Source organism: Kribbella koreensis (assembly GCF_039525325.1).
Lineage (GTDB): Bacteria > Actinomycetota > Actinomycetes > Propionibacteriales > Kribbellaceae > Kribbella > Kribbella koreensis.
Window position 1 is genome coordinate 214,163 of the sequence record NZ_BAAAHK010000008.1, and the last position, 55,150, is coordinate 269,312.

Below are 55,150 nucleotides of genomic sequence, written 5' to 3' on the forward strand. Positions count from 1 at the left end.
GCCGTCGCCGCCGCAAGGGCGAGGACACCGGCATCGCGGCCGACGACCCGGACGAGACCGTCGTCCGCGTCCGTGAGCCGCGCAGCAAGACCGTCAACAACGAGATCACCGCGGTCGAGGGATCGACCCGGCTGGAGGCGAAGAAGCAGCGCCGCCGCGAGGGCCGCGCCGCCGGCCGCCGCCGCGCGCCGATCGTCACCGAGGCCGAGTTCCTGGCCCGGCGCGAGTCGGTCGAGCGGACGATGGTGATCCGGGCCCGCGACGACCTGACCCAGATCGCGGTCTCCGAGGACAACGTCCTGGTCGAGCATTACGTGACGACGGCCGAGCAGAGCTCGCTGATCGGCAACGTGTACCTCGGCCGCGTGCAGAACGTGCTGCCCTCCATGGAGGCCGCGTTCATCGACATCGGCAAGGGCCGCAACGCGGTCCTGTACGCCGGTGAGGTGGACTGGGCCACCCTCGGTGGCGCCAACGGCCCGCGCAAGATCGAGCAGGTGCTGAAGTCCGGTCAGGCGGTCCTGGTCCAGGTGACCAAGGACCCGATCGGCCACAAGGGCGCCCGGCTCACCAACCAGATCAGCCTGCCCGGCCGGTACGTCGTGTACGTACCGCGCGGCGGCAACGGCGGGATCAGCCGCAAGCTACCCGACACCGAGCGGAACCGGCTCAAGGGCATCCTCAAGGACATCGTCCCGGACGAGGCGGGCGTGATCGTGCGTACCGCCGCCGAGGGCGCGACCGAGGAGGAGCTGACCTCGGATGTCAGCAGGCTGCAGTCGTACTGGACGGAGATCGACAAGAAGTCGAAGTCCGGCCAGGCGCCAGCACTGCTGCACGGCGAGCCCGACCTGCTGATCCGGGTCGTCCGCGACCTGTTCACCGAGGACTTCTCCAAGCTCGTCATCTCCGGTGACGACGCCTACGACCAGGTCAAGGAGTACGTCTCGTACGTCGCTCCGCACCTGGCCGACCGGGTGGAGAAGTGGGACTACAACGCCTCCGGCGACGTGTTCTCGAACTACCGGATCGACGAGCAGATCAAGAAGGCGCTGGACCGCAAGGTCTGGCTGCCGTCGGGTGGTTCGCTGATCATCGACCGGACCGAGGCGATGACGGTGGTCGACGTCAACACCGGCAAGTTCACCGGCTCCGGGGGCAACCTCGAGGAGACGGTCACCAAGAACAACCTGGAAGCGGCCGAGGAGATCGTCCGCCAGCTCCGGCTGCGCGACATCGGCGGCATCATCGTGATCGACTTCATCGACATGGTGCTGGAGCTCAACCGCGACCTGGTGCTGCGCCGGCTGGTCGAGTGCCTGGGCCGTGACCGGACCAAGCACCAGGTGGCGGAGGTGACGTCGCTCGGGTTGGTCCAGATGACCCGCAAGCGGATCGGCACCGGCCTGCTGGAGGCGTTCAGCGAGAACTGCGACCACTGCGGTGGCCGTGGGCTGGTCCTGCACGACGAGCCGAAGGAGTCGCGTCGCCGCGACAACGACGGGCGTAGCCGCGGGCAGCAGCAACAGCAGCACTCGCACGAGCAGAAGCCCGAGGGCGACGCCGCCAAGAAGACCACGACCCGCAGCCGCAACCGCGGCAAGGGCCGTCGCGACGACGAGCAGGCCGAGCAGGCGGAGCACCACACGAATGGTGATGCTGCCCAGCGCCTGGCTCAGATCGCGGCTGCCTCGGCCGCCGCCAACGGTGAGCAGGCTGCTCCCCACCACGAGACTCCCGCCCAGGACGACCACTCACAGGTCGAGCAGAGCCACGAGGAGCCGTCGCAGGCCGACGACGCCGCCGTGGCCCAGCAGAACGGTTCCGGGCGGAACGGCAGTACCAGGCGCCGGCGCAGCAGCCGGAGCCGGAGCAAGGCCGCGGACAGCGGTGACAGTGATGCAGGTAACAACGGATCCGACACCGGAGTGAGCACTCCGGAGCTGGCGTCCACCCCAGTTTGACCCGCTCGTGGCGCGCGCCGTATTCTTGTCATTCGGCGCGCGTCATGCGTGCCTCCTTTGTGTGGGCCGCGGTAGGCAGTACACATGCAGGCCCCGCAGTTCTAAGACTTCCGAACAATAGAGAGTGAGATCCACGGTGTACGCGATCGTGCGCAGTGGCGGCACCCAGCAGAAGGTCGCCGTCGGCGATGTCATCGAGATCGACAGCCTGACGGACCAGGTCGGCGACACGGTTTCGCTGACCGCAGTCCTCGTCGTCGATGGCGACACCGTGACGACCGATGCCGCCGCTTTGTCCAAGGTGGCCGTCTCGGCTGAGGTTCTGGGCCGTACCAAGGGCCCGAAGATCCACATCCTCAAGTACAAGAACAAGACCGGTTACCGCAAGCGCCAGGGGCACCGTCAGCACTACACCCAGGTCAAGGTCACCGCGATCGACGCCAAGAAGAAGTGAGCTGAATAAAACATGGCACACAAAAAGGGAGCAGCGTCGACCCGTAACGGTCGCGACTCCAACGCGCAGCGGCTCGGCGTGAAGCGCTTCGGCGGCCAGCTGGTCAACGCCGGCGAGATCATCGTTCGCCAGCGGGGCACCCACTTCCACCCGGGCACCCTGGTCGGCCGTGGCGGCGACGACACCCTGTTCGCGCTGGCCGAGGGCAAGGTCGAGTTCGGTGTCCGTCGCGGTCGCCGCGTCGTCAACATCGTCCCGGCCCCGGCGGAGTAACACCGCCACCCGGTTCGAAGTAACACAGCCTTTTCGAAGGGCGGGTCCGCGGAATAGCGCGGCCCGCCCTTCGGCTATGTATCGAGAAGACGTCTTTTCCCAGCAGGAAGTTGAGTACTCCGATGGCGATCCCCAGCTTTGTCGACCGGGTCACGGTGCACGTCACCGGTGGCAACGGCGGAAACGGCTGCGCCTCGGTGCACAGCGAGAAGTTCAAGCCCCTCGGCGGACCCGACGGCGGTAACGGCGGCGACGGCGGCAGCATCATCCTGCGCGTCGACCTCGACCAGACCACGCTCGTCGACTACCACCGGTCCTCGCACCGATCGGCCACGAACGGCCAGCAGGGCAAGGGCGATCACCAGGCCGGCAGCAAGGGCGGCGACATCATCCTGCCCGTCCCGGACGGCACGGTCGTCAGCACTCCGGAAGGCGAGGTGCTGGCCGACCTGGTCGGCGCCGGCTCGGAGTACGTCGCGGCCGCCGGCGGCAAGGGCGGTCTGGGCAACGCGGCCCTGGCCAGCTCCAGCCGCAAGGCGCCCGGCTTCGCCCTGCTCGGCGAGGACGGCGAAGAGCGCACCATCGTGCTCGAGCTCAAGGTCGTCGCCGACATCGGTCTGGTCGGCTTCCCGAGCGCCGGCAAGTCCTCGCTGATCGCCTCGATCAGCCGGGCCCGCCCGAAGATCGCGGACTACCCGTTCACCACGCTGATCCCCAACCTGGGCGTCGTCGTCGCCGGTGAGCACATCTTCACCGTGGCCGACGTGCCGGGCCTGATCGAGGGTGCGAGCGAGGGCCGCGGTCTCGGCCATGACTTCCTCCGCCACGTCGAGCGCTGTGCGGCGCTGGTGCACGTGATCGACTGTGCGACGTACGAGCCGGGCCGCGACCCGCTGAGCGACCTCGACACGATCGAGGCCGAGCTGAAGGCCCATGGCGGGCTGGAGGACCGGCCGCGGCTGATCGCGCTGAACAAGATCGACGTGCCGGACGCCAAGGAGATCGCCGAGATGGTGACGGCCGAGCTCGAGCAGCGCGGCTACAAGGTGTTCCCGATCTCGACCGCCAGCCACGAAGGCCTGGACGCGCTGAAGTTCGCGATGGCCGAGATCGTCGAGAAGCGGCGCGCCGAGGAGGAGAAGCCGGACACCACCCGGATCATCCTGCGGCCGCGCGCGACCGGTGGACCGGAGTTCAAGGTCAAGAAGACCCCGGACGGCGGCTGGCTGATCCAGGGCGAGAAGCCCGAGCGCTGGATCCGGCAGACCGACTTCACCAACGCCGAGGCGACCGGGTACCTGGCCGACCGGCTGAACCGGCTCGGGGTCGAGCGGCAACTGCTCGAGCTGGGCGCGGTGGCCGGCGACGAGGTGACGATCGGCGATGCTCCCAACTCGGTCGTCTTCGACTTCGCTCCCGAAGTACAGGCTGGCGCCGAGCTGCTGTCCCGCCGTGGCGAGGACCAGCGACTGGACGAGGACCGTCCGGCCGCGCAGCGCCGCAAGGACAAGGACTACCAGTACCACGCCCTGCGGGAGGGCGAGATCGAGCGCCCGAAGGACCTGTCGGAGTACGGTCAGGGCTGGGTCGAGGACGAGGTCGACCTGACCCCGGCGGAGGCGAAGGCGGCTCAGAAGGCCGCCGAGAAGCTCGCGCGCAAACAAGCCCGCGAGCTGGCCGCTGCCCAGGAGCTGGAGGCCGAGCGGCTCTACGCGCTGGGTGAGACCATCGACATAGATGCCGAGAGCAACAACTAGTGCCCCGTAAGCGATGTAGCTTGACGCTATCGGCGCCCAGGCACGCACCTCGCGGCACTTGCCCAGCGCCCACGATGCTCCGCATCGAGGCCACTGCTCAAGCACCGCGATGCACGCACCTGGACGCCGCTATCGTTCAAGCTACATCGCTTACGGGACACTAGTCTTTGAAGGCCGTCGACGACGCCGGCTCTTCGATTGCTCGTACTGAGTCAGGAAAACTCATGACGCAACGGGTTGAAGTCGTCAAGGCCGGGCGGATCGTCGTGAAGGTCGGTTCGTCGTCGCTGACCCAGCGCGGCCGGATCGACCTGGAACGGCTGCGGCTGCTGGTCGACGCGATCGCCGCGCGCCGGGTCGAAGGTACCGAGGTCGTGCTGGTCTCCTCCGGCGCGATCGCGGCCGGCCTGGCGCCGATGGGGTTGCGCTCGCGTCCACGCGATCTCGCCACCCAGCAGGCGGCCGCGTCGGTCGGCCAAGGGCTGCTGATGGCGCGGTACTCCGATGCCTTCGCCGCGCACGGACTCCGCGTCGGCCAGGTGCTGCTGACCGTCGACGACGTCACCCGGCGAAGCCACTACCGCAACGCCTACCGAACCTTCGCGCGGTTGCTGGAGCTCGGCGTCGTCCCGATCGTCAACGAGAACGACACCGTCGCGACCACCGAGATCCGCTTCGGCGACAACGACCGGCTGGCCGCGCTGACCAGCCACCTCGTCCACACCGACCTGCTCGTCCTGCTCTCCGACGTCGACGGCCTGTACGACGGCGACCCGCGCAAACCCGGTACGACGATGCTCACCGACGTCCGCGGTCCCGCTGACCTGCTGCCACTCCAGATCGGCCGGACGGGCAGCTCCGGCGTCGGCACCGGCGGCATGCAAACGAAGGTCGAAGCGGCCGCAATCGCCACCGAGGCAGGGATCCCGGTCGTCCTCACCTCAGCCGCCCGAGTCGGCGAAGCCCTCCGCGGCGACCGGGTAGGCACCCTCTTCCACCCCACCGGCCGCCGCCGCAAAACCCGCCTCCTCTGGCTGGCCCACGCCACCTCAGGCCTAGGTCGCCTAGTACTCGACGAAGGCGCCATCCGAGCCGTCACCGAACGCCGCAGCTCCCTCCTCCCAGCCGGCATCACCGCTGTGGAAGGCAGCTTCTCCGCAGGCGATCCGGTTGACCTGGTTTCAGCCACCGGGGTGGTTGTCGCCCGCGGGCTGGTGAACTACGACGCCGTCGAGCTACCTGGGCTGCTTGGCCGCTCGACCCGTGACCTGGCGCGCGATCTCGGCCCCACCTACGAACGCGAGGTAGTCCACCGCGACGACCTCGTCCTGCTGTGATCGTCCCGAGCGACAGGACATAGTCGACCACTCGGCCAGCCGCCACGCTCAGCGAGGCGGCCGCTGCGCGTCGTACCTGCACTATGTCCTGTCGCTCGGGACACAACTCTCCTGCTCGCCGCAGCGGTGCCCGTGGCGCATGGTGTTGCCCGGCTGAGACGGTTGGGCAGGGGGGTGGGGGGTCGTCCTACGATGTAGGGGTGAGCGAGATCATCGAGTTGTGCCGGAACGCGCGTGAGGCTTCCTACGCGTTGGCTGCGGCGTCGCGGGCGACCAAGGATGCTGCGCTGAAGGCGATGGCGGCGGCATTGCGGGCGGGTACTGACGAGATCGTGGCGGCCAACGCCAAGGACGTGGCGGCCGCCCGGGAGTCCGGTACGCCGGAATCGACCGTCGACCGTCTTGCGCTGGACCCGCAGCGGGTCGACGCGATGGCTGCGGGACTCGAGCAGCTGGCCGGACTGGTCGACCCGGTCGGCGAGGTCGTCCGCGGGTACACGCTGCCCAACGGACTCGAGCTGCGTCAGGTGCGGGTGCCGTTCGGCGTCGTCGGGATCATCTACGAGGCCCGGCCCAACGTCACGGCCGATGCCGCCGGGATCTGCCTCAAGTCCGGCAACGCGGTGCTGCTGCGCGGCTCCTCGTCGGCAGCCGCGTCGAACGAAGCGATCATCGCCGTACTCCGCTCAGCCGTCGTCGAAGCGGGGTTGCCGGCTGACGTGATCCAGGGCGTGCCCGGCGACCGCGCGGCCGTGAAGGAGCTCATGCAGGCGCGCGGGCTGGTCGACGTACTGATTCCGCGTGGGGGAGCCGGCCTGATCCAGACCGTCGTCACCGAGTCGACCGTGCCGGTGATCGAGACGGGCGTCGGCAATTGCCACGTGTACGTCGACGCGGAGGCGGATCTCGATCTCGCCCTCACGATCCTGCTCAACTCCAAGACGCAGCGCCCGAGCGTGTGCAACGCGGCCGAGTCGCTGCTGGTGCACGCGGATGTCGCGGACGAGTTCCTGGCCAAGGCGTTGCCGGCGTTGGCCGCGGCCGGTGTGACCGTCCACGGTGACCCGGCGGTTGTTGCTGCTGGCAAGGATGTTGTCGCCGCGACGGATGAGGACTACGGCACGGAGTACAGCTCGCTGGATCTTTCGGCGGCTGTGGTGGCTGACCTGGAGGCGGCGGTTCTGCACATCCGGAAGTACAGCTCGGCACATACCGACGCGATCATCACCCGGTCACAGGCTGCGGCGCGGCGGTTCGTGCAGGCCGTCGACTCGGCCGCCGTGGTGGTCAACGCGAGCACCCGATTCACCGACGGTGGGGAGTACGGGTTCGGTGCCGAGATCGGGATCTCGACGCAGAAGCTGCACGCGCGGGGACCGATGGGACTGCCGGAGATGACGTCCACGAAGTACGTGGTGATCGGCGAAGGCCAGATCAGGACCTGAGCAGTGGGGCAGCGTCGAACGAACGGACCTCGAGGTCTTCATCCGACAGCATTGCCAGCGCTGCCGCGTACTCGACGCCGGCCGGCAGATCCACCAGTCGCACCGGCCCGTCGTACCCGGCCCACTCCCGCAGCGCGGCCGGCTGATCCGGCGCGCTGACGACCACCTTGCGCAGATCCGCGGCGATCCCGTCCCCGGTCGCCTTCACCACGGCTTCCTTGCGAGTCCAGTACTGCGTGAAGGCCCGCGCGCGAGCATCGGCCGGAAACGCGGCAAGCTCGTCAGCCTCCAGATCGGAAAGGCTCACCGTAGCGAGCGACGCCGTGTCGATCGACGGGTTGATCAACTCGACATCCACGCCCACCGCCGCCACCGGATGGAACGCGACGACGATCCGGTCACCCGAGTGCGACACCGAGATTTGCATGCCGTCGGCAACAACCTTCCCGTGCTGGCGACCGCAGTCCGGGCAGGTCCGGTCGATCACGACATCGGCGGGGGAGCGGCCCAGCTTGCCCGCCAGCACCCGCCGCACGATCGTGGCGCCGACCACGAACCGGCTCTTGTCCTCGTCGCGCGCGTAGGCGGCCATCCGGTCCCGCTCGGCCGCGTTCAGCTCCGCCACCAGGCCAGGCCGCGCGTCCGCAGTACGGCCCCACCAGATCTCCACTGTCACGCCATCGCCTGATCGATCGTGGTCTGGCTTGGCCGGAGCGCGGCTTCCCAGCTCAAGGCGCCGCTGCGCAGGTCATCGAGCAGCCCATCGATCCAGTGCAGCTCGGCGACGGTGATCGCCTTCTGGTACTCCGTCTCGACGAGCACTACGCGCGGTACCGGAGCGCCTTCGTACTCCGAGGCGAGGTCGGCGTCGAGCGAGTCGATCCGCCGGGTGAGCTGCTCACGCCGCTCCTCGAACAGCCCGGCCGCCGCCTCCGGAGTCAGCAACATGATGAACGACAGCGCGGCCGGGAACTCGGGGAACTCGTTGCGTGGGGTGGACACGATCTCCGCGAGCCACGCCCGCGATGCAGCCCGGCCGCGGTCGGTCAGCTGATAGGTGGTGCGCTCGGGGTAGCGCTCGTCGCGCTCGGTGTCCCCGACGGCGATCAGCCCGGCCTCCTCGAGGCGGACGATCATCCGGTACAGGCTGGTGCGCTGGCCGACGTTGACCACCTGGTCCTTGCCCCACTGCTTGATCAGCCGCTGGATGCCGTACGGATGCAGCGGCCCGTTCTCCAGCAGGCCGAGGATCGCGAGTGCCAGCGGCGAACGGCGGAAGATCGGCTCCATGGGCAGCAGTCTAGAGGTCAGAGAAACTAGTTGCAATGTAACTAGAGTAGATGTAACTATTGGGCCATGACTACAGACCTCGAAGGATTGACTCAGGGATCCGTGACGTCGCGGGACGGCACCCGGATCGGCTACTGGAAGACCGGCAGCGGTCCGGCGGTCGTGCTGCTGCACGGCAGCATGGAGTCCGCTCGCAGCCACACGCTGCTCGCCAGGGCGCTGGCCGGCGACTTCACCGTCTACCTCCCGGATCGCCGCGGTCGCGGCCTGTCCGGGCCGCATCGTCCGGACCACTCGGTGCAGACCGAGATCGAGGATCTCGAGGCGGTACTACGTGACGCCGGGGCCACTCGAGCCTTCGGGGTCAGCGCAAGCGGCGCGATCGTGCTGGCCGCGGCCCGCGCGCTGCCGATGCTGAGCAAAGTCGCCGTCTACGAACCGGCCCTGGTCGCCGACCCGGCTCCGCATGCTGCCTGGCTGGCCCGCTTCGACCGTGAAGTTGCCGAAGGCAACATTGCGGCGGCGATGATCACCAGCATGTACGGCCTGGAGCTGGCGCCGGTGGCCTTCAAGGTGATGCCCCGGCGACTGCTCGCCGCGATCACCGAGAAGCTGCTGAAGAAGGAGGACCGGGCGGCCGGGCCGGACGACATCACCTTGCGGAAGCTGGCGCCGACGGTGCACTACGAGGGCGCGCTGATCGTCGAGCTGGCCGGGCGGTTCGAGGAGTTCCGCGATGTTGCTGCCGAGGTGCTGTTGATGGGTGGCAGCAAGGGCCTGCCGTTCCTGGCGCCGGGGCGCGACGCGCTGGCTGAGGTGCTTGCGTCGTGCCGGCGGGTGGAGTTCGACGGTCTTGATCATGGTTCGTCGAGCGATCCGAGTGAGATCAACTCGACCGGTAGCGCCGAGGCTGTCGGGAGGATCGCGGCCGAAGTACGGGCTGCTTTCAGGTAGCCGTCGTGTAGGCCCAGTCGATCGCGGCCGGGATGTCGGTGATCGGGTAGAGGACCGCCTTGATCTCGCGGGTCGGGGCGACGATCAGGATGTGGCGCTTGAGGCGCTCGTAGCCGCCCGCCCGGAAGGTGGGCAGGCGGAGGGCGGCGGTCAGGGTCAACTCGGTGTCGGAGAGCAGGATGTGCGGGATGTTCTCCAGCTCGGCGAAGGTCTGCTGCTCGTCGGGGCGCTGGGTGCTGACGCCGTGGACGGCGATCCCGGCTGATGTGAAGTCTGTGGCGCGCTCAGCGAACAGCTTGTTCTCCAGCGTGCAGCCGGTTGTCCCGGCGATGTCCTCCCAGCCTTCCGGCAGCTTGCTCGGACTGCCCGTAGCCGGATAGCCGAAGATGATCGTCGCTTGCGCGGTTTCGTCGACCACATCTCTGAGCTGCTGGCCTGCCGGTAGGAGGAGGTCGGCGGGGATGCGTGTGCCGACCAGTTCGTGGATGCGGTGGGCCGGGGCCTCCTCGGGTGCGTTGGTGCCGGTGAGCTCGCCGTCACCGAGCAGCCAGCGGTCGCCCCAGTCCTGGAGGGCGACCAGCACGGGGAGCAGGGCGCGGCCGCGAGGGGTGAGCTTGTAGGCGTACCGGGGCGGGCGCTCCTGGTAGGCCACGCGCTCGACCACGCCGCTGTCGAGCAGGCTGTTGAGCCGCTCGGTCAGCACCTTCCGCGAGATCCGCAGCGACTCGGCCAGCAGGTCGAACCGGTCCAGCCCGCGGGCCAGGTCCCGGACGATCAGCAACTCCCACCCGTCTCCGACCACCCCGAGAGACTGGGCGATCGCACAGTCGGGCTCGGGGGAGTAGCTACTACGCCGCACGACAGCCTCCTCTGCTTGCTCCCACGCTATCCGGCCTTGTAAGTTCCCTTTAGGAACTTACTCTACTTCGGGGGTGCTGGATGTACTGGCAACGAGTGGCCGAGCTCCCGGGGTGGCTCAAGGCGGTGATGGTCGGGCAGTTGGTTAGCTCGGCCGGGTCGCTCGCGTGGATCTACTTCACCCTGTACCTGGTCGAGGATCGCGGGATGTCGCCGCAGGAGGCCGGCTTTGCGGCAGCGGCGTACGGGGTGGGGTTGCTGCTCGGGAACCTGTCCGGTGGCTGGTTCGGCGACCGGTTCGGGCTGCGGGGCGCGGCTGTCGCCAGTCAGCTGTCGTGGGCTGTTGCCTGCCTCGCGATGCTGTTTGTGCCTCTCGGTGGGCTAGCGCCGCTAGCGGCAGTTGCTGGTCTCTGTGGTGGCGCGACCCGTCCCAATCTGAGTGCTCTCGTCGCGCTGGCACTGCCTGTCGAGCGTCGACGGGAGGGGATCGCGCTGTCGCGCTCGGCCAGCAATGCCGGCTTTGCCATCGGTCCGCCGCTTGGCGGTCTGCTGGCTGCGTACAACTTCTCGCTGGTCTTCGTGCTGGACGCGGTCTCCAGTCTGGTGCTCGCAGCCGTCATCTGGAGGTACGTCCCCAGCGCTACCCGGGTGGCGGCCGCTGAGCGGGTGTCGGGCGTGTGGCGTGCCCTCCGCGCCGACAAGTCGGTCCTGGTGCTGCTCGCGTCGATCGTGGTCATCGACACCGTCTACCGGCAGCTCTTCGCGACTCTGCCGCTGGTGCTGCACGATGCGGGGTCGCCTGCTGTTGCGTACGGCGTACTGATCGGCCTGAGCTCGGTAGTCATCGTGCTGCTCGAGGCACCGCTGGCCATCCGCCTCCGGTCCCACCATGCGTCGCGCGTCATCGCTGTCGGCTTCGCCTTGGTCGCTGCTGGCCTAGCGGTCCTAGGTGTCTGGCCCGTTTTGGTGGGGGCCGCTGTGGCCGTAGGGCTCATCACTGCCGGGGAGATGCTCTACAAGCCCACTGCCACCGCCCAGGCAGTCGACGCGGCCCCTGCGGGCATGACCGGCCGCTTCTCCAGTCTGTACGCCGCTGCGTCGATCTCCGGCATGACACTGGCCCCTGCGCTGGGTGGCACCACCTATCAGCACCACCCGCATCTCCTGTACCCGCTGGCGGCTGCTCTGGCACTAGCGGCCGCGGCAACCACCTACCTGGCCGGTCGGCGGCCCGTAGTACCGGCTAGGCCTCCGGTAGAGGCGCTGGACGGGCCTCCCAGCGGGTAGAGAGCACCACGGTCGTCCTAGTCCGCACCACCCCGTTGACCCGGCGCAGGCTGCCCACTACGGCCTCCAGCTGAGTCACGTCCGCCACTCGGACCTTCACGACCAGCTCCTGGTCGCCGGCGACGAACCAGCAGTCCTCCACCGCGGCGATCTCCCGGACGCCAGCGACGATCTCATCCGTCTCCACGTCGTCCCGCTGGAACAACCCCACCAGGGCGCTGGTCCCCAGGCCGACCTGATCAGGGGCCACCACTGCGCGGTACCCGAGCAGCACTCCGCGCTCCTCGAGCCGCTTCACCCGCTCCTGGACACTCGGCCCCGACAGACCCACCACCCGGCCGAGTTCGGCCCAGCTCGACCGCCCGTTGGCTCGCAGCGCCTCGACCAGCTGCCGATCGATCGCGTCCATGCCATCCTCCGTTTACCGCAGATTCGTAGGGAGATCGACTGATCTACCTTCAATTCGTTTGAGTCCTAGCAGTCTCTGGCGTACGATTTCAACTATCGAAGCCCGTTGGAACAACCTTGTGAAGGAATCATGATCACCCCCGAAGTCGCCCGTGCCCACATCGACGAGATGCGCCGTGTCGCCGCGATCCACCAGCGCGACTACACCGGTCCGTCCGCCTGGCGCCGGCTGCTGACCCGCTACATCCGGCACAGCTGACCCACCTCCCGCGCGACCGGCAGGGCTTGCCGCCCACCGGTCGCGCTCGCGTAGGTGGGCAAGAGATAGGCTTCGCCTCATGCATGCCCTCCTCCTGCCGCTGTCCGCGGCCGCCGAAGAAGCCTCCACCGAGGCCTCGCACATCTCGCCTTGGTGGTACGGCGGGTTCGCCCTGTTCGTCCTGGTCGTGATGCTGCTCGTCACCGTGATCATGGGCAAGGGCCGGCCGCACAGCTGAGCGGCCTGGTGAGCTGACGTGGATTCGGAGAGGGTGCGCCCCGGGCGCCGCCTGGGCGTGATGGGCGGTACGTTCGACCCGATCCACCACGGTCACCTGGTGGCGGCGAGCGAAGTACAGGCGTACTTCGACCTCGACGAGGTCATCTTCGTGCCGACCGGGCAGCCCTGGCAGAAGCTCGATCGCGAGGTCTCGCCGCCCGAGGACCGGTACCTGATGACGGTCATCGCGACCGCCTCCAACCCACGGTTCTCGGTCAGCCGGGTCGACATCGACCGGCCCGGTCCGACGTACACGATCGACACGCTGCGGGACCTGGCCAGGCTCTACCCCGACGCGGAGCTGTTCTTCATCACCGGTGCCGACGCGCTGGCCCAGATCCTCACCTGGCGCGACGTCGACGAGATGTTCAAACTGGCCCAGTTCGTCGGCTGTACCCGGCCGGGGTACTCGTCGCAGGAACTGCCGCTGGACAAGCTCCCGATGGACCGGATCACGCTGCTCGAAGTACCGGCGCTGGCGATCTCGTCGACCGAGTGCCGCCAGCGCGTCGCGAAGGGCAACCCGACCTGGTACCTGGTGCCCGACGGGATCGTCCAGTACATCGCCAAGCGCGACCTCTACACCAACCACTAAGCCCCGCACCACCAAGCCTGTACCGCTAGCAAAGGACCGCAATGCCTGCCACCGAACGCGCCATCGAGCTGCTCACCGCGGCCGCCGAGGCGGCCCACGACAAGAAGGCCGAGAACGTTCTCGCGTTCGACGTCTCCGAGCAGCTCGCCATCACCGACGCGTTCCTGGTCGCCTCCGCCTCCAACGACCGCCAGGTCCGCGCGATCGTCGACGCGATCGAGGAGAAGCTCCGGGTCGACTTCGACGCCAAGCCGGTCCGCCGCGAAGGCGCCCGCGAGGGCCGCTGGGTGCTGCTCGACTACCTGGAGATCGTCGTCCACGTCCAGCACGACGAGGAGCGCAACTTCTACTCCCTCGAGCGGCTGTGGCGCGACTGCCCGATCATCCCGCTGCCCGGTGCGGACGGCACCATCGCAGTACCGGTGATCGCCGACCGTACCGCCGACGAGGACCCGGCCCCGTCCCCCTCCTCAGCCGAATGACAGCGGGCAGGCTGATCGTCTGGCGCCACGGCCGGACCGAGTGGAACCTGCAAGACAAAATCCAGGGCCAAGCAGACATTCCCCTCGATGAAGTAGGCGTCGCCCAGGCGCGCGCAGCTGCCGCGCGCCTGGCCTCCCTGGCACCCACCCGCCTCTTCTCCAGCGACCTCCAGCGTGCAGCCGCCACCGCCGGTGAACTCGCGGCCCTGACCGGCCTCAAGGTCGAGTACGACGAAGCCCTCCGCGAAATCAACGTGGACGACTGGGCCGGCATGACCATGGACGAACTGGCCGCCATCCACCCGGAAGCAGCCGCCCGCATCCGCTCCGGCGAACCCCAACGCCGAGGCACCGCCGGCGAAACGGTCGAAGAGGTCGCCGAACGCTTCGCCCCCGCCCTCGCGCGCGCCATCGAACACGGCGAACCCTCCGACACCGTCGTCGTCGCCACCCACGGCCTGGCCGCCCGAGTAGGCATCTGCCTCTTCCTGGGCATCCCCCAAGCCCACTGGCCCGCCTTCGGAGGCCTCTCCAACTGCAACTGGGTCTCGCTACTCCCCGGCCGCCACGGCTGGCGAATAGAAGAATGGAACGCCGGCTCCCTCCCCGAACCAGTCATGAGCGACGACCAACAACGCTAGAAGAACCTCCACGCGTCCCGCCGCCGGCCGCTCCTACGTCGCGACCACCTCTGGGGCGCTCCCGCCCACCCAGCGTTTAAGGCCGCTCCTCCGCCGCGCAACCACAAGGCTGGCGGGCCGCCCGGCCCAGGCAGCACCTGGTGGAGTGCTCCCCACGCCCCCTCCGCCCGGCCGTTCCTACGACGCGTCCCAGCTCCGGGCGCTCCCACCCGCCCTCCTTGCCTCTGCGGCGCTCCTGCGTCGCGCGATACCGCTCCTGCGTCGCGGTGAGTGCCGTCGCGCTCGCCGTCTCTTGTCGGAGGAGGCTCATCGCGCCCATCGGCATACCCGCAGCTGGCCCGTCGGGAGGCTCGGCCAACTACCACCACCAGCCCTCCCCGACCCGCCGCAAACCACCCTCACGCACCGTGCTCTTCCTCACCTCCCCGCCCGCTCCACCCGATTTTTCTTTGCGGCCTCCCATCCGCTAAACTTCCGGAGTCCGCAAGACACCGCGGGGCTTTGGCGCAGTTGGTAGCGCGCTTCCATGGCATGGAAGAGGTCAGGGGTTCGAATCCCCTAAGCTCCACCGCAAATCAGAGGCCCTTTCCCTTCGGGGAAAGGGCCTCTGATTTTTGACCCGGGAGGCTAATCGGGAGGCTACGGCTTCTCTTTCGCCCCGTCGCTGCCCTGACCAGGAAAGATTTCGTCCATCTTCGTAGCGCCTTCGGTGAGCACTGGTCGCAGCTCGTGCCGGTAGACCTTCTCTGTCACGTTCGTGCTGGCGTGCCCGACCAGCCGCGAGATGTCTTCGATCCGGACGCCCTTGCTCGACAGCAGCGAGACGAAGCTGTGCCGAAGTTCGCGAGGCGTCCACATCGCAGGGTCGAGCCCGGCCGCCTTGACCACCTTCCGAAAGGCCCGGCGCACATTGGCGGCATCGAGCTGCGTGCCGATCTCTGAGGCAAAGACCAGGTCGAGGTTCTGCCAGCGGCGTCCTGCTGCCTTCCTCCGAACCTGCTGGCGCTCCTGGTGATCCGTTAGTGCCTCCACACAGCGCTGTGCCAGCTCAAGTGTTCGCCGGGACTTGAGCGTCTTGGTATCGCCTCCCTCCCGCACGGAGCGCCATACCTGGATCGACGGTGGTACGGGAGGTTCGGCCTTCGGCCTGCCAGCAAGGTCGAGGTTCGACCAGGTCAGCGCCCGCAGCTCCTCCGTTCGTGCTCCGGTCAGCAGCGACACCACGATGTAGGCGTGCATCACCGAGGATTCGGCAGCTTGCAGGAGCGTTTCTGCCTGGTGCAGCGTGAGCGATTTCGACGGCCGGCCACTCTTGCCGGTCGGGATCTCACAGAGCATCACCACGTTGCGGTGCACCTTCTCCCTCGCCTGCGCCCGCATGATCGATCGACGCAAAATCGAATGGAGCCGGCGGAGGGTGTCTGTGCTGAGCACTTTGGCTTTCTCGGCAAGCCAGTCGTCCACCTCGTCGGCGGTCAAGGCCTGGAGTTTCTGAGCGCCGAGAGCTGGGATGACGTGGGTGTTCGCCAGGCTGCGCAGATTCTTGACGGTCGTCGCTTGACGCTTGTGCAGGCCGAAATCGAACCAGTCGTTGACGGCTTCCTCGATTGTGTAGTCCTTGGCTGCGAGGGCGGCGCGGTCCTCCGCTTGCTTCAGCTTCTCCTTCAGCTTCGCTTTAGCAGCAGTCTTGGTCGTGGCGCTAGCCGTGATCCGAGGCCGTCGCGTTTTGCCCGCCGGGGCGGGTCCTAGGTACACGACTGCGATGTACCGATTCTTGCTGGCATCCCAATGGATGCCACCGTCGCCCTGGCTACGCCGCTGCGGCACTACCGGCCTCCTTCGCTTCCATCTTCAGCAGGTTCACGTACTCGGTGATGGCGTCGGCCGGGACACGGCGGCTTCGGCCTTCGGACACGGTTCCGAGGCGGCCCAGGCGGATCAGCTCGTAGACCTGGCTGCGGCTGTAGTTCAGCAGGACGACTGCCTCGGCAACGGTGTACAGAGCGCGAGTCGGTACCAGCGGCGTCACGGTGGAGTCGGTCACGCGAGTGGCTCCTTCGGAGTAGCGAAATGGCCTGACAGAACTGACAAAACTGACAAAACCTTCATGGTCATCGGTCCTCCGCAGGGGCGATCAGGACGCGCGGGTGTACCTCGTAGGAGTGGGAGGGACGGCCGCCCTTGCTGCTCTTTTCGGTTGGCTTGAGCCTGATGTGGCCGTGTTCGGTGAGGAGCCTGAGAGCTGGGTCCAGGTCGTCGGCAGTCGGGAATCGGTTGCTCTGGAGGCCGCGTAGCGCATCACGGCGAGCGAAGGTGGCGCGACCGGTTCGGTCGCAGAACTTGGTGATCCAGGCAAGTACGTCGCGGGCGTCGTCGAGGTCGGGGTGGGACCGGCCCATGAGGTCGTAAACGGCTAGGGCGTGGTCGAGGTAGTAGCGGCCGACGCGTTCGGCGGCGTGCATGGTGTCGGCGCTGATGGCGCCGGCGTAGCCGGTGGTGAAGGTGTGGGCCAGGTGGAGAAGTGCGGCGATCCGGACGACGTGTCCAGCGAGTTTGGAGGCCCAGTCGGTGATGGGTGCGAGTTGTCCGGTCCGGGGGTGGAGTCGGGGTTCGATCCAGTCTTGGAAGTCGAGCAGGGCTTGCCGTGCGTCGGGGGTGAGTTCGAGGCGGTGCGGGGTGTCGTTGTCGGCCAGGAGCAGGACGAGGGTTTGCAGGGCGTCGCGGTAGGTGGTCTCGGTCGCTTCGGGGACGGGGGTCGGGGTGTTGTTGCGCCGGCCGACGGTGTTGACGGGGAGGCTGTAGAGGATGCGGCCCAGGACGCCTCGGTCGCGGAATCCGGGCTGTGCTGCGAGGCCTTGGAGGGTGGCGGGTTGGGTGGTGACTCCGAGCGTCATGGCGGGCCGCTCGATCGCCTCGGATTCGCGGCCTTTGCGGTCGACTTGGATGGTGTCGCCGACATGGGCTTTGAGGAACACGGCGAGGTTGGGAGCGGCTGAGTAGCGGGTGCCGGTGAGGGTGGCGAACACGTCGCCTTCGGCCGACAGCACGGCGATCCGGCCGCCCTGTGCGGCCATCAGCGACACGCACGCTTCCGGGGTGACGTCGTCGGTCATCAGCCGGGGAACTGCGGGTACGACGATGGCGGCGGCTTCTTTGGCGGCGGCGGTCGCGGCGGCGAGCGCCTCTTGTGGGTTGACGGTGGAGCGTTCGGCTTTCTTGGCCAGGTCTTCGGCTTTCGCGTGGGCGATCCGGGCTGCGAAGTCGGCTTCGGTGCGCTGGTCGGCGGTCGCTTCTTGCAGCGCGGCTTCGGCGGCGTTGAGGGCGCTGGTCATCGCCCGGAACACCGGCGACTTTCGCGAGCCGGGTGGCAGGGCGATCGTGGTGTAGAGGTTGACCTGTTCGAGCCAGGACCGGTCGACCTGGACCAGCACCTTGCCGCCGGCGGCCGTGGACAGGCACGCGAGTGCCACGCAACCGGCCAGGTCGGTCGGGGTCTGGGTCGCTTCGGCGACGGCGCTGACCTGGTCGGCCAGCCATGCGGGGAACACATCGACGGGGAACGGCCTGAGTATCCGATCGGTCTTCAGCGGCACGGGTTCGCCGTCCCAGGGCGGCATTTCGTTGCCCAATGCATCAGTGCCCGCGGTGACGCCGTCGGCGCCCATTTGGTCGTGATGCCTGGGTGTGTGCTGAAGGTTTTGGGTTTGCCTGATCGGTGTCGGTGGTGTGATCGGCTCAGGGTCGAAGGGGTCTTCGGGTGGCTCGATCAGGTGCCAGTCGATGTGTTCGGTGCTCATGCTGCGGCGATCCCTTCGGCACGGAATCCGCCGGTGATGGCGGCTCGGATGTCTCGGTCGCTTTGCTCGGCTGCGTGTCCTGCGTCGGTGAGTACGGCGATGGCGTCGTCCTGCTCGATCGCTCCGAGCAGGACAAGGCGTGCGACGCCTCTAGCAGCCCCGTAGAGGGTCGTGCGGCGCTTGCCCTGCGGGGCGTTGCGTACGGCGCTCAGGTGGGCGGCCAGGAGCTTGTCCGGGTGGGAGATGCCCCCGCCTCCGGATCGGGTGGCCGGGAGGCCGGCGGGCGCTGTCCGGATCGGCTCGGGCGGTTCGCAGGCGGCCAGAAGTGCGGGAGGGGGCATCTCCACGTCGGTGGCGTGCCTGCCCCACTGGTAGGGGCGGTGGGTGCGGTGGTGGATCGAGGGCGGCAAGACGACGTATCCGCCGTCTGCTTTGACGTCGATCCCCGGTCGTTCGGGCATCGGGCGCGACCCGATGTAGTGGCCGGGGTGGCGGTAGTAGAGGTGGAGTCCGCCGGACCCGCTGTGGACGTGCAGGGTCCGGGGCACGAGCCGTTCGGTCATCAGAGCGGACAGGCTGTGGTCGCCGCCGTGTGCGGGGTCGACGTCGATGACGAGCAGTCCGGACGCGGCGCCGGTGCGGACGGCGAGCTGACCTTGCGGGACAGCGGCGACGATCGCGGCGACGCGGGCGGGGTCGGTCGTGGCGGCGTAGAAGCCGTGGCAGGTCAGGTGACCGCAGCTCGCGGGATCGTGCGCGTCTTTGGGGCAGGCCTCGCAGTTGGCTACGGGTCGCTTGGAGCGTCCGAGCACGAACACGGGCCAGCCACGGTCGGCGGCGTCCAGGGCGGCGGTCAGCAGGTCTGTCACAGCAGGAATCCCTTACTCGAGGAGGGTCAGGCGGCAGTCGCGTAGCTGTCGGCGTAGGCCGGCGTCTGGCAGTCGACGCAGCGGCCGTCGCTGGTGGGGATGCAGTAGTCGGCGACCTGGTGGCACTGCCCGCAGGTCCGGCGGGCCTGCATGGCTTTGTCGAGGGCGTTGAGCTGGGCCGGGGACGCGGTCCGCGACGGTTTGGCCAGGTCGAGGCGGTAGAGCCAGGCCCACCGCTGCCCGTTGCGCCACACCAGCAGCGCGTAGGGTTCCTGCCCGCCGGGACACATCCGCATTGCGCGGAGCTGGCGGCGGGCGGCCAGGCCGCCGGGTGCCCACCGGTACCGGAACACCGGTGTTCCGTGGTGGTCCCAACCGAGTGCGTACTTGCCGTTCCACAGCTCGATCCACTGCGACCGGGCCGGGTGCAGCGATGCGCGTTCCATCAGCGTCGCGGCCATCAGAAGTGCCACCACCGGCGGCGCGTTTCGGCCTGGTCGAACCGGTCGCGGGCGGCCAGCGCTTCGGGCGTCTCGTTGTCGGTGGAGTAGGAGGTGAAGTCGGCCAGCGCGGCGCGGTACTCCTCAGCCGGACTCAGCGCCTGCTCGTCGTCGGTCTTGCGGGTAGTGGTCTTGCGGGGTTTGCGGGCCATGGCGGTTCGGGTCTCCTGAGCGTCGTGGTGCGGGCTGGTCAGCGGTTGCGGCGGTTGCGGCGGGCGTCGATGAGGCGGCTGCCGACGCGGGTCCGGCGGCCTGTGCCTTTGCAGCGGCGGCAGTTGCGGAACGCCTTGCCGCGCGGGGCGCGAGACTTGCCGGAGCCTGCGCACTTGGTGCAGTTGGAGTAGGGAAAGATCAGGCAGCCGAGGAGGTAGAGCGCGATGGCCGCGAGGCCGGTTCCGATCCAGACGGCGACGCGCTGGTTGTGGGTGAGTGGCTGGTTCTCGGTCACGATGCTGGCGGGTACGACGGTCGAGGCGAACAGCCACAGGAGATGGTTGGCGGGCACCACAGTCAGTCACCTTCTGTAATCGGGTCGGGGCGTGGGAGGTGGAGGCGATGACCTTGTTCGGGGCGTCGCCGGAAGATTCGGGGTTGAGTTAGCTGGCGGGAATCGGGTTAGGTTCCTCACTCGGCGAGTGAGATCGGGGCAATGTGGCTCTGACCTGCGGTTAGTTACCGAGTTAGCCGGGTTAACCGGCGCCGGAAACGGCCTGGTCAGGGCGCTGAGAGCAGCGTTTCCGGCGCCAGCCTCGGGGTTAACTGGCGATCGTGTCGGTGTCTTCGTCGGTGTCGTCGGTCGCGCCGGCGTCGCGCTGCCGGAGGACGATCACGTCACGGACGGTAGCGGGATTGAGGGGGAACTTGTTGCCGGTCGAGGGGACCTTGATGCCGTGCTCGGCGGCGAGGATCTCCCGCAGCGTCTTGCCGGACAGGGACTGGTACGGCTGCCAGGTCGGGGCGAGATCCCGCAGCAGGGCGGGCACGTCGGCGATCGGCACCAGCTCGTTGTTGAGGACCTCGTCCAGGTCGGCGAGCAGGTCGCGGGTCTCGATCTCCGGTCGCCGCGAGTCGCCCGGCGCGGGCAACTCACGCTTGGCGATGGCGGCCAGCGCCCGGTCGATGATGGGCGTGATCTGGTCGTTGCCCTCGGCACCATCGAGGAAGTACCACTGCAACGTCTCGAACTTGGCGGCGGTGAAGCCCTTCACGATCGCCGTACCACGGTTCTCGCCGGGGATCAGGTCAGTTGCCCGTACCCCCTGCTTGAACGCGCCCTGACCGAGCAGGCCGTCGTTCGCGACATAGTCCTGCACGTAGAACGCGGTGTTGTTGGTGCAGTTGCGGGTGACGTCCTTGGGCAGCGACGTCGCGGTCGGAGCCTGCGTCGAGACCCGGAAGTGCATGCCGCGCTTGCGTCCGAGCTTCACCAGCGCGATGGCGTACTTGGCGATCTCCGCGCCGTACTCCTCGTGCTGGAACGCCACGTGAGCCTCTTCCAGCAGACCAACCAGCGGGTGCATACCGACGTTCTTGTCCGCGAGTTCACGGGTGACCTGCTCGACCTGGTAGGCCTTGAGCAGCTCGCCGCGCCGCTCCATCTCCTCGAACATCTCTTTCAGGTCGTCGCGGATCTGCCGGATCGACTCGTCGTCGGCACCCATGACATAGCGCGAGCAGCGGCGCTTAAACCGCTCGAAGTCGAAGTTCTGGTCGGGCACCCAGATCCGCATCTCCACGGTCGGGTCCAGCGCGCATCCGGCCATGAACGTCTTCGACGCCGAGGACTTGCCCTGACCCGGTGCGCCGCCCACGATCGAGTTGCGGCCCATCACCGGTTCACGCAGCTCGTCACCGCGCAGCGACTTGCCCGCCGGGACGCCCTTGAACACGTCTACCAGGCCCTCGGTCAGCAGCGGGTACGGCCCGGGGCCACCGGCCAGCGCGCCCTTGTCGGCGATCCACAGGTCCAAGATCCCGGCTTCGTCGCCGGTGGTGGGCCAGACCTCGGAGCCGGCGCGGTGCAGGCTGGTCGCGAGAGCGACGCGGCGCTTGGAGATCTCCGCTGCGGGCACGCCGCCAGGCAGCCGGATCAGGGCGTGCGTGCCCCGGCCCTGCTGGCGTGCCGGGGTGATGAACTGGAGCTTGTAGCCCTCCTTCAGGTAGCGGGTGATGTTCGGGATGCGCAGCGAGTCCAGCGCGCGGGCGATCGTCGTCTCATCGATCGCGAGATCGAACTCGTTCTCGCCGGTCGTCACGAGCCAGCTCGGCGGCTCCGCACGGCGCTTGCCCTCGCGATACATGGCCAGCACGAACAGGAATGGCGCGGCGACCAGGAGCAGACCCCACACGAACGACACCGCAGCGATCACGAAACCGATCACGGCGAAGAACCCCAGCCAGACACCCGTGAACGATCCGTTGCCTGTGAGCTTGGTCAGCACGGCGATCACGAACACGGCCAGCGGGATACCCAGCAGCGTCGCGGCCAGCACCTTGACCAGGCCGATGAACAGCCGGGGCAGGTCCATCAGGCGCTTGTGGCGGCGCTCGGTGGCCATCTCCTTGCGGTCGGCCCACTCCTTCAGAGCCTCCCGGTCACCGGCCGCCTCAGCGGCCTTCATCTGGCGCCGGTACATGCCGAACGTGGACGCGTCGTAGGCACGCTTGGCGAACGACTCCGCACCCTGAACCACCGTCCACGTGTGGCGCAGCGTCGCCTTGCCGACCTTCATCGTCGGTTCGTGGCCCTTGACCGCGACCGCCGCCGACCGCACCACCCGCACCGGCGCGGTCGCTCGCCGCACGACCAGCGCACCGCGCGACTCAAGGCGGCGGTCCAGTGCGGCAGACTCCTCCTCGGACAGGACCTCCCCCTCGATGACGTCGGCGTCGTGAACCTCGGCGGCAGCGTCCATGGCGACCCGTTCGGCGTCACTGTGAACGATCCCGTGAACGTCCTCATGAATGCTGTCCTGAACGGCCTCGTGGTCGCTCGTGTGGTCGGTGTCGTAGAGCCGGTGAACGTTGCTCTGCTCGTCATCGGGCATGCTCATGCTCCTTTCACGTCGACCAGCAGGACGCGGGGCGTGATGCCCTCGGCGGCGGTGCCGATCAGGTCACAGGTGGAGTGGTTCGGCGAGGCCCACACGGCACCGGACTCCCGGCCGTGCGACGCGGCGGCGATCCCGCGCGCCGGCCACAGCTCGACCGCCGCGACGACCATGACCGCCACCTCGTCGTAGTTCACGTCGTCGGTACGGGTGAGCAGCCAGAGCTTGAGCGTCATCGGGCTTTCTCCTGCCAGGGTTGAGAACTGAGCGCCGAAGTTGAAGTTCATGCCGCCACCGCCTGCGAGCCAGCCAGGTCACCGACGCTGTGACCGAGCGATTCGGCGACAGCGGCGACCAGGTCGCGGGCGGCGGGTGGGGTGACGGCGTTGCCGAGCTGGCGGACCTTCTCGCGCTTGTTGCCGAGCACGACGTAGCCGGGCGTGAACGCCATGCCGGCGCCGATCTCGTGCGGCTCCAGCATCCGGAACAGGCAGTCGTCCACGGTCGGGGTCGAGTACTCCAGCAGTGACTGATGCCCGGCGGTCGTGAGAGTCCGCAGCGATTCACCAACAGGGGTGGACATCTCGGCACCGTCGCCGGTGCTGGTGTTGTTGCGCATCACGAGCGCGAACCGGTCGTGCGCGGTGAACGTGCCGTGCGGGTCGTCGGTCGTGCGGGTGGTTGCGTTGCCGTAGTAGGGCATCAACAGGCCGTGGTGGTTGCCAGCGGCGGCGAACGTGTCGAAGACCTGCCCGACCCCCTTGGCGGTGTTGTTGGCCCGCAGCGGCACAACCAGCGCTTCGGACTCGTTCGCGGTCCGGGTCCGCATCACGTCGGCGACGCTGGTCGCGGCGTCGTTCCAGGTGCCGCCCGCGGGGACCAGCAGAGCGGATTCGTTGCGGGTTGTCTGGGTCCGCAGTACCGCCGTCACCGGTGTTGCCTGCTTGCCGTCGCGGCCTTCCATCGGCACGACCAGCGGCGCACCCAAGCGGGCTTGGCGTTCCAGCGCGGCACCGATCCGGGCCATGGTCTTGTCAGCCAGCGGGCGGGCCTTGTCGCCGATCCGCTGACCCGGAATCGTCCAGTCGATCGCCGAAGATGCAGGAAGCCACCCCGGCTCAACCACGCTGTTGCGGCACGAGACGCGCGGGCAGCGCCACACGTACTGAGCGCGGTAGCGGCCCCACGCCCTGTCGGGCTTCTTCCACGCCTGCATCGCGCGCACCACCTCGTCACAACCAGGGCAGTAGGCCAGTGGGCGGGTCCACTGGTCCAGGTCCGGGCAGCGCGTCGTCTTCAGGTGCGCCACCGCGTAGAGCCGGTCGCGTGACTGCGGCGCGGGCCGCCCGCCGGCCTGGGCGTGCATCGAGTTCATGTAGACCACGTGCAGGCAGTAGCCCAGCGCGGCCCAGCCCGCGCGCCACGCGGGCCACATGACCCACTTGGCCGCGTCAACGACGTTCTCGATCACGACGGCGGCGTAACGGTGGTACTCGGCGAACCGCAGCGGGTCGAACATCGACACCCGCGACCGCTCCGCCGACTCCAGCGGCAGCACCTGCCCGTACAGATCGGGCGTGGAATCGACGTTGCGCTTGCGGCCCTTGGCCTGGGAGTGGTTCGTGCACTCAGGCGAAGCCCACAGCAGATCGGTGCGCGGGTAGCGCGACGGGTCGACCTGCGACAGGTCAGCACAGTCGTGGTCCGCGCCGGGGTGATTCGTGTTGTGACTGTCCACCGCCAGCCGCCAGTGATTCGCGGCCATCCGCACCGACACACCAGGCACCATCGTCGCGCCCGTCGAGGAGCCACCGGCACCACAGAACAGGTCAGTCATCGTGAGCGTCATCAGGCAGCCGCCTTCTCGATCAGGGCCACCGCGTCGGCGGAGGCGAGCTGGTCACGGACACCGGTGGCGACCTTGGCCGACAGGCCCGCAGAACAGCCGGTCATCTTCCGCGCCCAGGCCGGGGTGACCTGGTCCGCGGGGGTCTCGGGGTCGGCCTTGGCCAGACCCAGCGCGACGTAGTCAGCCAGCAGCATCCGGCCCGTTTTGGCCGTCTTCTTCCGTGACGACGGCCTGCGCGTTGACCGGGTCGCCGTGGTCTTGGTGGCCACTTCGGGAGATGCCCCGCCCGCCTCTGCAGGAGCCGATTCCAGCGCCACCGGAGGCGGGGGCATCTCCTGCGTTACTACCGGCACGGCCAGCGGCTCAGCGGCCTTGTGCGGGTCGGCCAGCACGGCGGCCTGCTCGGCGCGCAGTACCGCTTCGGTCAGCCTGTCCCGCAGTACCGGGGCGGTCTCGGCAGCGCAGAACACCAGCAGCGGCGGGACCGAGTGCAGCACGATCCCGGCAGCGTCGCCGTGCCCGAACGAAGACCAGGTGTTCATCACATAGGTCGCGGCGAACGCGAACCGCTTCGTCCGGCGAATCCACGGCCCGGCGTCGGTCACCTGGTACCGCGCGGTGATCTGCTCTGCCCGCAACACCGCGATCAGGACCAGCGACACCATCGGGTCCAGCAGCCACGCAGCGATCCACGGCAACGATCCCACCGTAGCGCCAGCGGCGGCGAACGCCTGGACGTTGACCATCGTGAACGCCAACCCCAGAACGATTCCCAGCCACATGCACCGGTCAACCTGCGTGCGGATCGACTCGACCCGCAGCGCCACAACGTCGGGGTGAGTCGACAGCGCCCGGACCTGCGACGCCTCAGCCGCCTGAGCCCGCAACTTGTCCACGCTCGTTGCCTTTGCCGGGGCCGGCGGGGCCTGTACGAGTGCGCTCATCGGGCCACCTCCTGGCCGTTAATGATCTGGCGGGCATCGGTCAGGAACCCCGACAGAATCCACAGATCGCCGTACGCGGTCGCCTCCTCGGCCGAACCGGCCGGGGGCATCTCGTTCCCCAGCACGAACTGCACGAGGTAGGCGAAACGGGCGGCCAGCTCGCCACTTACAGCGGCTCCAGCGGTCTCAAGACCGAGCTTCTCGGCCCACACCTCTTCGAGGCTTAGCGTCCGCCGGCTCATGCCGCGTCCTCCGTCTCCGGGACGCGGTGGCCCAACTCGCGGGCGGCCTTCAAAACCACGTGCTCCGCACGGCGGACCCGACGTCGGTCGAGCTCTGACACCGCAGGACCGATGCTGAGCCTTGCGATCTCCGCGTCCAGCTCCGCCAGGTCGGCTGCGATCACCGGCCACTCACGCTCGATCGCGGCCAAATCGGCCGGGGTCGGGTCCTCGCCGCTGACGGATGCAAGGTGGATGATGCTCATTGGGTTTGCTCCTGTTCGTGAAGGGACTGGCGCGGCCCAGACGCCTCGGCGGTTGCCTCCGCCGGGGCGTCGCTGCGAGTCGCGCCAATTGACGAAGCGAAACTAAGTTGCGCAACACGGTATCGCTTGATTCTGAGTTGCGCAAGCGAGGCGCGATACACTGCTTGGGTGAGTGACCAACGCGAAGACCTGGCGACCGCGACACGTCGGTACCGGCGGACTGAGTCCGCCCACGAAGAAGCGCGGCAAGAGGTGCTCTCTGCTGTGCTGGCGGCACTGAAGTCCGGCGTACCGCCGACGGAGGTTGAGCGGCTATCACCGTTCACAGCTGCGTATATCCGCAAGATTGCGCGGGCTGAGGGTGTGCCTCCCGCCGCCCCTGGCCCCAAGAGGGTGAGTTCCTGAGTGTTCAGCTCGGTCATGGCCCTAGCGTCGGTGCGGATTGGGCTCCCGCTGTGCACTCGGCAGGCTGCGCACTTTTTTGCGCATTCACCGGGCAAGGCCGCGGTTCACTAGGGGAGACCACAGCAACGAGGGGAAGTGCAGATGCACGTAGGAGAGCGCATCGGGGCCTACCGCAAGCGACGCGGCATGTCCCAAGATGCCTTGGCCGGCCTCATCGGAATGTCCCGCTCCTGGTTGTCGCAGGTCGAACGCGGCATCCGGGGTGTAGATCGCCTGTCGACCCTGAATGACCTAGCCACGGTCCTGCGAATCGACGTGGCCGATCTCATCGGCCGCGATTGGGTTCTCGCCCCCGACGCCTCAGAGCAGGTGACTGCTGTTGACGCCGTCCGCAGTCAGCTCGCGGGCTACCACCACCTGCTAGGGGAGCAGGCATCGCCTTGGCCTCTCCCGCAACTACGAAATGGCGCTGTGCAGGTGCACCAGGCCTACCAGGCTGCGAGGTATCAGACCGCGACCGCGATGCTTCCGGACCTCATCCGGGCCGCCGATGCCTACGACGGATTCCAAGGCCGCGACGGCAGGGAGACCCATCTCGCCCGGTGCTCGGTGTACTCGGCTGCGGCGAAGCTCCTGACCAAGGTCGGTGAGCATCAGCTCGGTTGGCTGGCGGCTGACCGCGCCACACATGCTGCCATGGCTGCCGAATCGAAGACGGCCCAAGGCATGGCGGCGTACCAGGTGGTCTGCGCCTTGCTCCGCAGCCAGCGAACGGATGACGCCGAGCGGGTCGCGGTTAGATCTGCTGAAGGTCTGATGCGCCTGACTGGCTCCGATGCCCCGGATGCAGTCTCACTCGCCGGTTCGCTCTGGCTGATCTCGTCCGTCATAGCCGCCCGACGGTCTGACCGAGCTACCTCTACCGAGCGCCTGGCGACAGCCGAACAGCTCGCCGGCCTACTCGCCCACGACGGCAACCATTGGTGGACTGCCTTCGGACCAACCAATGTCCTGATCCACAAGGCATCTGTCGCGGCTGAGTTCGGTGACCCGGCCGGCGTGCTGCGTGTCGCCACCGAAGTCGACCCCGACGCCATGCCTGCCGGTTTGCAAGGCCGACGCTCCCGCCTTCACATCGACCTCGCATGGGCACAGGCTCAGGCCAAGAATGACATGGAAGCGATCCTCCACCTCCAGCAAGCCGAGCGCGTCGCCCCCGAGTCGATCCGCTACCACACCATCGCCCGCGAGTTGGTCCGCGAAATCCTCAAGCGCTCCCGCAAACCGACCCCGGCTCTGAATACCATCGCAATCCGTGCAGGAGTCCTCACGTGACCGACCGCACCCTCTACATCGTCACATGCGGTGCCCCGCTCGCCGCGCGCGTGGCCGACGGCGTTAGCGCCGCCCGCTCACGCGGCTGGAATCCCTACGTAATCCCGACGGACGCAGCTCTCCCATGGCTTGAAAGTCAAGATCTAGCCGACGTCCCGATCCTGACGGGCAACCGCAAGCCCACGGAGGCAAAGCGCGCGCCCAAGGCTGATGCGATCGTCGTGGTTCCGGCGACCTTCAACACCCTCAACGCCTGGGCTAATGGCAACGCCAACACCTACCCGCTCACGACCCTGTGCGCCGCCCTCGGCTCGCGAACGAGGACGGTCGCGGTCCCTTTCGCCAAAACTGACCTCGCAGGCCATCCGGCCTGGCTCGCCTCGCTTGCCGTACTCCGATATGCGGGAGTGCGGGTGGTCGATCCGCACGATGGCTCGACCGCCTCGCTGGATCCAGTTGAGTCCGGCACGGGGGACCATATCGCCGAGAGCTTTCGATGGGATTGGGTTCTTGGCGAACTCGAGCCTGCCGGCGAGACTCGGGGTCCCTAAATCTGGCCCGGCCCGGCGGCATAGGAGGGAGTGTGAGACGCCGTTGGCGCGCACTCAACTGGACGTTTGCATCTAACAGATCCCGGGAGTAGGCGTGAGTAATCCATCTTTGGCTGCGGCAGAAAGTCCGGAGCCATACAGCCCAATCAGAGACTTTGCAGATTTCGTGGGGTTGCAGCTGGACGAGCGCCAGCATCACCAGCTCGGACATGCGATTGCCGACCGGGTGGATCACATAGGGGGCAACAATCATCGGCAGTGCCTCGATGTGATCGTGCGAGCCGCGGCGGTGGAGACGGGGGCTGTCGAACTGCTTTACGAGACGACGCCTGGCGCGACTATGTCGGTCGCTCTTGATGAAGATGGTTGGCAGGAGAGGTTCGGCAACGACGATTCACCGGCCCTTGGGCACATCGAGGCCCAGTTGTCTGTCTACGGTGATATTGGCAATGTCCCCGATCGATTCACGGAGGTCTGGTTCCGAGAGCTGCACCGCCAGGTCACGCAAGGCCAAGAAACCTTCACGGTACATACGCCGATCGGGGCTCAGGAGAGGGTCCTGCCGCGCGGTCAGTACAAGGAGACCGCAAATGAAGTGCGAACTAGAAGCGGCCGCCGCTATCTATATGCCCCAGTAATCGATACTCAACCGGAAATGGCGAGATTGGTTGACGCGCTCAACTCCGACGAGTTTCACCAGGGCAGCGCGATTCTTCAAGCAACGTACGCTCATTGGGCGATTGCGCATATTCACCCTTTCGCGGACGGTAACGGCCGTGTAGCGCGTGCGGTCGCTTCGATGTTCCTCCTGGCCGGCGATGGCGTACCTTTTCTGGTTTTCGCAGACCGAAAGTTCCCCTACTTTCAGGCGTTGGAAGCGATGGATCGGGGTGACCTTCAGCGCGGCTTAATGTATTTCGAGAATCGATGCTTCGATGCTATGGCATGGTTGATCGAGTTACTTGACGCGAATGAGTCCCCCAAGGGCGAGGATCTAGCATCAGAGCTTCGAGCCCTGCTTGAGCAGTCGAATACGCCCATCGAGAGTCGAGATGACGCAGCACACCGTGTCCTTCGGGCGATCGCTTCGGCGCTGAAGAGCGCTGGCACTCAGACCGAAGAGTTTGCCGGATCGGTAATTGTCCGAGACGGTCATGATCGGTTTGTGCCGGAGCGGGGTTACAGGTATATCGAGGGGGACAAAATCTCCGCCGAAATAAAGCTCCTGCGCGGTCAGCAACTAACCAACTCATTTTCGCATATCGACTTTGCGATTGTCACCAACGTTGGCGTTGCTATGCGGCGCGAGGCGCAGGTCGAAGTCCACCTATCAATGGCTACCGATAGCCGCCACGCGGTAGTAGTCAGAAGTAATGCTCCCGTTGCAAACATCTATCTGAGACTGGAAGATATTAGCCCAAATCTTAGTGCCTCAGCGGATATCAGGATCGATACCTTCGCCTCCCGGGTGTTCGCTTGGACGCTAGCGAAACTCGTGGAGGAGGCTCGGTCGCTGCTCCTCGAACACGGCCGAGCACGCCTGGAAATCGAGCCGCCCGTTGCGGCGTCCGGCGACACCGAAGCCTGAAGGTGGAGGAAGCGGTGGGCATGGCGAGACGGTCGTCCAGCGTGAAGCACAACACCGGTGGGTTCTGTCAGTTTTGTCAGTTTTGTCAGGCCACCTGCGGGTTCGGCCCCGGTCTCGTGGTGAGGTGCCCGCCGCTCCGTGGTGATGCGCTCGCTGAGGGACGGCCGCGAGCCCAAGCGCGGCATTTCTAGGAACTTTGAGATTCTCGAAACATGCACGCCTGAGGGATCCGTGCGGTAGACCAGTGCTTAAGGGCCTCCCAGTCTGGTCAGAGCGTTGTCCCCCCGTAAACCTGCTGGCTTAATCTCGGCCAGCGAGGCTGCCGGGGCCTCTTCAGAACAAGCCGGGGGAGGGTGCCGGCTCCACCTCAACCAGTCGATACGTCGGCCTGCTCGCCGATCCATTGCCTCTACGAGTGACCACTCGCTCCAGCGTCGCCTTCACCCGCTGATCTAGGAGCTCCTTGGCTCGCGGAATGAGGTCAACGTCTACGAGACCTTGACGGTCGGGGCCGTCCTCTAGTTGAAGGAAAAACGTCTGGCGGCTAAAACGCATCCCATCTAGTCGCCCGTAGATGGGAGACATGCGAGTTACAACCGTGTCAGCGTCATGGAGCAAGTCGTTGATGTTCTCGGCCTGGGCGCTTGTGACCGTTGAGTGGACTACTTCGTCCTGACTCAGGAGCAGGAGCGACAGCCCGGCCAAGGGCCGTGCCGCGTCCGCGACCTCGCTAACAGCGCGACGCTCAGGCTGACGCAGGGCGAGGAGTCGTTCGCTAGCGCCAGAGTCATCTGGGCTACCCGGGAGAATGTTCGCAAGACGAGCCATAGCGAGTTCAGCTACGGTTTCGCTGCTCATCCCTGGAAGTGACGGTGGTCGCTCCGGTAGAAACGCGATCGCGCCAGTAGGCGTGGGCCTCGTGTAGACCAATGCCTGGCGAAAGCTCTCCGCGCCCAGACGGACTACATCTGAATCAGGATGTGTGATCGCGGCGCCGACGAATGCGATGGCCCGCGCCATGGACGCCTCAAGCCGTCCCTGCTCGTGTGCGGGGAGTCGACCACCTGAGTGGGAGGACACTTCTAGGACGACTAGCCCCTCGATCGGAAGGGCGACGTCGCGCGGCGCAAGACGGTTGAAGCAGGCGATGAGGGAGCCTGCTGCCAACTGGTCGTAGTCAGGATCGCCAGAGTTGGGTGTGATCCGACTCGCGGCGCTGACCCGTCGTCGGATCTCGTCGATGTCGACCATGACTACACCGTCAGGCTCACGTAGCCGGCGGCAAATTGCGTATGACTGCGAGGTTCAGCGACAAGTGACCACATGGCGTCCCACCCATCCTTCTGCGCTGGCGACCCCACCTGACTATCCATCATGCCACCGACAGCGTGCATGGTCTCGACTGAGCCGCCAGACTGCGGCGACATATAGAAGACGTCGCCCAGCGTGAGCAGTCCTAGACCCACATCGCCACGGCGAACGGCGTTGCCAACCATGCTAGGGGTGGCAGGAAAGAAGACGACACGTAGCTCGGGCTGCCTAGGCATATGCGTGACAAATGTGCCAGACAGCCAGGCCTCACCGTGGCCAAAGTGCTGTCGAACTCGCCGTTCCCACAAGCTGTAAGCGTCCCAGAGATCACGTCGGAGAGCCTTGTGGCTAGGGGCGCCAGCCACGAATAGCGACTCGATCTCTACGGCTGAGGTGTGGTGGCGGGCACTTGGAGAGATCGGAAGCAGGCCATGCGCATCGAGCGCTGGCAAGGTCAACTGTTCACCTCCACGGGTCGCCAGCATGAGACGAGTTGGATTGTTGGGTCAGGCACAGGCACCTCCAGATTTCTAGTCTGAAGAAAACCTGACGCAACAGCAAAGAGTGACGTTTGCCGGGCGTGGCGTAGAGCCTTGGGGTGGCTACGTCGGGAGGCAGGGAGGGTTTGTCAGATTTGTCAGTATCAACTCGCGTCCTCACGTCGGTGTGTTGACAGGGCCGCTGGCCGCCGCGCACGGGAGATGCCCCCGCCTGGAGTTCCTCTGCTTTACGGCCAGCCAGTCGCAGCAGCGACACTCAGCCGCCGGCCCAATGCCCGCGGTCAAGTGGGGGCATCTCCTCGTAGTTGCTGGGAGGCTAATCGGGAGGCTACGACCCTGCATCGGCCAGGACGACACCAGACGTCAGTGGACTCAGAGAAGTGTGGGCCAAGGCGTCCGCAGCGCACGGGAAATCCATGGCGTGGATGAGGTGGCGCTCGATGCCCTAAGCTCCGAAGGGTTGCGGCTAGAGGGGGAGTTAATGTGTCGGACCTGAAGTCCTTGGTGCTACATGTTTTCCTGAGGTGGATGGCTCCTTCGCCATCACCGATCTCTCTGTCTCCAGTGGCTGTTTCTGCTCCGAATCCCGAGTCTTCGGCGGCTGACTGGGTCGCAGCGTGGGCGCAGGTTGGCGCCGCGATAGGGACCGTTCTTACCCTTGCGGCGGCATTATGGATTAATCGACGTACCCGTATAGCGCTGGATGAAGAACGTAAAGCTCGCCAACAGGATATCGCTCGGTTGGAGGTTGCTGCGGCTGATGCAGCCCTTCAGAAGGTAAAGGCTGCAGTGGCGACATTGCTCGTGCAGATCGACGAGACGCGAGAGACCTTGGACCGTAAGAATGGTCCCACCGATGAGCCCGGCGCATTTGGCTTCTTTATGTTGGGTATGACCGGAGTTGCGATAGACATGGTATTCAAGTTCGACGATGATGAAGGCTCAGGTAGGTACGTAGGGCGAGCTTTTGGAAAAAATCTGCAGCTGGCTGCAGCCTTCCTCTGGATTGGACAGGTTGCCGGTCTCGTGATTGCTGCGCTCAGCCACGCTGCGGGCGGCGACATGAGGATCACGAATCTGCTCGCTGAGTTGGATAGCGCTGCACATCCACACATCGCAACCGCAGCTCACGAGCTAGATGCAGCAGCCCGAAAGGCTCTGGGCGAGCGTCGGAAACTTTGGCCGTCTTATGATGTTGTCCAGCTAGCCAACAAGGAGTTCAGGGCTGCGGAGAGCAGACTGAGGTTTCTGCTAGAGACCGGGCCTTGGTTGCCATAAAACTGTGCTCGATCTGTACCCAAGCCGACCTGAGAGGCGGTGGATGTAACAAGCCGAATGAGACGGTCAGACGCCGGTCGGCCGGGAATCCTGCAGATGTCCGCACTTCCTGTTGCTTCTGAGACACCCGTTGGGCTACTCATAACCCGGAGGGCGCAGGTCCAGCTCCGGCGCCCGTACGGATCCGCAGGGACGATTGATCTTGGCCGTCCACCTGAGAGAGATATGGCTCCTCTCGGCAGCCAGTGGTTGAGGCTCGTGTGAGTCAGGTGTCTGTCCGCCCACCTGCATGTGCTGCGGGGGGCTTAATACGACTAGCCTTCGTGAATGCAGAACAGCGAGCCGCTTCCGGCGAAAATCGGCGGCGAGATGGCTTCTGTCATCTTGCCTGGAGTCGGGCCACTGGTAGAGCGGATGCTCACCGTGGTTCTTGACGAATGGGGCCGAAACAGGTCCAAGGCGCTGGAGGTGGCGGTCCAGGTCTCAGGCCTGACTCGAGAAGACTTGGCGGAGCGAATCGAGAACGAGCCGGAGTTGGTACCGCTGCTCACACGCCTGCTGTGGGAAGCCGCTATGACTGGCCAGAGTCACCTACTTGAGGCGATGGGAGCTGCCTTCGGGGCGGCAATCGGCGACCTGGAGCGCGCCACCGAGTACGAGCTAATCCTTGGTGGTCTCCGGAGCCTCCATGGGGACGACGTGCGTGTTTTGCGAGAGATCCGCGACCTGCATGTGTTCGATCAGCGCAGCAAGGAAGAGGATCCTCCCGGCGTCCAGACGGCAAAGGTGATCGGCCGGCGTCTTGGATTCCCTGACGAGGCGGTGGCCTTTGCATTGGTTCGGCTCGTAAGCCAGGGCTTCGCCACGTCAATGACTGTGTTGGGTGGCGTCCGGTACGAGATCACCGAACTCGGCCGCCTGCTGTACGACGCACTCGAACGGATGAGTGATGCTGATGGATCCGGGGTTTCCGTAGGTCAGTCCCGTTGAGCTACGTGTTGGCGGCCAGTAACGCGTGGGACATGCCCCGATCTAGGGGTCTTCCAGCCTCTGCCACTGAACGCTGCTGAGGGGCCGTCCGCTCCGTGGGCCACCCTTGCTTACGGAATACCCTCTGCGCCATGTTCGATGTCAGATTCGCGACTCCGGCGAGGGCATCTCCATTGGTTGCCGGGAGGCTAATTGGGAGGCTACGACCTGTATCGGCCCGGACGGCACCGGACGTCAGTGGACTCGGACGCGTATGCTCCAAGGCGACCGCAGCGTAGGGGAAATCCATGGCATGGAATCGGTCCGATGTGCTCGACTCCGTACCCAGATCTGTACTCAAGCCGTCGCGAGAGTTGACGATCCTCATGAGTCGAGTGAGACGGATCGGACGCCGGTGAGGCGCGGGTTCTGCGGACGCTGGCCCTGTCGTTGCTTCTGAGACAGCCGTGGGGCTACTCATAACCCAGAGGTCGCGGCTCACTCGATTGGGATACCGAGCTTCCTCACTAGTTCCTTTGGCATAAGCAGTCAGTGCCGAGGCCAGTTCGCTGTTCGACGCGCCACCGACAGACGCCAGGGCCAGCCGCATGAATGTCTGGACGACGCCGGCCCGGCCCTTGCGGCGGGGGGCATCTCCTGGTGGTTGCCGAGAGGCAACCCCTTGGGTCTCCGCAGTCGGCTGCCTCGGTGAAGAGTGGCGATAACATCGCTCATTCGTCTTTCAGTCGAGATTCCCAAGCTGCATAATTCCACGGGGTTACTGAATAGGTTTGGCGGAGTTCGCGCAACTTCAGCCGCGCGGAAAAGGAGCCGTGACGCCTTGCGTAACCTTCCACAAATTTGCGTAGTGTTTCCTGGGCTCCATCGGATGCATACAATGCCATGGCAGCGTGAATGTCGGCACCCGCCTCCTCGCGCTCGACGTCGGCTTGCATGAAGCCCCTCCGTTCCTCCTCGGGGAACATACGCTCGAGCCATGCTGGCCGACATTCGCCGAGCCAAACGGCAGGCGCAAATCGATTGGTAGCGCTACGACGTGCGTTGAAGTACAACCATGCCGACCATAGATCGTCCCAACTTTGAATGTCGCTCCCGCGACAACATTCTAGTGCGGCCTGTTCTTTATCTCGCAGCTCGACATAGAATCTGCGCAAGAATACTTCCCTCCGGCCCCACTCAATTTCATTCACGATAGAGGAACTGAGGTGATCCGCAGAAGTGGTAGGCGCTACACTCAGCTTCCAGCCGCCGGCGGGAGGAACGGTATCCAGGCCGATGAAATCGAGATAAAGACGAACTAGTGTGAGGATGCCGAGCGGAGTGCTGGCGGCTCTCGCTGAGATCTGTCCCGAATTGAGTTTCTCTCGGACGGTACGTGATTCGAGAACGCCAAAGAGATAGTCAGTATCTTCTCGGCGGGCACCAAGGTTCAGGCAATCTACAAAGATCTCGACCCAATTCTCGATATAATCTGAATCACCGGGAAGTTCGTACTTAAACCTCGGGTCTGTGGTCATAATACTCGGTGATCGGTTGCTGTGATGGCTTGCGTAACCGTTTCAATGATTTTTTCGATTCGGCCCTCGGCGATGCCCAGTTCGCGCAGGCGAGCCGCGATCAGATTTCGCTCGGCCAACGTCGAGGCTTCACTGATCGAAATATCAACCCTGACTTCTACCAGTATCTGTATTTCAGCCAGGCCAGATTGATGGGTAGGTTTCGCCTTCTTCTTCGCGACAATCTGCTTGAGCTTGGCTCGGGTGGATTCGGAGAGATCCTCGCCGAATCGGCCAAGGTATCCAGTAGCAATCGCGCCTGCGATCGCCGAGATAGCAGACAATGCCCAAGCCCCACTGTCGAATTGAAGCCTGGTACCGTCGCTCCTAGCCTCAGCACCTTCCGACGCGTCCAGCATTGCGTCATACAGGGCTAGGTACCGCTCTTCGGCGTCGATCATCCTTTGTCCTCCCCGACATCAGAGCAACACGCTACTGGCAGGATGCATTCGAGTCCACGGCTCTCTGTAAGTGAGCGGTAGGATGAGTAGACGACATCGCAGGCGGGCTTTCGGCTGGTGGGCTGCGTGTCCCCCTTCCTCGACCTGAGTGGACCGCACGCGTCCTCCGTCTGTGGGCCTACTCATAACCCAGAGGTCGCAGATGGAATGCTCCGACAGACCTCACAGAACTCGCCGAACCTTAGGGTTTTGTCAGTTCTGTCAGTTCTGTCAGTTCTGTCGGGGCTCTCGTCGCGGCAGGCGCTTGCGAGAGACGCTCGCTCGCTGACTGCGGTGTCACCTGGCGCCGCACCCATCGGCTCGGCAACCCCGTCCTAGCGGCATCGAGTTGCGTTCCGATCTCGGAAGTGAAGACCAGGTTGAGGTTCTGCCAGCGGAGTCCTGCTGCCTTCCGCCGGACCTCCTGACGCTCCTTGTTCGGCTGTCAGCTGCTCTCGGAGATGAAGTCCAGGAACCGACTGCCCAGACTGGTTCGCAGGGCGGTGTAGTTGCCGTCGGTGGACACCGAGATTAGGCGAGCGCCACTCAGGTCAGCGGTGAGAAGGTCGCGCCACTCTCGTCGTCTGGTGTTGATGACATCAGGGCGCACGTAGAGCGAGCTGGGCTGGTAGTAGGAGATCCGTGCGAGCATGCGGAGGTGGGCCGCCGAGAACTGGTCGACCAGGCGGAAGAACCGGGCTTGCTCATCGGTGTCGGGCGCGTCCGGGGCAACGGAGTTCAATACTGCGTTCCTCAGGGCGTCGAGCTTCTCCTGTTGGGACGTTGCCTGTGCCGCGCGGGTGGCGTTGATCAATGCGTCGAGAAGGACATCGTCGTTAGGCAGGGTGTCGTACTTCTCGGCGAGCTCGTTGACTACCTCCGTCATGGTCCGCTGCCACTGCTGCAGGCGGCGGTCGTACGGAGCCTGCATGTAGTTCTCGTAGAAGACCCCCAACACACCCCCAACCAGCGGGATGGAGCTGAGTCCGCCCGCGATCGCTTTGTCCACCAGGTCGGTCCGCGGTGTTTCCGGCGGCGGCACTGTCATGCTGCTGAGTGTCCCACGCAGCGGGGTGGTCGCCAGCCCGGGCCTGCTGCCGGCGGGGCCTCGCGCCTCGACGCTGTGCGGGGGAGATGCCCCTGCCTCGCTGGAGCTCCGTTCGCTTGCCAGCCTGCCCGGCTTGCCGTCAACCAGCCTAGCTGGCGTGCCTCCGCGTGGCCCCGGACGGGGGCATCTCCTCGTGGTTGCTGGGAGGCTAACTGGGAGGCTACGACTCTGCATCGCCCCGGACGGTACCGGACGTCAGTGGACTCGAAGGCGAGTAGTCCAAGGCGTCCGCAGCGTAGGGGAAATCCATGGCATGGAAGAGGTCAGGGGTTCGAATCCCCTAAGCTCCACCATGACAGGCGTACTCGAACCCGTTCCTAGAGGAACATCATCAGGGGTAACGAATACGTCTCTCAGGGTTTACAGGTATCTCAGGCGTCCCAGTCTTCTGACTGGGACGCCTGTTTGCATTTCTGGATACGGATGCCTCCCGCGTCTGTCCGTCCCGCCAGTGGCGATATGGCGCGTATGACGCGGTGAATTCCTCGAACACGGGCGTTCGTTCGGCATGTCCGCCCTATCTCCCGGGTGAGATAGGGCGCTGTGTAGAAGGCGCCGTTCATGCGTCGCCGTGTCGTGTTGCCTCCCGCCTTGTACATCGCCTGCGGGTCTTCGAGGAAGTGGAGTACGGCGCTGATCGTGTCTAGTGCCTGGGTGAGTTCCTCGGTGGATGACTGGCGGTCTTCGTTGAGGCGCACTCGCTCGACGGCGATCTTTTGGATGCGTTCGCGGAGCTTGACGGAATGTATTGACCCGTCTGCTCCGAGATCGAGGAGTCGTTCTTCCTGCTCGTCCAGTTCCCGTAGGCGCTTCGTGGCGCGTTTGCGGAGGGTCTGGAGGTCGCTTCGGTCAAGCGCGACAGTCTCCTGTGCCTGTTCGCCGATGGTGTCGACGAATCCGTCAGGCAGGCGTTCGGTGACGTAGTGGTCGATGATGATCTGTTCCACTCGGGGGGGGTGTCCCTATGGGGTTGGTCAAGCCGCGCGGAGCGCGGGTGGTTGGTAGTGGGTGTTGGTGCGGAGCATGGCGAATAGGACGTCGCAGCGGCGTCGGGCGAGGCAGATGAGGGCGGCGTTGTGTTTCTTGCCTTCGGCGCGTTTCTTGTCGTAGTAGGCGCGGCTGGTGGGGTCCGCGAGGGCAGCGAAGGCGGCGAGGAAGAAGGCGCGTTTGAGTTTGCGGTTGCCGCTGCGGGCGGGGTGTTCGCCGCGGATGCTGCTGCCGGAGTGGTGTGTGACGGGTGCGATGCCAGCGTAGGCGGCGAGGTGGCCGGAGCTCTTGAAGGCTGAGGCGTCGCCGATCTCGAGAAGGATGCGGGCTGCGGTCCTGACCCCGATGCCGGGCATCGAGATCAGGACCTGGGCAAGAGGGTGCGCATCAAGGATCTCCTCGACCTCGGTTGCGATGGTCTTGCGTTGAGCCAGCACGGTCTTGAGGCTCTGGGCCAGTCTGGGGAGGACGGTGTCGGCTGCGTTGGTGCCCGGGACGATGACGGTTTGTTCGTCGAGCGCCGCGAGGATGTCGTCGACGAGCTTGGTGCCCATTCTGGGTGCGTGTTTGGTCGCGATCGCGGTCAGTTTCCTGCGGCTGGTGGCGCGGATCCCGGCGGGGCCTCCGCAGCCGATGAGGATTTCCAGTACGGCGGGATGGGTGGCTTTCGGGCCGAGTACTCGTTCTAGTGCGGGGTGGATTCCGGTGAGCAGTCCGCGGATGCGGTTGCTGATCCGGGTCGCTTCGCCGGCCAGATCGTCGTCATAGCCGACCAGCACATCTAGTTCGGCCAAGGCCTCGTCACCGGCGTCGATGCGGCGCAGCGCGTGCGGCAGAGTGCGTGCGGCGTCGGCGATGATGAACGCGTCCCGGGCATCGGTCTTGGCGTTGCCGGGATACAGATCGGCGATCCGGCGCATCGCCAGCCCAGGCAGGTAAGCGATGTCGTGGCCGCAAGCACGCGCCACGGTGACCGGCAATGCGCCGATCGTGGCGGGCTGATCGACCACCACCAGGACTGGTCCGTGGGCGGCGAGCTTGTCGAACATCGCCCGCAGTTTCGGTTCACTGTTCGGCAGTGGCGCGTCGTGCAGCCGCTGGCCGGCCGGGTCCAGACCGACGGCGTGGTGCTCGCTCTTACCGACGTCCAGGCCCAGGAACACGCCGTACTGGTCCATGCAGGTGTCTTTCGTCTCGTCGTCTCCTGGCCGTCCAGTCAGGCATCGACGGCCGGCAGCCACGTTACGACGAGACCTGCCCTGGTGGGCGGCAGTGTCCCTATCAGCGGTCCCTCGATGCCGCCAAACCCGGTGACACCACCCCCCGGATCATGAACCTCGACTGGGGGCATAAGTCATGCCCGGGCCTGGCGACCAGGTCTCCTCACCGAGGAGCCACGAAAAAGGTAACGGGGGCGGGTAGAGCAGGTAGGTCGCAGACGCCTTCTTGTTTGCCCCGGCAGATGAAGTAGTCGTAAAACCCACCGTTGCCCTTGGCTTCGGTGTAGATGAGGCGTGTACCTGGCCGGCCACTGTCGTGGCATCGCTGACAGAACAAGATTCCCCGGAGGGCCTTCGCTGTCTCTCATCGAGGCTGCAACCCCCGGTCGTAGAGATCAGTGCGACCACTCCTGAACGGGTCCAGTTCAGGAGGTTTGGACCGGCTGGCGCAGAGCAGTCTCGTCCCCTGGTCCGCGCCAGCCGGTCTATTGAGGTCCCTGTCCGAGCCGGGGAAGGTGAGCCAGGGGACTCGGGGCGGGCTCGAACAGGGACGATGTAGTGACGGAACCGGTGAGTCGTGCAGGCGATCCGCCTCACGGTGACGCTGGGACGACGACTCCCCACCGGATCTGGTCAGTACAGCGGTGCGTTACTGCACGTTCAGCACCATGTCCGCCGCTCAGTACGGCGCGTTCGCCCATGCTTACGGTCATGACGTCATGGAGTGGTGTGGCTTCGAGACTTTGCGGGACATCCGTGAACTTAGAGTGACCTGTTACGCCGCACAGCGCGCTAGTGAGAACGAGAAATTCCGAGACGAGGCTGCCCTACGTGTCGCCTCCTCGCGTGGACTTCGAGGTGCACGGCCGTGGCCTGACTGGAAGCCGTTGATCTGAGTCTCCTTGCACAAATGGATGGTCTTGATCCAGCTGGGTGAGTGTCGACGTGCCGCTTCATCCTCTCCGATGATCATGGCATGCTCTCGTCGCTCACAACCTGCAACCGAAGCCTTGGCAACAGAGCGTAACGAGTGCATAGTGCTGCGCTAGGGGCAGTGGGCGCAGTTGTTGAGTAGATGGGCGCGGATCGTGGAGTTTGGGGACTACCAAAGGACAGCTGCGTTGACGAGTCATGCCCGCTTGGAGTCGGGTGGGCCACAAGCGGCGTTGGCTCCGATGTTGGGCCTTGCCAGCAAGACCGGAACTATCCTCAATGTCTACAAGAAGTATCTACGAGACAGTATCGACCTCGCGGCGAACCGGGCGATCCTCACAGAAGAGCTCGGCGATGAGTTGTGGTACATAGCTGCGGTTGCAACCGCATGCGGGCTGGATCTGAACTCGATTGCCGAGGCCAACTTGCTGCGTACACGGGATCGCTACCACGGTGAGATCACCGTCGAGGATCTTTCCGGGTTGCCTTCCTTCGATTCTGAGTACCCGATGACGGAGCGGTTCCCTCGAAAGCTTGTCCTGTCGTTCATCGAGGCTGATGGCTCATCCGGTGTACGCCAGGCGAGGATGGTCGTCGTTTCAGCCGAGCCCAATGCGTTTCCCGACGGCCGTGTGACCTCGTCTGATGGCAAGGTGCTGGGCTTCCAAGTGGGCGGGGGACTCGGTGACCCTTTGACAGACAACTCTCGGCAGCCGGACAACTACCGGTACCACGATGCTATCCATCTAGGATTTATGGCCGTGCTCGGATGGTCTCCGAACACGCGCTCGCTCCTGAAGCTCAAACGGAAGTCCGATCAGGCGACAGATGAGTGTGAAGACGGCGCCCGGGCGGTCTTCGCCGAGGAAGGGCTCGCCGCGGTGCTGTCGCGGCTGGCGAAGCGCCGGCTTGGGTTTCTCACCGAGCTGAGCGTCGACGGTGAGGTCATCGAGGTGGCCAAGGCCGCGGTCACGGACCTCGAGGTCGATGCGATGCCTTCGTGGCTCTGGCGCCGAGCGATCTCACAGGGGTTCTCCGCGCTGAAGCAGCTCGCTGATAACGAGGGAGGCTACCTAACGGCTGACCTTGACGCGCGGACTTTGACCTATGCAAAGATGCCCACTTAACGCGGGGGTGTTGCGGGGGTCACACGAGGCCACATGGTCGTGACGCGGAGCCACCTCGGCACTCGATCAGTAGCGACGCGGAGGTCTCAGGTGGACGGCGGCAATCTAGCCAAGCTGATCGAGGACGTCGAGCGAGAACTGCTATCCGGCGCTCAAAGTGTCGTGCTGCTCGGTTTGACGCCAGTTACGACAGCAGTGCTTGGCAAACTTGCCGGATCTGGACTGCTGAAGCAGGTGACGTCTGTTCATACTGCCGAGAAGCCTGGGGCGCGACCGGAACTGACTGTGCCAGTTCGTGCGATGGACGCGTTGGCGGACTTGGCTCCAGACGTAGTAGTTGTCGCCGCAGACGACGAGAAGCAGGAGCTTCTCAGCGCGGCGCTCCCGTACCTCAGGGGCGCCCCGAGGGTGATCGTGGCGGGTTACGGCCATCTGACGTTCCGCGATGCCATCTTCGAGGAGGAGGGTGCCAACCTTCTCGTGCCGTCATTGGCCAACGGTTATCCGCACAGCTTGACGCATCTGTATCAGTGCCTCGTGAACGCGAGCCGGCTTGACCTTAAGGGCATCGTGGCCGAGTTCGGAATGTTCAAGGGAGGTACGACGATGTTCCTTTCTAGGGTGATCGAGCGTCTTGGTAAAGACTGGAAAGTCATCGGATTTGATTCGTTTAACGGCTTTCCGCCACGGCGCAGCCCGCTCGACATGTATGACCACCCAGACTGTGTTTTTACCGATGTCGGCAGCGTCAAGCAGTATCTGGGGGATCGGAATGTTGAGATTATCGAAGGTGACATCGTCGTGACTGCGGATGCCCTTCGGGACGAGGATATTGTTGTCAGCTTTGTCGACACCGACAATTACAGTTCAGCCAAGGCCGCTTTGGAAGTTGTCCGCGAGCGGACGGTGGTGGGCGGCGCGATTGTCTTCGATCACTTCACAGGCGTCGACCGCTTCCGGTATACCTTGGGTGAGCGAATGGCTGGCAGCGTGCTACTCGACGATCCGCGGTACTTTCACCTACACGGAACCGGCGTGTTCTATCGCCAAGCGATCTGAGACATGATAAATAGAAGCATGAAGCGTAGTCCAACACCGCGGCCGGGCATCTATGATCTCTATTGGTATTTTGCCTCCGAGCGGCAGGCTGCCTTCGAGCGTCGCGTAGCCAATCAGGCGGCGCCGTGGACTGAAGATCCGATCCTTCAAGAGTACAAATTCTGCAACGTCTACAGAGCCGCCGATCGGGTCAGTCAATACCTCATTCGGCATGTTGCGTATCATGAGGAATCATGTAGTCCAGAGGATCGTCTGTTTCAGATTGTCGCTTTTCGGACTTTCAGCAAGATTGAAACCTGGCGCACCCTCCGGCAACTTCTAGGGCACTATCCGACGCTAGATGATCTCGCGAGCGGCGCTTTCACAGAGGCTCTGAATCAGACCAAGCAACTCAACGGTGGACTTTACACCGGAGCATTTATCCTCTGTGCTACGAATGCGTACGGGCAAAGCGCGAAACATCTCAATCATGTTGAGTTGTTCCGTCATATGTTTCTTCATGACGATTTGGCTGGCCAGTTACTGCGAGCGACATCCCTCAAGGAAGTCTATGTGCTTTTGCATGGCTATCCCCTGATGGGCGACTTCATGTCATACCAGACGAGTATCGATCTCAACTATTCAAGCTTGCTCGATTTCAGCGAGAACGAGTTCACGCAGGCCGGCCCCGGGTCGCTCCGCGGTATCAAAAAATGCTTTACAGATCTTGGTGACTATTCCCCAGAGGATGTGATTCTCTGGATGGTCGATCGACAGGGCGATGAGTTTGAGCGACTGGGTCTTCCGTTTGGTGGACTGTGGGGTCGCCCGCTGCACGCAATCGACTGCCAGGGACTCTTCTGTGAGACCGACAAATACTGCCGTGAGGCTGTCCCTGAACTTGCAAGTGCTCGCAAACGAATCAAAGCCAGATTCTCGGTAGCGCACGAGCCGATGACGCTATTCTTCCCCCCGAAGTGGAATGTCAACGCGGCGCTTCCTGATGGGCCGGTTCTTGGCAGTGCTCCGGCATCGATGCAAACGACACTCTTCTGAGCCTAACCCCCTACCGGCTACACGAGCTAGACGTGTTCGGGATGACATTAATGAGGCGTCGAGTGGTGCTCGCTGCACGCTCAATCGCATCACCGAATTCTCGCACGTCTTCCGGCTTGAACCAGTCAAGAATTTCCGCGCCGCAGTCGATGAGCTCTTGAGGTAATTTGACGTCGTCAGAGAGGCGTATCCCGACGATGCCGTTCGGCGGGTTCTTACCGAGGCTCCAGGCGACCTCCTTCGGAACCCAATCACTCTGGTGTGTCTTGTCTCCGATGAGGACAACGGTCGCTGAGGTGTTAGTTATCTGTTCTCGGATCTTCCTGCTGATGTAGGCATCGTCGTTACTCTTCACCGGGTCGAGCAAGTGTCTCCCGGTGAACCGGAGATCGAGCTTCTCGTTATACCGCATCAGATTGAACCCTTTGGCCTTCATCTGATCTTCATGCTGGTAACTGATAAAGACGCGGCGTGTCACTGAAACCTCGCTTGATCACTGCGGTTGTAGGGTGCCCATTTCCTTGCAGAGTGGACATTGCTTGAGGGGCGCCTTGCTGCGAATATCTCGATAGCCGCAACTCGTGCAACGCCATAGACCGCCAGGATTCGTTCCCTTGTAAACTGTTCCGAGCTTGCCCAGATACGCTGCCGCGTGCCCCCATTCAAACGTATCGTCCTTGCCCCAGGTCGGATAAGTATAGCCAGTCTTGAAATGAGAGAGATGTTCGAGGCGGTGAATCTCGTCGACGTAGTCTGCTGTGCGATCCGGCCTGCGGTCGATGATCTTACGCAGCGCCTTTGTAGTGACTGTGTCGATCGGCCTCATCAGCCGGAAAAACGGCGCGCAAACGTCCCTCACGCTCGATGGCAGATCACTGAGAAGAATCGGATCGACGAACCGAAGTTCGCGCGCTGCGAGGGCATAGTCACCCCTGCCAGCTCCCGCAGTGCTTTCAGCGAACCAGCCGATATCGTAATAGCCGGTGAGCGCTCGCTTCTCCTTGCCGTGGCTCGTGACAAAGAATATGTGCGTCCGGCCGTCGCGTACAGCCTTGCCCCGTAGATCGAACTCGCAGGTTGAGAAGAGACCGTAGGTTCCGGTCTCCAAGTTGGGATCGCTCTTGTTGTCTCTGGGTTTAGTGACGTAACGAACCGGATATCGAGCAACGGGGTCGCTGAGGTACACCGACAGATAGCCGGCGCCGGTCTTATCCTCGAGCGGCTTCCACGGCGTGTTCGGTGGCTTGCTGGAGCCCGATTTCTTGACCATACTTCACCATAGCCGCTAGTTGTGCGGGACTGCTAGATGATCATCGAAAGTATGGGGTGGGCACTGATGGCAGACTTCCCTGAGCGGCGCTTGGATGATGGCGATCTGCCGAGCCTGTTTGCGGCCGCCGATAGGACATCACTGTCGGGGCAGCAACGGTACACCGGAGCTGTCATCTGGCGATCTTGGCTCGCCGTTGCCGCTGCGGCTTCGGGGATCGCAGCTTGGAGAGTTGGCAGCCAACGTGTTGACGTACTCGCGATCATCACGATGGTTATTCTGCTGGCTTTGCTACTCGTCGAAGTCTATCTCCGCAGTAGCAAGCCGAATGGAGCTTGGTATGACGGCCGTGCGGTGGCGGAGTCAGTGAAGAGCTTAACTTGGAGATATGCAGTCAGGGCATCGCCCTTCGAGGAGTTGAGTGATGCGCAGGATAAGCGATTCCTGAATGCACTTGAGCAACTACTCAAGGATGTAAAACTGGCGTCGCCAATTTCCGCTGGAACTCAGTCGACTATCTCAGAATCTGTAAGGACGCTGCGCCACTCTCATGCGGAAGTCCGAAAAGCGGTCTACGTTCGTGATCGAATAGATGACCAGCGAGAATGGTATGCAAGGAAGGCAGCATTCAACCAGAAGCGGGCAAGCGCCTGGGGAATCGGGCTGCTGGTAGTCGAGGGCATGGGTATCGTGGCCGCTTTTTTGAAGGTGATAGGTGTAATCGACTTCGATCTCGCTGGCGTCGTGGCCGCCCTCATTGGGGTAGGTGCGACAAGACTCAGCCTGCGGCAGTACTCGACCAATGGTCGCGCCTACTTCTTTGCTTCTGAAGAACTTTCAATCGCTAGAGCCCGTTTGGATTCGGTTGATTGTACGCAGCCCAACGCCGATGAGACGTGGGGAGCGGAGGCTGCCGACGCAGAGGAAGCCATCAGTAGGGAGCACACCATGTGGAGGGCATCCCGGTCTCGGCCGGAGTGACTGTTCAGTCTGTGCGGTAGTACTAACTAATGTCCCCGGGGGTGGAGCGCTATGCATGACGTATTTATTTCGTATTCTCATCGGAATCAGAAACTAGTCCGACGATTGGTTTCTGACTTGCAAGACCATGGTGTTGACGTGTGGTTCGATACGATTGAGATTGCGGTCGGAGATTCCACGCATCGATCTATCGAATCGGCGATTTCGGAAGCACGATTCTTCTGTCTTGCGATTTCGCCGGCTGCGGTGGAGTCGTACTATGTTCGCGAAGTCGAGTTCGAGCAGGCATTCAGTCGCCTGCTAGTCGAGAGGCGGCCATTCACTTTGCCGATTGTGATCTGGCGGACTGATGAAGAACTCATACCCGAGCGTATTCGGCACCTACATCGACTGGACTTTGTTAATCGCAAACATTATGCTAAAAGCATGCGGCAGTTAGTGAAGAAGATACGGGGCGTGGATGGTGGATTCACTGGTTCTCGATGGTTCAAGGGTCTCAATATCTCAAATTTGGGCGAACCTGTTGGGGTGGGTCCAGTAGCGCAGAAAGCGACGATGGGCGCGGCCTACTGTATTGAATGGAAGGATGGCGTAGTTGTCCAAGTCGAAGTTTTTGAAAGTGGAAAGCTGATCCATTATAAGGAATTTGATTTTGACGATGATGGACGCGTCGTTGGTAATAGGATGTACTCCCGAGGCGATGACGGTGCCTGGGCTATTGTGGATGACGTGTGGTATTGCGCGTATGATCCAATCACCGGGAATCGTGCCATGAAGACGATGCGGTTTCTGGGTGAGGCCACTGCGCGCGTCGTTCGCTACGATAGTCATGGATTGCCGACTCGCGAAGATATTGTGACTGATCCCGAGCATTTGCCGGATCGCGCTTTTCCTTATGCTAGTAAAATATTCGAGTACGATTCGGCAGGCAATGCCATTGGTGAACGATGGTTCAATGAGCAAGGCGAGGAAATTCCTGCGGTGAAGTGGGTTTAATGATTGATCTAGGGTCACCTTGCGAATGGAGAGGTGTTGCGCGGCAATGAATGATAGTAGTTTCCAAAGTTGATACCTAAAAGTTGCGGCTCCTGATCTCTTTCCTGAGGATCAAGCTCGGCTTGCCCCAATCCCGCTATTGTTCTATTCTAATAGCTGAGGACTTATCCCCCGTCGCAGGCTCGCGGTCGTCCATGCGTATCCCGCATCTTCACGCCTCACGCCTCGTCGAGGCTTCACGATTGAGTCGCTTGCCGACGTCAGCCAAAGACAAGCCGCTCTCATACAGTTGAGCAGCCTGCCTGATTTCATCGCTGGTGATCCGTGGCCACCGGAGTTCAACTCCGGCTTCGCGCAGGATCTTCAAGACAGCAGGTTTCGAGACCTTGAACATGTCGGCCACTCGCTGGCTCGGAGTACCAGTGTTGTACTCGGCCACGATCCGAGTGAACACAGAGCTGTCCAGCCGGTCTTCGAGCTTGTGCGGGCGACAGGCAGGCGCCGTTACAAGCTCCCGGACCGGATCTGCCGCCAGAGACTCGCGCACCCTCCCCAGTTGGGTCAGTAGTGGGGTCTGGTTTGAGTAGCGCTTTAGAACCTCCACAAACAGCAAGGCCGGTCACCAAGGTGACCGGCCGTTTGCGTTCCCGCGATCGACCGCCGAGGCTCGAACCCAGCATGGAGGTCCTGGTGTCCCCGAACTGGCTGTTCCTGATTCTGGCCGTCGTGCTGGTGCTGTTCGTGGTCGGCCCGATCGCCGTGGTGAGAAGCCAGAGGAAAGCCGTGGGCATGCCGGGCGATCCCAACGCTGTGCCGGGATCACCCGCCACCCCTCCGACGGGCCTTGAGCGGTCCCCACAAGAAGCCCACGAAGACATCGTGCGAAGGAACTGGCAGCGTCCCGGCGTAGTAGTCAACGGCGTAACCCTGGTCGACCTCTACAACAGAATCCGCGCCCTCGAGGAGCGCCTGGCCAGAGCCGAACAGCAGCCGCCCACACCACCCCAGCCGTAACCGCCCCAGCCCTGACCGTCATCGCCGCCCGCGCAGGACTCCTCGCGCGACCGACCGAACCCTGTATCTCGTGACCTGCGGAGCCCCTCTCGCATCACGCGTTGAAGCCGGTGCACGAGGTGCTCGCGCGCGAGGCTGGAACCCTTATGTACTGCCGACAGATGCTGCCCTCCCGTGGCTTGCGGTGCAGCGTTAGGCTCCCGCATCCCTACCGCCGTCGTCCTCTTCGCCAAGCACGACCTGGCCGGTCACCCTGCCTGGACCGCATCGCTCGCTGTACTTCGGTACGCAGGCGTGCACATCGTCGATCCGCACGACGGTTCGACCTCATCTCTTGAACCGCTGTCCTCGGGTACAGGAGAGCGCGTCGCTCAGACCTTCCAGTGGGACTGGGTGCTCGACCTGCTGAACGTTGCCTAAGGCGACCTAGCGGACTGATTGCCCTGGCCTGTCAGTCGTTGAGGAAGTCCTGTGCCTGCTGGACGAACAGGTTGTGGTGTTGGAAGAGGGCGCCGTGGCCGGCGTCTGGGTAGATGCTCAGAGTGGCGTTGGGGAGCAGTTGGGCTAGGTGGAAGGAGCTGATGGTCGGGACCAGGGTGTCGTCGTCGCCGTTGACGATGAGGGTGGGGTTTTGTACGTCGGACAGGGCGGCGGGTGAGGTGGCCCGTTCCCACTTGGTGGCTGCGGTTAGCTGGGCGGTGATCGTCTCTTGCGTTACGGGGTGGTCGTGGTTCTCGGTGCGTTCGGTTAGGCGGGTTAGGAAGGCGTCCGCGGCGGACTGGCTGCGGGGCGTTGGGGTGAAGAAGAGGAAGTGTTTGGGGTGTTTGCCTTCGGTGTCTGCTTTCCCGAAGGCGCTTTGCAGGCCGGCGGCCCAGGTGCCTGGGCCTTCGTCGGCGGCGGGCGAGGTGCCGACCAGGACGAGTCGGCGGATCAGGTCGGGGCGTTGTTGGGCGACTGTCTGGGCGACCATGCCGCCTAGGGAGAATCCGAGTAGGTCGGCGGCTTCCACGCCGAGTGCCTCTAGGAAGGACGCGGTGTCGGCGGCCATTGCCTCGATGGTGTCGGGGGTGGTGCCGCCGGAGGCGCCGACGCCTCGGAGGTCGACTGCGATGACGCGTCGCTCAGCCGCTAGGCCGTCGACCACGGCGGGGTCCCAGTCGTCCAGTACCGCGGTGATGTGGTTCAGCAGTACCAGCGGTACGTCGGCGGTCGGACCCACCTCGCGGTACGCGAGCGGCGTACCGGCGACACCCACCTCGCGGTACGCGAGCGGCGTACCGGCGACACCCACCTCGCGGTACGCGAACGGCGTACCGGCGATGTCCACCGTCTCGGTCGGTGCTTGTGCGAAACTCGCTGTCATTTCTTGCCCTTCCCGCGCGGTGACTGCGCCTCCTGGCGCTGATCGACAGCCTGGCCGGGATCGGCGGGGGACCGCTTCCGTCGGAAGACCATCGCCAGGCGGCGCGACACTCCGCACCCGGCAGTCATTTCTCCATGCCACCGCTTTGCACACAGGCCGGCAGGACCACAGTCTCGCTGACAGTCATCCGACCTATGCGAAGCGTTTCCGGCCTACCGACACTGATGGGACAGCCCGCCGAACAGTAGCGAGGAGCAGCATGTCCCAGATCGTCCTTGTTACCGGGGCTTCCAGTGACCTCGGAGCCGCCATCGCCAACGCGCTGGCCAGTTCAGGTCACACCGTGTACGCCGGGATCGGCCCGACTGCCGTCGATCCAACCGGCCGGATCGCCGAGCCGAGTGGCCATGCCCTGCGCCGCATCTCGTTGGACGTCGCCGACCAGCGCTCGGTCTCGACGGCCGTCGATGCGATCGTGGCGGAAGCCGGAAGAATCGACGTAGTGGTCCACGCGGTCGGTCCGGTCCCTCGAGGACCGCTCGAATCCTTCACCCCGTACCAGCTGGCGCAGCTCTACGACGCGCATGTGCTGTCCACCCAGCGCGTCAACCGTTGCGTGCTGCCGCAGATGCGCGAGCGGCGGGATGGCCTGCTGGTCTGGATGGTGCCGGCGAACCACGACGCCGAGGGCACTCCCTACCTCGCGCTGCACTCCGAAGTGGTGACGATGATCGACCATCTCGCAGCGAGCTACGGCCGGGAGCTGACCGGTTTCGGGGTCGAGACCACGATCGTCGTCCCCGGTTTCCTGGTCCCCGAGGAGGGCACGCGCGTGCGGACCGTCGGTCCGGACGACGTCGAGACGGCCCGGGCCTATGAAGGCCGATACCCCGGCCTGGTTGACCGGGTGGACTCGAAGCTTGCCGAGCAGGTGCTCACGGAAGCGGAGGTCGTCCTCGCGGCCCAGGCCATCGCGGCCGTCGTCGACAGCCCCAAAGGCAGCCGTCCACAGCGGATCGCTCCTGGCCGGCCAGGTTGACGAGAGGCTCACCGGCCGGTCGTAGGTGCTATTTCTCCAAGATGGCAAGCGCGTCGCGAAGGGCTGCTCTGGAGGTGATCCCGAGCTTCGGGAAGATCTGGTACAGATGCGCGCCGATGGTCCGGTGCGAGAGGTACAGCCGCTCGGCGATCTGTTTGTTGGTCAAGCCGGACGCCGCCAGATCCGCGATCTCCCGCTCCTGGGGCGTGAGTACCTCTCCGCCCGCCGTGGTTTTGGGTGTGCCCCATCCGGTGGCGCGGAGTTCTTTGGCGGCCCGGTCGGCCCAGGGCCTGGCGCCGAGCAGTGTGAAGGCGTCGTACGCCAGCCGCAGCGGCTCTCGGGAGTCGGCATTCGCCCGGAAGCGTCGCAGCCGTTCCCCGTACGCCAGCCGAACACGGGCCAGATCGAACGGCCACCTTTCGACGCCCGGTCTCGCCAGCGCCTGCTCGAACAGGCGCACAGCCTCGTTGTCGTCTGTCGCGCACAACGCCGCCGAACCCGCTGCAAGAAGGCCGAGCCGCGGGGACAGCCCAGCGATGTCGGCCTCCCGCATGGCACGCACGTGAGCGGCGGCGGCGGAGTGCCGATCGGTCCGCACGGCGGCCTCGACGACGTCGAACGCCACCCACAACGCGTGCGGCACGTGGGAGGCGAACGTACCCGCCGGACTCAGGGCCGTCGCGTGTCGATAGGCGCTTTCGAAGTCGCCGCGGCCGGATTCGGCGACTGTGCGGACGTGCCGGGTGTAGTGCAGCGCCACTCCCACGCCTCGGGGTGTCGCCCAGCGAATGATCTGGTCAGTCAGGCGGTCGGCCGCTTCGTCGTCGCCGCGGGCTGCAGCGACGACGGCTCGGCAGTACCAGAAGTACCAAGTAAAGAAGGGGTATCCGGAGTCCTGGCAGACCTGGATTCCCTCATCGGCCAGCTCCAGGCACTCGTCCCATCTGCCGGTGAGGTAGTCGTCCAGGCACAGGTGCATCAGCGCTCCGATGTGCCGCCGCGGCGGACCGCCGTCGCGCCCTTGGAAGACAACTCGCCACGAGGGCTCGCGGACCTCTGCCAGCCGATCGAGGTAGAGCGCGCCGGTGCCCGCGCGAACGATCCAGCCGGGATCGGTTTCCTTCTGCAGGTCGCCAAGAACCGACTCCAGTTGGTTCACGGCTCCAGCACCGGTACGGACCGGGTCGGAGAAGGTCTTGGCAGCCACCGAGAGCAGGGCGGGCGGCTCCGGCCGCAGCCGTCGGAGCGTTGCGTACAAAGGGTTCCAGAGCTCCGCGCGACCACTGAAGAAGCAGAGGAGCAGCAGCAGGTGGAGCGCGTCGATGAGGGCGCCGTCCTGGGCGTCGTACTGGTGCGTGCCGGCCTCGACGGCACCGGCCAGCAGCCGGTGGGCGGTGTCGATGTCCCCGTCGCCGTTGATGATCAAGAAGACAGCGGCAGCGGCGAAGTGCAGGGAGTCCATCAGCTCCGGATCGGCCTGCCGAGCGCCTTCGAGCAGTTCCGAGGCGTTGCGGAGTTGCCCGGTCGCGTCGGCGCCGATGTAGGCGGCCTCAGCGAGCCGGCGAGCGCGGTGCGATCCTTGAGGACTCAGATCGGCAGCCCTCACCAGCGCCGCCACCGCACCGACGGCGTCGCCGCGGGCCGCGATCCGCCGCGCCGCTTGTTCGAGCAGTCCGGCCACCTGTTCGTCCGGCTCGACGCAGGCTTCGCCGAGGTGCCATGCCCGCCGCTCGGGGTGGCTCATCAGTACCTCGGCCAGTGCCCGATGAGCCGCTCGGCGTTCGGCGCTCGTGCAGGCGCTCACGACCGCCGAGCGGATCAAGGGATGCCGGAAAACGAGCCGGCGCGTGCCGTCGTCGAAAGACACCAGCCGATCCTGCTCGGCCGGGGCGAGGTCTTCGAGGTCGGATTCGTAGCCGGCCTGCCGCGCCGACGCCTGCAGGACAGCGAGATCGCCGGTTCCCTCCAGGGTCGCGAGCAACAGCAGCCGTCGCGCGGCCACAGGGAGAGCAGACACCCGGGAGACGAACAGCGCCTGGAGGCGTTCGCTGAGCGGGAGCACCGCGGGAAGTGTCTCCAGCGCCGAACGTTGCTCCCCGCTCAGCGCGGTGGGCAACTCGAGCAACGCCAGCGGGTTCCCCTCGGCTACCGACAGGAGCCGCTGACGCACTTGAGCGGCCAGGGCCGGAAATCGGGTGTTCAGCAGGAGTTGCGAGGACTCTCCGTCCAGCGGCGGCACCTCGTACTCGGGCAGGCCGCCGCCGTGGAAGAAGGTCTCACTTCCCGAGCGCATGGCGCCGAGGAAGGTGACGCGGGTGCCGTTGAGCCTGCGGGCGACGAAGCCCAGTACGGCGGCGCTGGCCCGATCGAGCCACGGCAGGTCGTCGACGATCAGCAGCAAGGGGCTGGCCTTGGCCACGTGACACAGGAGCATGAGCGTCGCGTTCGACACGACAAGCCGTTCCGGCGGCGCTCCGCTCCCGAAGCCCAGAGCGACTTGCAGCGCCTCGGCATGCGGCGTCTCCAGTTCCCCGAAGACCTCGTACAGCGGGAAAAGAACCTGGTTCAGGCCCGAATAGCTCACGTCGGCCTCGAACTCGACGCCGGCGGCACGCAGTACCCGCGACCCGTTCGCGACCGCCGCTTCCGCCACCGCATCGAGCAGGACGGTCTTGCCTACTCCCGCCGCTCCTGACAACACCAGCGCTCCACCACGGTCTGTGGCGTCGAGAAAGCCACGGATTCGCTCGAGCGCCACGCCGCGTCCCACGAGCAGATCGACGCCGGCGTGCTCGAACAGGTCGCCCACTGGAACACCCTCTCCCGCCCACGCGGGGGTGGAATGATCCGATGTCATAGGGTCCTGGCTCCTCGGTCCGGAGCGCGGCGGCCGCTCGTGCAGAACAAACTCGCGCATCCTGTGTCGGAGCCTAGAAGGAGGTTGAACCGAAAACATGGCCGATGATCCGGAAGACTTTGCCGATTCGCCACAGCAACCGGCGTACGGCGAACCCGATGTGCTCTCGGACGTGCTGCAGGCGATTCACCTGCAGGGTGGCGAGGTGCTCCGCCGGTCGAGCGCGGGTGAGCGGCACCCGGTCGGCGCCAGGGTGCTGCATCTGGTCGAGGAGGGCGGGCTCAGCATCGAGATCACTGGCGAAGCCACCGTGGAACTGGGTGCTGGGGACCTGGTACTGCTCGCGCGCGGTGATGCCCACCTCGTCCGCGCGGCGCCGCACTCGTGCTGGGTGACCGGGGAGTTCCTGGTCGAGACGGTTGTCGCTGCGCCGCTGCTCGGGGTACTGCCGCCGGCGATCGTGATCCGCGGCGACGCGGGATCAGCGGCTTGGCTCCGGCCGATCAGCGAGTTGCTCGTGTCCGAGGTGATCCGCTCGGCACCCGGCGCTCGGGTGATGGTGTCGCGGGCGCTCGATCTGCTCTTCATCTGGACGCTGCGGTCGTACGCCGCGTCCGGAGATGTGCGCGAGGCCGGCTGGCTCACGGCAGCGATGGATCCAATGCTCGCACCGGTCCTAGCCGCCATCCACCGGGACCCTGGTCGCGACTGGGCCGTCGACGAGCTCGCGCGGCTTTCCGCGCTGTCGCGTTCGGCGTTCGCGACGCGGTTCGCCGAGTCGGTCGGGGAAACCCCCGGTTCGTACGTACTGCGGTGCCGGCTGGGCCACGCGGCGCACCTGCTCCGCGGTACCGCCGACCCGGTCGGCCGGATCGCGGCCCGCGTGGGCTACATCTCCGAAGCCGCCTTCAGCCGGGCGTTCTCCCGTGCCTATGGCAGCTCGCCCAGGGCGTGGCGCGGCGGACCTGACGCTGATTCCTCCGAAAGAACACTGCGATGACCGGACTGTTCGTGACCTCGTAGGTAGTCGCGGGGAAGGGCCGGACGACACCGCCGGGTTGACCGGTGGCGTCGTCCGGCTGGCGTCAGCGGGTGGCCGCGACGGCCCGTTCGATCAGGCTGGTGACAATCCCCGGGTTGGTCACTTGTGCCGCGTGGGGAGTGTCGGCCTCGACGATGTGGGAGTGGGCGCGAGTCGCCATGAAGCGCGCGGCGGCGGGCGGGATCAGGTGGTCGTCGTCGGAGACGAGGTACCACGAGGGGATCTTCTTCCAGGCCGGTACGCCGGCGCTGGGCTCGCCCAGGGCCGTCGATGCGACGGGGCTCTGCGTGGCGGCGAGTTCTGCGGCGACGGCCGCGGTGACGCGGTTGCTCAGGAACAAATCCCGGTACTGATCCGCCTTGGCGTACAGGTCGATCTCGGGCTTGTTGTCGGGGGTGAGGAAGGGGACCGGGACGGGGCTGAGGGCGGTGGGAATGGGCGCATTGGGATCGTTGCTGATGTGGCTGCCCGGGAAACGCCCGGTCAGGGTCGCGACGTTCTCACCCGTGTCCGGCGCGAAGGCCGAGATGTAGACCAGGGCCTTGACGTTGGGGTTGTCCGTGGCGGCACTGGTGATGACGGCGCCGCCGTAGGACTGCCCGACCAGGACGATGGGGCCCTGGACGGTCTTGAGGAACGAAGCCAGGAAGGCGGAGTCGCCGGAAAGGCTGCGCAGGGCCGTCGGCGGAGCGACGACCGGGTAGTCGTCGGCCTGCAGGCGCTTGACCACGCGGCCCCAGCTGGCCGCGTCCGACCAGGCTCCGTTGACGAGGACGATCGTCGGTTTCGGACCCTTGACCACCGGGTGCGAGAGGGCGACAGGCGCGGTCTGGTGGGACGGTTCGGCTGACGCCAGCGTGGTGATGCCGGCGGCGAGGACGATTCCGGTCACGCCGAGGACGGCGGAGTACAGAAGACGACGGTTACGCACGATTTCTCCTTGTTCGAAACGGGTTTTCATTGCAGGCGTCGGCGTCACACCCGGGCGGGGGCGTGTTCCTCGGCCCAGTTCAGCGCGTAGTCGGCGACGTCCTGCCAGCCGTCCTGGCCGATGATGAAGTGCGAGCGCCCGGGGAACTCCTGGTAAGCGCTGACGGCCTTGGACTTGCGGGAGAGCCGCCAGTTGGCTTTGTTGACCTTGGGCGGCACGAGGTGGTCGGCCTCGCCTGCGATGAACAGCAGCGGGGCCGTGCGCTTGCGGAAGTCGACCCGGGTCACGGCGCGCGGGTTGAAGTTGGCGAACGCCCCCTGGAAGAGGACGCGGGCCGAGCCGGGGACGGCGTACCGCTCGTAGCGGGCAGCGGACTCGCTTTCGGACAGCGTGTTGGTGACGGCGTAGTGGAACTGCTCCGGCGTCAGCGAGACCGCTTTGTTCTTGTTGGCCGG

General features: G+C 65.1%; 57 protein-coding genes and 1 tRNA gene (1 of these 58 only partly in view). 27 read left to right on the plus strand and 31 right to left on the minus strand.

Features of this window, described 5'->3' with window-relative positions; translation table 11 throughout:
* The 6 genes from ABD116_RS19045 to ABD116_RS19070 all read left to right on the plus strand — a co-directional run.
* Nucleotides 1-1,964 (plus strand): Rne/Rng family ribonuclease (locus ABD116_RS19045; protein ID WP_343971519.1); only part of this gene is annotated, 1,964 nt, incomplete at its 5' end.
* A gap of 136 nt (nt 1,965-2,100) precedes the next feature.
* Complete coding sequence (gene rplU, locus ABD116_RS19050) at nt 2,101-2,418, plus strand: 50S ribosomal protein L21 (RefSeq protein ID WP_328335202.1); 318 nt, start codon at nt 2,101-2,103, stop codon at nt 2,416-2,418.
* 12 nt (nt 2,419-2,430) lie between these two features.
* Nucleotides 2,431-2,691, plus strand: a complete 261-nt coding sequence (gene rpmA / locus ABD116_RS19055) for a 50S ribosomal protein L27 (RefSeq protein ID WP_020388387.1) — start codon at nt 2,431-2,433, stop codon at nt 2,689-2,691.
* A gap of 122 nt (nt 2,692-2,813) precedes the next feature.
* Nucleotides 2,814-4,448, plus strand: a complete 1,635-nt coding sequence (obgE, locus tag ABD116_RS19060; protein ID WP_425552098.1) for a GTPase ObgE — start codon at nt 2,814-2,816, stop codon at nt 4,446-4,448.
* A gap of 224 nt (nt 4,449-4,672) precedes the next feature.
* Nucleotides 4,673-5,785 (plus strand): glutamate 5-kinase, encoded by a 1,113-nt coding sequence (gene proB, locus ABD116_RS19065; protein ID WP_343971523.1) that lies wholly within the window; start codon nt 4,673-4,675, stop codon nt 5,783-5,785.
* Nucleotides 5,786-5,985: 200 nt separating this feature from the next.
* On the plus strand, nt 5,986-7,230 hold the full coding sequence (locus ABD116_RS19070) for a glutamate-5-semialdehyde dehydrogenase (protein WP_343971526.1): 1,245 nt from the start codon (nt 5,986-5,988) through the stop codon (nt 7,228-7,230).
* On the opposite strand, the gene ABD116_RS19075 is transcribed toward ABD116_RS19070, so the two are convergent.
* Entirely contained in the window at nt 7,220-7,906 is a 687-nt protein-coding gene (locus tag ABD116_RS19075; protein ID WP_343971529.1) for a 4'-phosphopantetheinyl transferase family protein, read from the minus strand. The two genes, ABD116_RS19070 and ABD116_RS19075, sit on opposite strands and share 11 nt — an antisense overlap.
* Nucleotides 7,903-8,520: a PadR family transcriptional regulator gene (locus tag ABD116_RS19080; protein ID WP_343971532.1), complete on the minus strand. Its 618-nt coding sequence runs from the start codon at nt 8,518-8,520 to the stop codon at nt 7,903-7,905. Before ABD116_RS19080 ends, ABD116_RS19075 begins: the two co-directional genes overlap by 4 nt.
* A 66-nt stretch (nt 8,521-8,586) precedes the next feature.
* On the opposite strand from ABD116_RS19080, the gene ABD116_RS19085 reads away from it, so the two are divergent.
* Nucleotides 8,587-9,474 (plus strand): alpha/beta fold hydrolase, encoded by an 888-nt coding sequence (locus ABD116_RS19085; protein ID WP_343971535.1) that lies wholly within the window; start codon nt 8,587-8,589, stop codon nt 9,472-9,474.
* Here the strand turns inward: ABD116_RS19085 and ABD116_RS19090 are convergent.
* Entirely contained in the window at nt 9,467-10,333 is an 867-nt protein-coding gene (locus ABD116_RS19090) for a winged helix-turn-helix transcriptional regulator (RefSeq protein WP_343971538.1), read from the minus strand. The two genes, ABD116_RS19085 and ABD116_RS19090, sit on opposite strands and share 8 nt — an antisense overlap.
* An 80-nt stretch (nt 10,334-10,413) precedes the next feature.
* On the opposite strand from ABD116_RS19090, the gene ABD116_RS19095 reads away from it, so the two are divergent.
* Nucleotides 10,414-11,619, plus strand: coding sequence for an MFS transporter (locus ABD116_RS19095; RefSeq protein ID WP_343971541.1), 1,206 nt, complete (start codon nt 10,414-10,416; stop codon nt 11,617-11,619).
* On the opposite strand, the gene ABD116_RS19100 is transcribed toward ABD116_RS19095, so the two are convergent.
* The gene (locus tag ABD116_RS19100) at nt 11,576-12,028 is read right to left on the minus strand and encodes an Lrp/AsnC family transcriptional regulator (protein WP_343971544.1); all 453 of its coding nucleotides are present in this window, start codon (nt 12,026-12,028) and stop codon (nt 11,576-11,578) included. The two genes, ABD116_RS19095 and ABD116_RS19100, sit on opposite strands and share 44 nt — an antisense overlap.
* 129 nt (nt 12,029-12,157) lie before the next feature.
* On the opposite strand from ABD116_RS19100, the gene ABD116_RS19105 reads away from it, so the two are divergent.
* From ABD116_RS19105 to ABD116_RS19130, 6 genes are all read left to right on the plus strand, one after another.
* Nucleotides 12,158-12,286, plus strand: a complete 129-nt coding sequence (locus ABD116_RS19105) for a hypothetical protein (protein ID WP_343971547.1) — start codon at nt 12,158-12,160, stop codon at nt 12,284-12,286.
* A gap of 79 nt (nt 12,287-12,365) precedes the next feature.
* A complete protein-coding gene (locus tag ABD116_RS19110) occupies nt 12,366-12,524 on the plus strand; it encodes a hypothetical protein (RefSeq protein WP_343971550.1) in 159 nt (52 codons plus the stop codon).
* Nucleotides 12,525-12,542: 18 nt separating this feature from the next.
* Nucleotides 12,543-13,160: a nicotinate-nucleotide adenylyltransferase gene (nadD, locus tag ABD116_RS19115; RefSeq protein WP_343971553.1), complete on the plus strand. Its 618-nt coding sequence runs from the start codon at nt 12,543-12,545 to the stop codon at nt 13,158-13,160.
* Nucleotides 13,161-13,201: 41 nt separating this feature from the next.
* Complete coding sequence (gene rsfS, locus ABD116_RS19120) at nt 13,202-13,642, plus strand: ribosome silencing factor (RefSeq protein ID WP_343971556.1); 441 nt, start codon at nt 13,202-13,204, stop codon at nt 13,640-13,642.
* Complete coding sequence (locus ABD116_RS19125) at nt 13,639-14,283, plus strand: histidine phosphatase family protein (RefSeq protein ID WP_343971559.1); 645 nt, start codon at nt 13,639-13,641, stop codon at nt 14,281-14,283. The genes rsfS and ABD116_RS19125 overlap by 4 nt, the downstream gene beginning before the upstream one ends.
* Before the next feature lie 495 nt (nt 14,284-14,778).
* Nucleotides 14,779-14,851: transfer RNA gene (locus ABD116_RS19130), tRNA-Ala, on the plus strand.
* Nucleotides 14,852-14,922: 71 nt separating this feature from the next.
* Here the strand turns inward: ABD116_RS19130 and ABD116_RS19135 are convergent.
* The 13 genes from ABD116_RS19135 to ABD116_RS19195 all read right to left on the minus strand — a co-directional run bounded on the left by ABD116_RS19135 (nt 14,923) and on the right by ABD116_RS19195 (nt 25,779).
* Nucleotides 14,923-16,110, minus strand: coding sequence for a tyrosine-type recombinase/integrase (locus tag ABD116_RS19135; protein ID WP_343971562.1), 1,188 nt, complete (start codon nt 16,108-16,110; stop codon nt 14,923-14,925).
* Entirely contained in the window at nt 16,094-16,327 is a 234-nt protein-coding gene (locus tag ABD116_RS19140; protein ID WP_343971565.1) for a helix-turn-helix domain-containing protein, read from the minus strand. The genes ABD116_RS19135 and ABD116_RS19140 overlap by 17 nt, the downstream gene beginning before the upstream one ends.
* Nucleotides 16,328-16,394: 67 nt before the next feature.
* Nucleotides 16,395-18,080, minus strand: coding sequence for a YfjI family protein (locus tag ABD116_RS19145; protein WP_343971568.1), 1,686 nt, complete (start codon nt 18,078-18,080; stop codon nt 16,395-16,397).
* Nucleotides 18,077-18,949, minus strand: coding sequence for a bifunctional DNA primase/polymerase (locus tag ABD116_RS19150; RefSeq protein ID WP_343971571.1), 873 nt, complete (start codon nt 18,947-18,949; stop codon nt 18,077-18,079). Before ABD116_RS19150 ends, ABD116_RS19145 begins: the two co-directional genes overlap by 4 nt.
* 26 nt (nt 18,950-18,975) lie before the next feature.
* Nucleotides 18,976-19,410, minus strand: a complete 435-nt coding sequence (locus ABD116_RS19155; protein WP_343971574.1) for an RRQRL motif-containing zinc-binding protein — start codon at nt 19,408-19,410, stop codon at nt 18,976-18,978.
* On the minus strand, nt 19,410-19,601 hold the full coding sequence (locus tag ABD116_RS19160; RefSeq protein ID WP_343971577.1) for a hypothetical protein: 192 nt from the start codon (nt 19,599-19,601) through the stop codon (nt 19,410-19,412). The genes ABD116_RS19155 and ABD116_RS19160 overlap by 1 nt, the downstream gene beginning before the upstream one ends.
* A 38-nt stretch (nt 19,602-19,639) precedes the next feature.
* Entirely contained in the window at nt 19,640-19,954 is a 315-nt protein-coding gene (locus ABD116_RS19165) for a hypothetical protein (RefSeq protein ID WP_343971580.1), read from the minus strand.
* A gap of 250 nt (nt 19,955-20,204) precedes the next feature.
* Entirely contained in the window at nt 20,205-22,496 is a 2,292-nt protein-coding gene (locus ABD116_RS19170; RefSeq protein ID WP_343971583.1) for a cell division protein FtsK, read from the minus strand.
* 2 nt (nt 22,497-22,498) lie between these two features.
* The gene (locus ABD116_RS19175; RefSeq protein ID WP_343971586.1) at nt 22,499-22,735 is read right to left on the minus strand and encodes a hypothetical protein; all 237 of its coding nucleotides are present in this window, start codon (nt 22,733-22,735) and stop codon (nt 22,499-22,501) included.
* A 47-nt stretch (nt 22,736-22,782) separates the two neighbouring features.
* The gene (locus ABD116_RS19180; RefSeq protein ID WP_343971589.1) at nt 22,783-24,348 is read right to left on the minus strand and encodes a DNA cytosine methyltransferase; all 1,566 of its coding nucleotides are present in this window, start codon (nt 24,346-24,348) and stop codon (nt 22,783-22,785) included.
* Complete coding sequence (locus ABD116_RS19185; protein WP_343971592.1) at nt 24,348-25,292, minus strand: hypothetical protein; 945 nt, start codon at nt 25,290-25,292, stop codon at nt 24,348-24,350. The genes ABD116_RS19180 and ABD116_RS19185 overlap by 1 nt, the downstream gene beginning before the upstream one ends.
* Entirely contained in the window at nt 25,289-25,534 is a 246-nt protein-coding gene (locus tag ABD116_RS19190; protein WP_343971595.1) for a hypothetical protein, read from the minus strand. The genes ABD116_RS19185 and ABD116_RS19190 overlap by 4 nt, the downstream gene beginning before the upstream one ends.
* Nucleotides 25,531-25,779 carry a DUF6284 family protein gene (locus ABD116_RS19195; protein WP_343971598.1) on the minus strand — a complete coding sequence of 83 codons (249 nt, stop codon included), beginning with the start codon at nt 25,777-25,779 and terminating at the stop codon, nt 25,531-25,533. Before ABD116_RS19195 ends, ABD116_RS19190 begins: the two co-directional genes overlap by 4 nt.
* A 546-nt stretch (nt 25,780-26,325) precedes the next feature.
* Here ABD116_RS19195 and ABD116_RS19200 point away from each other — a divergent pair.
* The 3 genes from ABD116_RS19200 to ABD116_RS19210 all read left to right on the plus strand — a co-directional run bounded on the left by ABD116_RS19200 (nt 26,326) and on the right by ABD116_RS19210 (nt 29,658).
* Complete coding sequence (locus ABD116_RS19200; protein ID WP_343971879.1) at nt 26,326-27,519, plus strand: helix-turn-helix domain-containing protein; 1,194 nt, start codon at nt 26,326-26,328, stop codon at nt 27,517-27,519.
* On the plus strand, nt 27,516-28,070 hold the full coding sequence (locus tag ABD116_RS19205; protein WP_343971601.1) for a flavoprotein: 555 nt from the start codon (nt 27,516-27,518) through the stop codon (nt 28,068-28,070). The genes ABD116_RS19200 and ABD116_RS19205 overlap by 4 nt, the downstream gene beginning before the upstream one ends.
* A 94-nt stretch (nt 28,071-28,164) precedes the next feature.
* On the plus strand, nt 28,165-29,658 hold the full coding sequence (locus ABD116_RS19210) for a Fic family protein (RefSeq protein ID WP_343971604.1): 1,494 nt from the start codon (nt 28,165-28,167) through the stop codon (nt 29,656-29,658).
* A 333-nt stretch (nt 29,659-29,991) separates the two neighbouring features.
* On the opposite strand, the gene ABD116_RS19215 is transcribed toward ABD116_RS19210, so the two are convergent.
* Nucleotides 29,992-30,909: a hypothetical protein gene (locus tag ABD116_RS19215; protein WP_343971607.1), complete on the minus strand. Its 918-nt coding sequence runs from the start codon at nt 30,907-30,909 to the stop codon at nt 29,992-29,994.
* Nucleotides 30,910-30,911: 2 nt separating this feature from the next.
* Nucleotides 30,912-31,454: a DUF6932 family protein gene (locus ABD116_RS41820; protein ID WP_425552099.1), complete on the minus strand. Its 543-nt coding sequence runs from the start codon at nt 31,452-31,454 to the stop codon at nt 30,912-30,914.
* A 498-nt stretch (nt 31,455-31,952) separates the two neighbouring features.
* Between ABD116_RS41820 and ABD116_RS19220 the strand changes: the two genes are divergently transcribed.
* Together ABD116_RS19220 and ABD116_RS19225 are read left to right on the plus strand one after the other, a co-directional pair.
* A complete protein-coding gene (locus ABD116_RS19220; RefSeq protein ID WP_343971609.1) occupies nt 31,953-32,747 on the plus strand; it encodes a hypothetical protein in 795 nt (264 codons plus the stop codon).
* Between the two features lie 327 nt (nt 32,748-33,074).
* On the plus strand, nt 33,075-33,737 hold the full coding sequence (locus ABD116_RS19225; RefSeq protein ID WP_343971612.1) for a hypothetical protein: 663 nt from the start codon (nt 33,075-33,077) through the stop codon (nt 33,735-33,737).
* Nucleotides 33,738-34,447: 710 nt separating this feature from the next.
* Here the strand turns inward: ABD116_RS19225 and ABD116_RS19230 are convergent.
* The 5 genes from ABD116_RS19230 to ABD116_RS19250 form a co-directional block, all read right to left on the minus strand.
* Complete coding sequence (locus ABD116_RS19230) at nt 34,448-35,254, minus strand: hypothetical protein (RefSeq protein ID WP_343971615.1); 807 nt, start codon at nt 35,252-35,254, stop codon at nt 34,448-34,450.
* A complete protein-coding gene (locus tag ABD116_RS19235; RefSeq protein ID WP_343971618.1) occupies nt 35,251-35,694 on the minus strand; it encodes a hypothetical protein in 444 nt (147 codons plus the stop codon). The genes ABD116_RS19230 and ABD116_RS19235 overlap by 4 nt, the downstream gene beginning before the upstream one ends.
* Before the next feature lie 484 nt (nt 35,695-36,178).
* Nucleotides 36,179-36,781: a hypothetical protein gene (locus ABD116_RS19240; protein ID WP_343971621.1), complete on the minus strand. Its 603-nt coding sequence runs from the start codon at nt 36,779-36,781 to the stop codon at nt 36,179-36,181.
* 431 nt (nt 36,782-37,212) lie between these two features.
* On the minus strand, nt 37,213-37,788 hold the full coding sequence (locus ABD116_RS19245; RefSeq protein WP_343971624.1) for a hypothetical protein: 576 nt from the start codon (nt 37,786-37,788) through the stop codon (nt 37,213-37,215).
* Between the two features lie 27 nt (nt 37,789-37,815).
* Nucleotides 37,816-39,006 (minus strand): IS110 family RNA-guided transposase, encoded by a 1,191-nt coding sequence (locus ABD116_RS19250; protein WP_343971627.1) that lies wholly within the window; start codon nt 39,004-39,006, stop codon nt 37,816-37,818.
* A 1,217-nt stretch (nt 39,007-40,223) separates the two neighbouring features.
* Here ABD116_RS19250 and ABD116_RS19255 point away from each other — a divergent pair.
* The 3 genes from ABD116_RS19255 (at nt 40,224) to ABD116_RS19265 (ending at nt 43,202) form a co-directional block, all read left to right on the plus strand.
* Complete coding sequence (locus tag ABD116_RS19255) at nt 40,224-41,108, plus strand: nucleoside triphosphate pyrophosphohydrolase family protein (protein ID WP_343971630.1); 885 nt, start codon at nt 40,224-40,226, stop codon at nt 41,106-41,108.
* Between the two features lie 90 nt (nt 41,109-41,198).
* On the plus strand, nt 41,199-42,167 hold the full coding sequence (locus ABD116_RS19260) for a TylF/MycF/NovP-related O-methyltransferase (RefSeq protein WP_343971633.1): 969 nt from the start codon (nt 41,199-41,201) through the stop codon (nt 42,165-42,167).
* A gap of 18 nt (nt 42,168-42,185) precedes the next feature.
* Nucleotides 42,186-43,202 (plus strand): nucleotide kinase domain-containing protein, encoded by a 1,017-nt coding sequence (locus ABD116_RS19265; RefSeq protein WP_343971636.1) that lies wholly within the window; start codon nt 42,186-42,188, stop codon nt 43,200-43,202.
* Between the two features lie 10 nt (nt 43,203-43,212).
* Here the strand turns inward: ABD116_RS19265 and ABD116_RS19270 are convergent, their stop codons facing one another.
* On the minus strand, nt 43,213-43,680 hold the full coding sequence (locus ABD116_RS19270) for a TIR domain-containing protein (RefSeq protein ID WP_343971639.1): 468 nt from the start codon (nt 43,678-43,680) through the stop codon (nt 43,213-43,215).
* Nucleotides 43,681-43,695: 15 nt separating this feature from the next.
* Nucleotides 43,696-44,472, minus strand: coding sequence for a hypothetical protein (locus ABD116_RS19275; RefSeq protein WP_343971642.1), 777 nt, complete (start codon nt 44,470-44,472; stop codon nt 43,696-43,698).
* Between the two features lie 36 nt (nt 44,473-44,508).
* Between ABD116_RS19275 and ABD116_RS19280 the strand changes: the two genes are divergently transcribed.
* On the plus strand, nt 44,509-45,453 hold the full coding sequence (locus tag ABD116_RS19280; RefSeq protein WP_343971645.1) for a DUF4231 domain-containing protein: 945 nt from the start codon (nt 44,509-44,511) through the stop codon (nt 45,451-45,453).
* 51 nt (nt 45,454-45,504) lie between these two features.
* Complete coding sequence (locus ABD116_RS19285; protein ID WP_343971648.1) at nt 45,505-46,449, plus strand: toll/interleukin-1 receptor domain-containing protein; 945 nt, start codon at nt 45,505-45,507, stop codon at nt 46,447-46,449.
* A 211-nt stretch (nt 46,450-46,660) separates the two neighbouring features.
* Here ABD116_RS19285 and ABD116_RS19290 read toward each other — a convergent pair whose 3' ends face one another.
* Entirely contained in the window at nt 46,661-46,888 is a 228-nt protein-coding gene (locus ABD116_RS19290) for a helix-turn-helix domain-containing protein (RefSeq protein ID WP_343971651.1), read from the minus strand.
* A 251-nt stretch (nt 46,889-47,139) separates the two neighbouring features.
* On the opposite strand from ABD116_RS19290, the gene ABD116_RS19295 reads away from it, so the two are divergent.
* Entirely contained in the window at nt 47,140-47,463 is a 324-nt protein-coding gene (locus ABD116_RS19295; protein ID WP_343971654.1) for a hypothetical protein, read from the plus strand.
* Between the two features lie 451 nt (nt 47,464-47,914).
* Here ABD116_RS19295 and ABD116_RS19300 read toward each other — a convergent pair whose 3' ends face one another.
* Nucleotides 47,915-48,826 (minus strand): alpha/beta fold hydrolase, encoded by a 912-nt coding sequence (locus tag ABD116_RS19300; protein ID WP_343971657.1) that lies wholly within the window; start codon nt 48,824-48,826, stop codon nt 47,915-47,917.
* Nucleotides 48,827-49,085: 259 nt separating this feature from the next.
* Here ABD116_RS19300 and ABD116_RS19305 point away from each other — a divergent pair, with 259 nt between their 5' ends.
* The gene (locus ABD116_RS19305) at nt 49,086-49,865 is read left to right on the plus strand and encodes an SDR family NAD(P)-dependent oxidoreductase (RefSeq protein WP_343971660.1); all 780 of its coding nucleotides are present in this window, start codon (nt 49,086-49,088) and stop codon (nt 49,863-49,865) included.
* 28 nt (nt 49,866-49,893) lie between these two features.
* Here the strand turns inward: ABD116_RS19305 and ABD116_RS19310 are convergent, their stop codons facing one another.
* Nucleotides 49,894-52,674, minus strand: coding sequence for a helix-turn-helix transcriptional regulator (locus tag ABD116_RS19310; RefSeq protein ID WP_343971663.1), 2,781 nt, complete (start codon nt 52,672-52,674; stop codon nt 49,894-49,896).
* 145 nt (nt 52,675-52,819) lie between these two features.
* Between ABD116_RS19310 and ABD116_RS19315 the strand changes: the two genes are divergently transcribed.
* The gene (locus ABD116_RS19315; protein ID WP_343971666.1) at nt 52,820-53,722 is read left to right on the plus strand and encodes an AraC family transcriptional regulator; all 903 of its coding nucleotides are present in this window, start codon (nt 52,820-52,822) and stop codon (nt 53,720-53,722) included.
* An 85-nt stretch (nt 53,723-53,807) separates the two neighbouring features.
* On the opposite strand, the gene ABD116_RS19320 is transcribed toward ABD116_RS19315, so the two are convergent.
* Nucleotides 53,808-54,695, minus strand: coding sequence for an alpha/beta fold hydrolase (locus ABD116_RS19320; protein WP_343971669.1), 888 nt, complete (start codon nt 54,693-54,695; stop codon nt 53,808-53,810).
* 44 nt (nt 54,696-54,739) lie between these two features.
* A protein-coding gene (locus ABD116_RS19325) for an alpha/beta hydrolase (protein WP_343971671.1) crosses the window boundary here: on the minus strand, nt 54,740-55,150 show its 3' portion. It continues 408 nt past the right edge of the window; only the last 411 of its 819 coding nucleotides appear in the window; its start codon lies beyond the right edge, outside the window; it ends in the stop codon at nt 54,740-54,742.

Excerpts from the sequence above, each read along its gene's own strand:
- rpmA (WP_020388387.1), top strand. The coding sequence starts at position 2,431 with ATGGCACACAAAAAGGGAGCAGCGTCGACCCGTAACGGTCGCGACTCC.
- obgE (WP_425552098.1), top strand. The coding sequence starts at position 2,814 with ATGGCGATCCCCAGCTTTGTCGACCGGGTCACGGTGCACGTCACCGGT.
- proB (WP_343971523.1), top strand. The coding sequence starts at position 4,673 with ATGACGCAACGGGTTGAAGTCGTCAAGGCCGGGCGGATCGTCGTGAAG.
- ABD116_RS19080 (WP_343971532.1), bottom strand. The coding sequence starts at position 8,520 with ATGGAGCCGATCTTCCGCCGTTCGCCGCTGGCACTCGCGATCCTCGGC.
- ABD116_RS19085 (WP_343971535.1), top strand. The coding sequence starts at position 8,587 with ATGACTACAGACCTCGAAGGATTGACTCAGGGATCCGTGACGTCGCGG.
- ABD116_RS19095 (WP_343971541.1), top strand. The coding sequence starts at position 10,414 with ATGTACTGGCAACGAGTGGCCGAGCTCCCGGGGTGGCTCAAGGCGGTG.
- ABD116_RS19100 (WP_343971544.1), bottom strand. The coding sequence starts at position 12,028 with ATGGACGCGATCGATCGGCAGCTGGTCGAGGCGCTGCGAGCCAACGGG.
- ABD116_RS19105 (WP_343971547.1), top strand. The coding sequence starts at position 12,158 with ATGATCACCCCCGAAGTCGCCCGTGCCCACATCGACGAGATGCGCCGT.
- ABD116_RS19110 (WP_343971550.1), top strand. The coding sequence starts at position 12,366 with ATGCATGCCCTCCTCCTGCCGCTGTCCGCGGCCGCCGAAGAAGCCTCC.
- rsfS (WP_343971556.1), top strand. The coding sequence starts at position 13,202 with ATGCCTGCCACCGAACGCGCCATCGAGCTGCTCACCGCGGCCGCCGAG.
- ABD116_RS19125 (WP_343971559.1), top strand. The coding sequence starts at position 13,639 with ATGACAGCGGGCAGGCTGATCGTCTGGCGCCACGGCCGGACCGAGTGG.
- ABD116_RS19145 (WP_343971568.1), bottom strand. The coding sequence starts at position 18,080 with ATGAGCACCGAACACATCGACTGGCACCTGATCGAGCCACCCGAAGAC.
- ABD116_RS19155 (WP_343971574.1), bottom strand. The coding sequence starts at position 19,410 with ATGGCCGCGACGCTGATGGAACGCGCATCGCTGCACCCGGCCCGGTCG.
- ABD116_RS19160 (WP_343971577.1), bottom strand. The coding sequence starts at position 19,601 with ATGGCCCGCAAACCCCGCAAGACCACTACCCGCAAGACCGACGACGAG.
- ABD116_RS19170 (WP_343971583.1), bottom strand. The coding sequence starts at position 22,496 with ATGCCCGATGACGAGCAGAGCAACGTTCACCGGCTCTACGACACCGAC.
- ABD116_RS19175 (WP_343971586.1), bottom strand. The coding sequence starts at position 22,735 with ATGACGCTCAAGCTCTGGCTGCTCACCCGTACCGACGACGTGAACTAC.
- ABD116_RS19180 (WP_343971589.1), bottom strand. The coding sequence starts at position 24,348 with ATGACGCTCACGATGACTGACCTGTTCTGTGGTGCCGGTGGCTCCTCG.
- ABD116_RS19185 (WP_343971592.1), bottom strand. The coding sequence starts at position 25,292 with ATGAGCGCACTCGTACAGGCCCCGCCGGCCCCGGCAAAGGCAACGAGC.
- ABD116_RS19190 (WP_343971595.1), bottom strand. The coding sequence starts at position 25,534 with ATGAGCCGGCGGACGCTAAGCCTCGAAGAGGTGTGGGCCGAGAAGCTC.
- ABD116_RS19195 (WP_343971598.1), bottom strand. The coding sequence starts at position 25,779 with ATGAGCATCATCCACCTTGCATCCGTCAGCGGCGAGGACCCGACCCCG.
- ABD116_RS19200 (WP_343971879.1), top strand. The coding sequence starts at position 26,326 with ATGCACGTAGGAGAGCGCATCGGGGCCTACCGCAAGCGACGCGGCATG.
- ABD116_RS19215 (WP_343971607.1), bottom strand. The coding sequence starts at position 30,909 with ATGGTCGACATCGACGAGATCCGACGACGGGTCAGCGCCGCGAGTCGG.
- ABD116_RS41820 (WP_425552099.1), bottom strand. The coding sequence starts at position 31,454 with ATGCTGGCGACCCGTGGAGGTGAACAGTTGACCTTGCCAGCGCTCGAT.
- ABD116_RS19225 (WP_343971612.1), top strand. The coding sequence starts at position 33,075 with ATGCAGAACAGCGAGCCGCTTCCGGCGAAAATCGGCGGCGAGATGGCT.
- ABD116_RS19230 (WP_343971615.1), bottom strand. The coding sequence starts at position 35,254 with ATGACCACAGACCCGAGGTTTAAGTACGAACTTCCCGGTGATTCAGAT.
- ABD116_RS19235 (WP_343971618.1), bottom strand. The coding sequence starts at position 35,694 with ATGATCGACGCCGAAGAGCGGTACCTAGCCCTGTATGACGCAATGCTG.
- ABD116_RS19240 (WP_343971621.1), bottom strand. The coding sequence starts at position 36,781 with ATGACAGTGCCGCCGCCGGAAACACCGCGGACCGACCTGGTGGACAAA.
- ABD116_RS19250 (WP_343971627.1), bottom strand. The coding sequence starts at position 39,006 with ATGGACCAGTACGGCGTGTTCCTGGGCCTGGACGTCGGTAAGAGCGAG.
- ABD116_RS19255 (WP_343971630.1), top strand. The coding sequence starts at position 40,224 with ATGTTGGGCCTTGCCAGCAAGACCGGAACTATCCTCAATGTCTACAAG.
- ABD116_RS19265 (WP_343971636.1), top strand. The coding sequence starts at position 42,186 with ATGAAGCGTAGTCCAACACCGCGGCCGGGCATCTATGATCTCTATTGG.
- ABD116_RS19275 (WP_343971642.1), bottom strand. The coding sequence starts at position 44,472 with ATGGTCAAGAAATCGGGCTCCAGCAAGCCACCGAACACGCCGTGGAAG.
- ABD116_RS19280 (WP_343971645.1), top strand. The coding sequence starts at position 44,509 with ATGATCATCGAAAGTATGGGGTGGGCACTGATGGCAGACTTCCCTGAG.
- ABD116_RS19285 (WP_343971648.1), top strand. The coding sequence starts at position 45,505 with ATGCATGACGTATTTATTTCGTATTCTCATCGGAATCAGAAACTAGTC.
- ABD116_RS19300 (WP_343971657.1), bottom strand. The coding sequence starts at position 48,826 with ATGACAGCGAGTTTCGCACAAGCACCGACCGAGACGGTGGACATCGCC.
- ABD116_RS19305 (WP_343971660.1), top strand. The coding sequence starts at position 49,086 with ATGTCCCAGATCGTCCTTGTTACCGGGGCTTCCAGTGACCTCGGAGCC.
- ABD116_RS19315 (WP_343971666.1), top strand. The coding sequence starts at position 52,820 with ATGGCCGATGATCCGGAAGACTTTGCCGATTCGCCACAGCAACCGGCG.